The sequence below is a fragment of the Arthrobacter sp. 05L417 genome (assembly GCF_056397865.1).
The window spans coordinates 1-57,671 of sequence record NZ_JBFTOG010000026.1 but is presented as its reverse complement, the minus strand read 5'-3'; the positions used below and the strand labels follow the sequence as shown (position 1 = coordinate 57,671).

General features: G+C 60.9%; 46 protein-coding genes, 1 tRNA gene and 1 pseudogene (1 of these 48 running past the window's edge). 21 read left to right on the top strand and 27 right to left on the bottom strand.

Annotation, left to right across the window (positions count from 1 at the left end; all coding sequences use genetic code 11):
* On the top strand, window positions 1-1,915 hold the 3' portion of the coding sequence (locus tag AC1DJW_RS17630; RefSeq protein WP_476902038.1) for a tetratricopeptide repeat protein. The gene continues 236 nt to the left of window position 1, outside the view; 1,915 of the gene's 2,151 nt are visible here — the last part of the coding sequence; its start codon lies off the left edge, out of view; it ends in the stop codon at window positions 1,913-1,915.
* Between the two features lie 75 nt (window positions 1,916-1,990).
* On the opposite strand, the gene AC1DJW_RS17625 is transcribed toward AC1DJW_RS17630, so the two are convergent.
* Window positions 1,991-2,317 carry a hypothetical protein gene (locus AC1DJW_RS17625; protein ID WP_476902037.1) on the bottom strand — a complete coding sequence of 109 codons (327 nt, stop codon included), beginning with the start codon at window positions 2,315-2,317 and terminating at the stop codon, window positions 1,991-1,993.
* A 60-nt stretch (window positions 2,318-2,377) separates the two neighbouring features.
* Between AC1DJW_RS17625 and AC1DJW_RS17620 the strand changes: the two genes are divergently transcribed.
* Together AC1DJW_RS17620 and AC1DJW_RS17615 are read left to right on the top strand one after the other, a co-directional pair.
* Window positions 2,378-3,451 carry an IS630 family transposase gene (locus AC1DJW_RS17620; protein ID WP_476902036.1) on the top strand — a complete coding sequence of 358 codons (1,074 nt, stop codon included), beginning with the start codon at window positions 2,378-2,380 and terminating at the stop codon, window positions 3,449-3,451.
* A gap of 508 nt (window positions 3,452-3,959) precedes the next feature.
* Window positions 3,960-4,973: a DUF932 domain-containing protein gene (locus AC1DJW_RS17615; protein ID WP_476902035.1), complete on the top strand. Its 1,014-nt coding sequence runs from the start codon at window positions 3,960-3,962 to the stop codon at window positions 4,971-4,973.
* A 263-nt stretch (window positions 4,974-5,236) separates the two neighbouring features.
* Here AC1DJW_RS17615 and AC1DJW_RS17610 read toward each other — a convergent pair whose 3' ends face one another.
* Complete coding sequence (locus AC1DJW_RS17610) at window positions 5,237-6,463, bottom strand: AlbA family DNA-binding domain-containing protein (RefSeq protein WP_476902034.1); 1,227 nt, start codon at window positions 6,461-6,463, stop codon at window positions 5,237-5,239.
* 199 nt (window positions 6,464-6,662) lie between these two features.
* Entirely contained in the window at window positions 6,663-6,806 is a 144-nt protein-coding gene (locus tag AC1DJW_RS17605) for a hypothetical protein (protein ID WP_476902033.1), read from the bottom strand.
* 21 nt (window positions 6,807-6,827) lie between these two features.
* Between AC1DJW_RS17605 and AC1DJW_RS17600 the strand changes: the two genes are divergently transcribed.
* From AC1DJW_RS17600 to AC1DJW_RS17555, 10 genes and pseudogenes are all read left to right on the top strand, one after another.
* Window positions 6,828-7,640, top strand: a complete 813-nt coding sequence (locus AC1DJW_RS17600) for a DUF6338 family protein (RefSeq protein WP_476902049.1) — start codon at window positions 6,828-6,830, stop codon at window positions 7,638-7,640.
* Between the two features lie 211 nt (window positions 7,641-7,851).
* Window positions 7,852-8,181: a hypothetical protein gene (locus AC1DJW_RS17595; protein ID WP_476902032.1), complete on the top strand. Its 330-nt coding sequence runs from the start codon at window positions 7,852-7,854 to the stop codon at window positions 8,179-8,181.
* Window positions 8,182-8,510: 329 nt separating this feature from the next.
* Entirely contained in the window at window positions 8,511-8,663 is a 153-nt protein-coding gene (locus AC1DJW_RS17590) for a hypothetical protein (RefSeq protein WP_476902031.1), read from the top strand.
* A gap of 27 nt (window positions 8,664-8,690) precedes the next feature.
* A complete protein-coding gene (locus AC1DJW_RS17585; protein WP_476902030.1) occupies window positions 8,691-8,924 on the top strand; it encodes a hypothetical protein in 234 nt (77 codons plus the stop codon).
* Between the two features lie 82 nt (window positions 8,925-9,006).
* Window positions 9,007-9,309: a hypothetical protein gene (locus tag AC1DJW_RS17580; RefSeq protein ID WP_476902029.1), complete on the top strand. Its 303-nt coding sequence runs from the start codon at window positions 9,007-9,009 to the stop codon at window positions 9,307-9,309.
* The gene (locus AC1DJW_RS17575) at window positions 9,309-10,028 is read left to right on the top strand and encodes a hypothetical protein (protein ID WP_476902028.1); all 720 of its coding nucleotides are present in this window, start codon (window positions 9,309-9,311) and stop codon (window positions 10,026-10,028) included. The genes AC1DJW_RS17580 and AC1DJW_RS17575 overlap by 1 nt, the downstream gene beginning before the upstream one ends.
* Window positions 10,029-10,583: 555 nt before the next feature.
* Complete coding sequence (locus tag AC1DJW_RS17570; RefSeq protein WP_476902027.1) at window positions 10,584-10,799, top strand: hypothetical protein; 216 nt, start codon at window positions 10,584-10,586, stop codon at window positions 10,797-10,799.
* 61 nt (window positions 10,800-10,860) lie between these two features.
* On the top strand, window positions 10,861-11,406 hold the full coding sequence (locus AC1DJW_RS17565; RefSeq protein ID WP_476902026.1) for a hypothetical protein: 546 nt from the start codon (window positions 10,861-10,863) through the stop codon (window positions 11,404-11,406).
* Window positions 11,407-11,597: 191 nt separating this feature from the next.
* On the top strand, window positions 11,598-11,750 hold the full coding sequence (locus AC1DJW_RS17560) for a hypothetical protein (RefSeq protein ID WP_476902025.1): 153 nt from the start codon (window positions 11,598-11,600) through the stop codon (window positions 11,748-11,750).
* A gap of 328 nt (window positions 11,751-12,078) precedes the next feature.
* A pseudogene (locus AC1DJW_RS17555) lies at window positions 12,079-12,393 on the top strand (hypothetical protein); the annotation flags it as partial.
* 40 nt (window positions 12,394-12,433) lie between these two features.
* Here AC1DJW_RS17555 and AC1DJW_RS17550 read toward each other — a convergent pair.
* The 7 genes from AC1DJW_RS17550 to AC1DJW_RS17520 form a co-directional block, all read right to left on the bottom strand.
* The gene (locus AC1DJW_RS17550) at window positions 12,434-14,161 is read right to left on the bottom strand and encodes a PHP domain-containing protein (RefSeq protein WP_476902024.1); all 1,728 of its coding nucleotides are present in this window, start codon (window positions 14,159-14,161) and stop codon (window positions 12,434-12,436) included.
* A gap of 381 nt (window positions 14,162-14,542) precedes the next feature.
* A tRNA-Lys gene (locus tag AC1DJW_RS17545) sits at window positions 14,543-14,618 on the bottom strand.
* Between the two features lie 240 nt (window positions 14,619-14,858).
* Window positions 14,859-16,139: an McrC family protein gene (locus tag AC1DJW_RS17540; protein ID WP_476902023.1), complete on the bottom strand. Its 1,281-nt coding sequence runs from the start codon at window positions 16,137-16,139 to the stop codon at window positions 14,859-14,861.
* Window positions 16,140-16,145: 6 nt separating this feature from the next.
* Window positions 16,146-18,626 (bottom strand): McrB family protein, encoded by a 2,481-nt coding sequence (locus AC1DJW_RS17535; protein WP_476902022.1) that lies wholly within the window; start codon window positions 18,624-18,626, stop codon window positions 16,146-16,148.
* Between the two features lie 500 nt (window positions 18,627-19,126).
* Window positions 19,127-23,161: an Eco57I restriction-modification methylase domain-containing protein gene (locus AC1DJW_RS17530; protein WP_476902021.1), complete on the bottom strand. Its 4,035-nt coding sequence runs from the start codon at window positions 23,159-23,161 to the stop codon at window positions 19,127-19,129.
* Entirely contained in the window at window positions 23,158-26,037 is a 2,880-nt protein-coding gene (locus AC1DJW_RS17525) for a helicase-related protein (RefSeq protein ID WP_476902020.1), read from the bottom strand. Before AC1DJW_RS17525 ends, AC1DJW_RS17530 begins: the two co-directional genes overlap by 4 nt.
* A complete protein-coding gene (locus tag AC1DJW_RS17520) occupies window positions 26,034-30,983 on the bottom strand; it encodes a DEAD/DEAH box helicase (protein WP_476902019.1) in 4,950 nt (1,649 codons plus the stop codon). Before AC1DJW_RS17520 ends, AC1DJW_RS17525 begins: the two co-directional genes overlap by 4 nt.
* Before the next feature lie 728 nt (window positions 30,984-31,711).
* On the opposite strand from AC1DJW_RS17520, the gene AC1DJW_RS17515 reads away from it, so the two are divergent.
* The 4 genes from AC1DJW_RS17515 to AC1DJW_RS17500 all read left to right on the top strand — a co-directional run bounded on the left by AC1DJW_RS17515 (window position 31,712) and on the right by AC1DJW_RS17500 (window position 33,998).
* Window positions 31,712-31,867 carry a hypothetical protein gene (locus AC1DJW_RS17515; RefSeq protein ID WP_476902018.1) on the top strand — a complete coding sequence of 52 codons (156 nt, stop codon included), beginning with the start codon at window positions 31,712-31,714 and terminating at the stop codon, window positions 31,865-31,867.
* A gap of 218 nt (window positions 31,868-32,085) precedes the next feature.
* Window positions 32,086-33,033: a DUF3560 domain-containing protein gene (locus AC1DJW_RS17510; RefSeq protein WP_476902017.1), complete on the top strand. Its 948-nt coding sequence runs from the start codon at window positions 32,086-32,088 to the stop codon at window positions 33,031-33,033.
* Between the two features lie 33 nt (window positions 33,034-33,066).
* The gene (locus AC1DJW_RS17505) at window positions 33,067-33,381 is read left to right on the top strand and encodes a hypothetical protein (protein WP_476902016.1); all 315 of its coding nucleotides are present in this window, start codon (window positions 33,067-33,069) and stop codon (window positions 33,379-33,381) included.
* A gap of 137 nt (window positions 33,382-33,518) precedes the next feature.
* A complete protein-coding gene (locus AC1DJW_RS17500; RefSeq protein WP_476902015.1) occupies window positions 33,519-33,998 on the top strand; it encodes a hypothetical protein in 480 nt (159 codons plus the stop codon).
* On the opposite strand, the gene AC1DJW_RS17495 is transcribed toward AC1DJW_RS17500, so the two are convergent.
* The 16 genes from AC1DJW_RS17495 to AC1DJW_RS17420 all read right to left on the bottom strand — a co-directional run bounded on the left by AC1DJW_RS17495 (window position 33,980) and on the right by AC1DJW_RS17420 (window position 50,282).
* On the bottom strand, window positions 33,980-34,357 hold the full coding sequence (locus tag AC1DJW_RS17495; protein ID WP_476902014.1) for a hypothetical protein: 378 nt from the start codon (window positions 34,355-34,357) through the stop codon (window positions 33,980-33,982). The genes AC1DJW_RS17500 and AC1DJW_RS17495 overlap by 19 nt on opposite strands.
* Before the next feature lie 3 nt (window positions 34,358-34,360).
* Window positions 34,361-35,116: a hypothetical protein gene (locus AC1DJW_RS17490; RefSeq protein WP_476902013.1), complete on the bottom strand. Its 756-nt coding sequence runs from the start codon at window positions 35,114-35,116 to the stop codon at window positions 34,361-34,363.
* 27 nt (window positions 35,117-35,143) lie between these two features.
* Window positions 35,144-36,841: a hypothetical protein gene (locus AC1DJW_RS17485; RefSeq protein ID WP_476902012.1), complete on the bottom strand. Its 1,698-nt coding sequence runs from the start codon at window positions 36,839-36,841 to the stop codon at window positions 35,144-35,146.
* 126 nt (window positions 36,842-36,967) lie between these two features.
* Window positions 36,968-37,180 (bottom strand): hypothetical protein, encoded by a 213-nt coding sequence (locus tag AC1DJW_RS17480; RefSeq protein WP_476902011.1) that lies wholly within the window; start codon window positions 37,178-37,180, stop codon window positions 36,968-36,970.
* 200 nt (window positions 37,181-37,380) lie between these two features.
* Window positions 37,381-37,620, bottom strand: a complete 240-nt coding sequence (locus AC1DJW_RS17475) for a glutaredoxin family protein (protein ID WP_476902010.1) — start codon at window positions 37,618-37,620, stop codon at window positions 37,381-37,383.
* Complete coding sequence (locus AC1DJW_RS17470) at window positions 37,617-37,844, bottom strand: hypothetical protein (protein ID WP_476902009.1); 228 nt, start codon at window positions 37,842-37,844, stop codon at window positions 37,617-37,619. Before AC1DJW_RS17470 ends, AC1DJW_RS17475 begins: the two co-directional genes overlap by 4 nt.
* Window positions 37,795-38,403 (bottom strand): hypothetical protein, encoded by a 609-nt coding sequence (locus AC1DJW_RS17465; protein ID WP_476902008.1) that lies wholly within the window; start codon window positions 38,401-38,403, stop codon window positions 37,795-37,797. Before AC1DJW_RS17465 ends, AC1DJW_RS17470 begins: the two co-directional genes overlap by 50 nt.
* Window positions 38,404-38,521: 118 nt before the next feature.
* On the bottom strand, window positions 38,522-39,748 hold the full coding sequence (locus AC1DJW_RS17460; protein ID WP_476902007.1) for a hypothetical protein: 1,227 nt from the start codon (window positions 39,746-39,748) through the stop codon (window positions 38,522-38,524).
* 129 nt (window positions 39,749-39,877) lie between these two features.
* Window positions 39,878-40,099 (bottom strand): hypothetical protein, encoded by a 222-nt coding sequence (locus AC1DJW_RS17455; RefSeq protein ID WP_476902006.1) that lies wholly within the window; start codon window positions 40,097-40,099, stop codon window positions 39,878-39,880.
* Window positions 40,100-40,259: 160 nt separating this feature from the next.
* Window positions 40,260-40,922, bottom strand: a complete 663-nt coding sequence (locus tag AC1DJW_RS17450) for a hypothetical protein (protein ID WP_476902005.1) — start codon at window positions 40,920-40,922, stop codon at window positions 40,260-40,262.
* A gap of 144 nt (window positions 40,923-41,066) precedes the next feature.
* Window positions 41,067-42,191: an EcsC family protein gene (locus AC1DJW_RS17445; RefSeq protein WP_476902004.1), complete on the bottom strand. Its 1,125-nt coding sequence runs from the start codon at window positions 42,189-42,191 to the stop codon at window positions 41,067-41,069.
* Window positions 42,192-42,235: 44 nt separating this feature from the next.
* On the bottom strand, window positions 42,236-45,406 hold the full coding sequence (locus AC1DJW_RS17440) for a LysM peptidoglycan-binding domain-containing protein (RefSeq protein WP_476902003.1): 3,171 nt from the start codon (window positions 45,404-45,406) through the stop codon (window positions 42,236-42,238).
* Between the two features lie 82 nt (window positions 45,407-45,488).
* The gene (locus AC1DJW_RS17435) at window positions 45,489-46,130 is read right to left on the bottom strand and encodes a prepilin peptidase (RefSeq protein WP_476902002.1); all 642 of its coding nucleotides are present in this window, start codon (window positions 46,128-46,130) and stop codon (window positions 45,489-45,491) included.
* Window positions 46,131-46,142: 12 nt separating this feature from the next.
* Window positions 46,143-47,327: an ATP-binding protein gene (locus AC1DJW_RS17430; RefSeq protein WP_476902001.1), complete on the bottom strand. Its 1,185-nt coding sequence runs from the start codon at window positions 47,325-47,327 to the stop codon at window positions 46,143-46,145.
* Between the two features lie 179 nt (window positions 47,328-47,506).
* Window positions 47,507-49,858: a tetratricopeptide repeat protein gene (locus AC1DJW_RS17425; protein ID WP_476902000.1), complete on the bottom strand. Its 2,352-nt coding sequence runs from the start codon at window positions 49,856-49,858 to the stop codon at window positions 47,507-47,509.
* 145 nt (window positions 49,859-50,003) lie between these two features.
* Complete coding sequence (locus AC1DJW_RS17420; RefSeq protein WP_476901999.1) at window positions 50,004-50,282, bottom strand: MIT C-terminal domain-containing protein; 279 nt, start codon at window positions 50,280-50,282, stop codon at window positions 50,004-50,006.
* 217 nt (window positions 50,283-50,499) lie between these two features.
* On the opposite strand from AC1DJW_RS17420, the gene AC1DJW_RS17415 reads away from it, so the two are divergent.
* The 4 genes from AC1DJW_RS17415 to AC1DJW_RS17400 all read left to right on the top strand — a co-directional run bounded on the left by AC1DJW_RS17415 (window position 50,500) and on the right by AC1DJW_RS17400 (window position 54,996).
* A complete protein-coding gene (locus tag AC1DJW_RS17415; protein WP_476901998.1) occupies window positions 50,500-51,180 on the top strand; it encodes a hypothetical protein in 681 nt (226 codons plus the stop codon).
* A gap of 292 nt (window positions 51,181-51,472) precedes the next feature.
* A complete protein-coding gene (locus tag AC1DJW_RS17410) occupies window positions 51,473-53,095 on the top strand; it encodes a hypothetical protein (protein WP_476901997.1) in 1,623 nt (540 codons plus the stop codon).
* 445 nt (window positions 53,096-53,540) lie between these two features.
* Window positions 53,541-54,026, top strand: coding sequence for a hypothetical protein (locus AC1DJW_RS17405; RefSeq protein ID WP_476901996.1), 486 nt, complete (start codon window positions 53,541-53,543; stop codon window positions 54,024-54,026).
* A gap of 457 nt (window positions 54,027-54,483) precedes the next feature.
* Window positions 54,484-54,996 carry a hypothetical protein gene (locus AC1DJW_RS17400; protein ID WP_476901995.1) on the top strand — a complete coding sequence of 171 codons (513 nt, stop codon included), beginning with the start codon at window positions 54,484-54,486 and terminating at the stop codon, window positions 54,994-54,996.
* Here AC1DJW_RS17400 and AC1DJW_RS17395 read toward each other — a convergent pair.
* On the bottom strand, window positions 54,951-57,671 hold a 2,721-nt coding region (locus tag AC1DJW_RS17395), incomplete at its 5' end, for a tetratricopeptide repeat protein (RefSeq protein ID WP_476901994.1). The two genes, AC1DJW_RS17400 and AC1DJW_RS17395, sit on opposite strands and share 46 nt — an antisense overlap.

Sequence of the window (57,671 nt, the reverse complement as noted above, 5' to 3'; positions counted from 1 at the left end):
TCTTTACAATTCCACCTCCAATGTGATTGGCGCGGCAGTAACTCACCAGGCTTTGGCCAGACTCGACGAATCCACCGCCGAGGAACACCTGTTATTGGCGGCGGACCTCTTCGCTTCCAATCGAGACTGGGCGAATGCCGGCAGAGCCACCTACGACGCGGGCCACAAACTGTATTTGAGTGGCGCGTGGCAGGACGCACACGATTCCTTCGAGGCAGCACTCGACTTCTACGAGCTAGCCTTCGATATCGAGGCCTGTGCTGACTGCCACCTGTATCTCAGCAGGACCCTCCGTAAGATCGGCTCTCCTACCCACATTGAAAAAAGCCTTCAAGAAGCCTCCATGGCGATCTCGATGTACGGACCGGAAGCCCCCGTGAGCCAGCTAGCCATTGCAAAGCTGGCAGGTGCCCAGGCCACTGTTTCTTGCCTCAGCAGAGGCGTCGATCCTAGTTCGGTCGGCGTTGCCATCGAGTGGGCAGTTGCGGCAACGGCCCACTACGAATCAATCGCCGCCGCAAGAGATAGCGGTATCGCACATGCCACGCTAGGACAGCTACTCAGCCACGATGGACGGTACGAAAGAGCAGAGACTCATCTGCGCCGGGCCATCAAACTCCATAAGGACCTTGGGGAGGACGTAGAGGAAGCTCATTCACACGTCCACCTGTCTGATCATTTCAGAAGGCGTTCCAGTTTCGCCCGGGCTCATCGAGAATTGGAGTCCTCCTACGCCCTATACACGCAAGGAGACAGCCCAGGCGACGCCGCCGAATGCGCCATCCGTATCGGACAGAACTTCTACGATTCCGGGCAGGGGGTGCTCGCACGCGACTGGTACGAACGGGCGATTAAAGGCTTCAGGGCCATGTCGGCGTTCGAGCGCCTTGCAGACGCACACACGAGTATCGCGTCGAGTTGGCATGCTGACGGTAACGACGCCGAAGCGCTCAAGCAGTATCAGGATGCACTTCGCGTTGCCCAGGCACACGGAACTTTGCGCGTCAAGGCCGGAGTTCTAGGGGCCCTTGGCAATCATTTCAAATTCATCGATGAACCAACGAAAGCCGAGGGTTGTCACCTGATGGCTAAGGAATACGCAGAACAGGACGGCTCACCGGATCTTCTCGCGACGGTCCACCATAATCTGGCCTGCGCTCAGATCGATCTGCAGAAATGGGCTGAAATGGAACGGAACTTCAAGGCTTGCATCGATATCTACGACCGCTTGGGCAACGTGAAGAACGAGGCGCTCTCGTGGGCCTGGCTCAGCAGCGGCCTTCACAAAGCGGGCCACCACGACCGCTCAACGAAGGCGTTTAGTGAGGCATCAGTCCGCTACCGTTCCACGGATGCATACCTCGAACTTGCGAGATGGTCTTCACGCCGAGCCTGGTTGCTCATGACAACCGCAGGAACAGGAAGGGACTTGGGTGAGGTGACCGAACTTGCCGTTTCGGCGTACATCTACGCTGACTCCCTCAGAACCCAATTCCCTCAAACGTCAGGCCGGCTTGCCTTCGAATCGATCCACTCTTGGATTCGAGATCGTGCTTTCCAGTACGCTCACGAATCAAATGACCCCAGTCTGATCGCAGATCTCATAGAAACTGCCGTCAACTCGGCAGACCATCATGTTCGGGAAGACCGTCAAGCCGGCGACGGCATTCCAATTATTGCCGAACAAGACCTGAGCTATGTAACATCCTTACCCCAGACCACAGAACTGCGAACGGCAGTTGTCGCAACCGGTGTTACTAGGCTTCTAGCCTCCGCCAACTTACCTGCTGGTCCCGGCCCATTGCTCATCATTAAGTCCCGGGCACCTGTACTATCCAGAGTTGCTTTAGATCGCTACCATCATTCCGGCTCGTACCCGGCGCCTTCGCGGCCTGTTGCAGTGACAGCCTGGTAAAGGACCCACCCAACCAACGAACCACGGCATGCGCTTTCTGATCTCGACCCAAGATACTGCGGTTACGTTGAAAGGTTATTTGATCAGTTCCCCGGCCCAGGATCGAACCCGATCAACGTCCTTCGCTGTCAGCCCCCTTTGAGCCTGCACGGTAACCAGCAAAACCGGGAAATTACACGCTGCCACCCACTCAATGGCATCGCGACCATGGACATCGTCGATCCACACGACTCCTGCGCACTTGTCGCCTGATTCTGCAACAGCTCGATCAACCCAGCGCGATACCTTTTTCAGCTTGGGGGTATCGGCAATCACGTCCTTAACGTTCGCCAAAGTCAGCGGGATTCTAGAAGTCATCCCAGCAATTCCCGCCTGCCGATCGAGTTGATCAGTTACTGACAAGCTGCAACTAGTGTCGCGTGTCTGAAGTGATTTGAGAGTTGGTATTTGGGAGAATCAGGCATGGCTCATCCTCCAGCTCCTGCTTTGGTGATTCGTGATGGCGATTTAGAGGTTCTTTCTGCCTGGTCTCGTTCGACGTCGATGCGGGCCGGTTTGGTCCAGCGGGCGCGGATCATTCTGATGGCGTCCGAGGGGGTTCCGAACACGCGGATAGCGGCAGCAGCGGGGGTTTCGCTGCCCACGGTCCTTTCCTGGCGTGGTCGGTATCAGGAGCGGGGCATGGCCGGGCTGGAGGATGAGCAGCGGCCGGGCAGGCCGCGGGAAATCGACCGGACGAAAATCATTGCCACGACATTGGCGCCGCCGCCAGCGTCGCTGGGGATCACACATTGGTCCTCGCGGCTGCTGGCGAAGCATTTGAAGACGGACTTTTCCACGGTGGCCAAGACCTGGCGGGAATACGGGGTCAAACCGTGGAAATCCGAGACGTTCAAGTTCTCCACGGACCCGGAACTGGAAGCGAAAGTCGTCGATGTGGTCGGGCTCTACCTGGCCCCGCCGGAGAACGCTGTGGTTCTGTGCATCGATGAAAAATCCCAGATCCAGGCTCTGGACCGGACGGCGCCGTTGCTGCCGATGCAGCTCGGCGTCCCGGAAAAACGCACGCATGACTACGTCCGCCACGGCACCACGACCTTGTTCGCCGCACTCGACATCGCCACCGGAAACCTCACCGGCCAGTGCAAACCGGCCCACACCCACAAGGAATTCCTGTCCTTCCTCAAACACGTTGCCCGTACCTACCCCGGCGTCGAGCTGCATCTGGTGATGGACAACTACGCCACCCACAAGAAGGCGCCGGTGCGAGACTGGCTGGCGGAGAACCCGCGCATCCACGTCCACTTCACCCCGACGTCCGGGTCTTGGCTGAACATGGTGGAAATCTGGTTCGGGATCATCGAACGCCAGGCCATCCACCGCGGAACGTTCACCTCGGTCACGGACCTGATTCGCAAGATCCGGCAGTTCATCACCGGGTGGAACAAACGCTCCCACCCCTTCACCTGGACCAAATCTCCCGAGGAAATCCTCGCGAAAGCCAAACATAAGACGACTTTAAACACGCGGCACTAGTAGCCCAAACAACAGTTCCCAATGCAGCAATTTCCCCTAGCAAGACTTTGCGCTCGTTGGTCAGCCAAACTGTGTGCTGTTGTTCAAGAACGTCCCATTTCCTGCGTGGATTGAGCACGCCGTCGACGTCCATGAGAACGAGTGCTCCAGTTTTCTGCATGACCAGACCCTACTTGCTCTTTCCAGCCATGTCTCCCATTGGCTTCGCAGCCGCCCCTGTATGCCCTTGGTAAGTGCGGTTACAGCCGATTTTGTTTACACGATCGCCAACCGGGCTTCGGGTGAGACCAGCTGCTTCAGGATGGCAGTGCCCGTCCGTGTGACTCCGGCAGACGAAGTCCTGGAGCGAACAAGACAGACCGTTATGGATCGCGTCCGACGGCGAGCGCCCCCATGTTTTGCCCAAATCAGACGTTCCAAAACTCCGTATCGCAACAGTGTTGACAGACTTCGCCACTCCTGCTTAATATGTTTATGTCAGATCAACAAATTACTCAGGGAGTAACCCATGGCTCACAACATCGAAACCTTCCAGAACGGCGCCGCCGCTTTCGTCTCTGCCCGTCAGGATGCATGGCACCGCCTCGGAACTGTCACTAAGGACGCCATGACGGCGCAGCAAGCGCTGGAACTGGCGCTGCTCACCGACTGGGATGTCCGCAAGGTCGCGCTGCGCACCCAGTCGATGATCTCGAATGAAGGGGTAACGACTTTGGATGTCCCGGACCAGTTCGCCACAGTGCGGACCAACCCGGTCACCGGAACACCGGATGTCCTTGGCGTCGTCGGCAGGAAATACCAGCCCATCCAGAATGAGGAGCACACGGATCTGCTCAACGCCCTGGTTGACGAATCCGGAGCACACTTCGAAACGGCCGGCTCTCTCAAAGGCGGGCGGGAAGTGTTCGTCACCATGAAGATGCCACAGCACATGAACATCGGCGGCGTCGACACCGTTGACCTTTACCTTGCAGCCCTGAACAGCCACGACGGCAGCTCAGCCTTCCGCTTCCTCGCTACACCGGTGCGGATCGTTTGCGCGAACACACAGGCAGCTGCCCTCCGCTCGGCCCGTTCAACGTTCTCGGTGCGCCACACCCGCGGCGCTTCAGCCGCTATCACTCAGGCCCGGCAGGCACTGGGACTGACCTTCAAGTACCAGGAGGCCTTCGAACTGGAAGCCGAACAGATGATCCAGCAGACCCTGACGGACGCAGCCTTCATGGGCGTGATGAACCGCCTCTTCCCGGCCCCCGCTACCGATGCCCCGGCCTCCACCCAGCGCCGCCACACGGAACAGATCAACGAACTGGAGCGCCTCTTCACGGACGCAAACACCAACGCGACAATCCGTGGAACCCGCTGGGCCGGATACCAGGCGGTAACGGAGTACATTGACCACTTCGCCCCGGCACAGCGGAACAAGTGGACCGGAAACCTGGATACCGCACGGGCGATGCGTTCACTCAGCACCCCGGTCGTCAATCTCAAGTCTCGCGCATTTGACCTCCTGAAGGCGTAGCCGGCCCTGTCGGGGGCTGGCAAGCAGCCAGCCCCCGACAGCATCAGCTACGCACCTCAGCAATCGACCTACTCCGGTCACAAGCTTCGGATCCCTGAGCGCGGCATGAGGAATATCAGGGGGTGAAGCAGACTGTTCTTTTTTCGCCCGAAGATGTTTGTTTCCTAGCCTGCCCCGGCCAAGGCGGGCTGCGGGCCACGCCCCACCCGGGTGTTTCGTGTGGGAGTTTTGGTGGGATGGCAGCCCGTCCGTTTCTTCAAGGGTTACTGATAGGCGGATGCGCTGCCCAGGACTCTCAGGAGTCGGCCGACCAGCGATTTGACCACGGCTTCCGGGTCTTCAATGACGGTGTCTGTTGCCACTGTGCGAGTGCTGGAATAGCTATCCTGGTCCATTGAACTTGACGGCCGGTGGTACCTCCAGTCATCAACGCCGACATACGATCTCAGACCTCGAATCCCGTTCATGCGCAGTCCGACGGTCCAGGTTGATCTGTAGCCGTATTTTTCCGAGAGTTTTCCGACCCAGTAGATGAGTCGCTGGGCGTAGGCGACGGCCAATCCGTCGAAAACTGCCTGCTCCTCGGTATTGGGGACTGTTACAGTTCCACGGCCAAGGAGAATTCGAATCCCTCCACCTTCGGTGAGTTGGATTTCCAGCAGCCCGCTTTCGTTAAACCAGTCAGTGTTGGTGCTTCTGCCGGGTCCGCTTGCCTCATTGCTGACCATGGCAACTCCGCCCGCCCGGTGCTGATAGTTGTAGGCCGAGGAAGGGTTCGGGTGCCAATCGACAAGGTTCACTCTGCATTTGTTGACCCCAGAAGTGATGAATGACCTGACAGCACTTTCATCTTCGAGCAGTTGCTCTACCAGTTCTTCATTCACGGGCATTAGAGGCTCAGCCACCAAGTAGATGTGTCCGCTCTCCCGTTCGTGGGGAGATAGGAAATCATTTGCTTCCGCCTCGTCCAGTAGCTGTTTGCCAAGGTCTGCCTGACGCTGCCGCCGCTCGTGGTGTCGCAGTACCTCAGCGTCCGAAAGCGAATGTTTCGATGCATCACCGCGCCCGTAGTACTTTCCGTCCGTCATATGGGGAGCTAGCGGAGAAGCAGCTACTGAAATCACGAGGTACCCGATGGTTTCATCGTTGGCTGAGGGTATCCCGGTCGAGCGGACCGGAAGCGGTGGCTCGATACGGTTCCGGGCGATACCGTCAACGCGCTCAAGCAGTCCTTCCAACTGGCAAGGCTTTGGCACAAGACGCTTGTTGCCGCGACCGTCCCTTTCTTCGGCAACACCGATGATGAACAGGCCACCATCGATGGCGAGACTGGCCAGGGTTTGCGCAATCTGCTCATTGCGTGCAGTCTCCTTCACCTCGATGTAGTGGCTCTCGCGCAACATTCCTGAGGCGATGCCGTCAATAACTTCCTGCTCGCTGGTTGGATTCCACAACGCCGACACAATGCCCCCGCTCAGTAGGTGAACCACGAGGCGACTAGCCCCTTTGCAGTTTAGAGCGGCGCTTCGGACTTGAGATATTGAGGAGCGTACCTCAAAACGGGGATACCGATTTCCGTCAGGTTTCGTCTGCCGCGTGCTCTATGAGCCGTGGGAATCGTTGACCAGTCCCAAGTGATCTCACCGGAGCGTGGGAATCGTCAGGATTGGGAGCTATCCGCTGGCGAAACTACTTCTTGGGCGCCGAAGGGGTTGTTCCTGGCTTCATCTGCATAGGCTGTATGCGGTTGGGAGCCGGCGTTTGGCCACCCTTGCGGATGTTGAAGGAATCCGAGTTTCCGCCCTTGGGTGCGCCGGACTTGTTCTCTGCCACTGCTAGTCTCCCTTTTGGTTGATGCCTGAACCCTATTATCGCTGCCAGCCTCGAACCGGAGGACACGACTTGCCCACATCACCGATAGCGGCGCTGCTCTACATCTGCCTTCTGCTCCCGGGGGTTGCTTTCGTCTGGAGCTATGAGGGCCACCGTTCTTTGGTGAAGCGGTCTGCCTTCCGGGAAACAGCATCTGTTGTGATTGCCAGCGTGGCTTCGATAGTGATGGTCTTCCTTGTCCATTACCTGCTTGGATTCATTTGGGAGCCGGCGGCGGAAACTCTGCGTGATTTCTTCCTAGACCCGGGGAAGCTGTTCCGCGAGGACTCACAACTGTTCCTGGGGGTAGTCCTCCTCGATCTTCTCAGCGCCATACTCTTGGGCCTGTTCCTTGGCAGCCGAAATGCGGACATCCTCCGAAGGAAGCTTCAGGCCCGCTGGCGGAAACTGCGGAAGCTGGACGCTGACGTCATTGACCGTGAGCAGTCGGGTTGGCTTGCAGCCTTCGGCGCCGGCCAACCAGATGATCGGATTCATGTGGGGATTCAGCTCAAGAGCGGGGCCTGGATCCAGGAAATCCTTTATTCGTATACCAAGACCGGCGATGAAGTCCCTGAGCGCGCCCTGACACTTAGTGGACGAATCCACTACCAGGCTGCGGACGGCGAAAACTTGCACCCACTGGAGTACTTCTCAAGTGTCGTGGTGCAGGCCTCCGAAATCGATCATCTGATGGTGGGCTACGAACCTGTAGAGCAGGAAGGATGCAGTGTTGAGGAAATCAATAGCGAGACCTCATCAGAAAATCCGTTGATCTCTGGCGCCACCGGTTGACGCGCTCGCGCTTCACGGACGCTGTTGGGAACGTACTCTGCATGGCTCAGGCCGATTCGTGCCACGAGCTCTAGGGGAAACGCTCGGGGTACGAGCTGCTGGCGGACCGGGCCGGGCTGCAGTCCGTGAAGAACTCCACCAACGGCACCACGCGGCCCGGTACCAGATCACCCATACCGCGGAACGTCAGAACCGCCCCGCGATAGTGCACGTGATATCTGACGAATACCAGACACGCCTCTACATGCTGACCCGCAGCACAGACCCCAAAGAGCGCATGGCGGCAGCCAGAGAAGCCGTAGCCACCTCCTCTCACACACGGGAAGACTTCACCACCGACGGCGCCCGGGAATGGGTCGAAGAGTCCATCCACAATGATGAGCTGGTGGCCGCGGCCGTCGACTCCCTAGGAACCCTGGAAACAGTGGAACGCCCGTACCTGGGCAAGTTCACTGCCGAGCTGATTTACGAGCTGCTCACCGACGCGGAAGCCGATTTCTGGTACCGCTTCTGGCGGCACGCTGGCACCTATCCGCCATAACCAAAGGGAACAACCCGGCGCAAGCGACCTTAGCCGGTTCTGTCACCCCCCAGCGTCCGATTTGTTTGTAACCCAATCACCCTCTCTTCAAGGACCTGGTGCTGCTGGAGCGCGGACCAAATACTGGCCCCCTTCCTTGCCTGTGTCCGGGCTGCTAGTTGGCCAAGTAAGCCCGGCCCCTGCGAGCGCGCATTGAAGAATCGTCGGCGCTCCTGCCTACACAGCAGAGGACTCGGCGCGACGTTTTCTAAATCGCAACAGTGTTGACACGAGCTTTCGAGTCCGCCTAATATGTTTATGTCAGATCAACAAATTAGAGGATTGAAGAGATGGAAAAGACGCTGAGCATCGAGGAACTGAACATCCTACTCGGCCACGCAAAGGAAGACGTCGCGGCAATGGAAGCCATCAAGGCAACCAACGCCGCCGCCGCCTACTACGCGATCGAACGCACCATCCAACGATTCATCGACGCAACCTAACCACCCCGCCCCGGAAGGACAAAGACCATGGACCGCATCACCGGCACCACCACCGCCCACACAACCATGCAGAACATCCGCGTCGACTGGTCCGTCGAAGAAGACGGCACCGTACTTGCCAATGGCGAGGAAGCCGGCCAAATCGTGGAAAGCCTCCCGACCCTCTTCTACGCATTCCCTGCCGACGGTCAGAACTGGGACACCGGATTTGGCTCCGCAGTCAACGCCGCAGCCGCGCTCGCAGCCCTACACGTCTCCTGATACCCAAGACCACCGCATCCACCGCCGGGCACTGGACGCTTCACCACACCTCCCGCGGGCCCGAGAACAGAAAGACCCAACAATGCCCCTCATCGAACACACAGCCCCCGAAACCGGACACCTGATCGAGGACGCCGTCGTGCTCTACCTCATCAGAGACCAAGAACAATGGGTCATCGACCCCACAACCATCGACGGAGAACCCCTCGAAAGCGCCCTCATAGACACCGCCAAAATCACCGCAGACTGCACCTGCACCCGCACCGAAGAACACAACCTCATCGAACAACGCCGCCACCAACCCGAAATGCACCTCCCCACCAGCGAGCAACTCCTCCACGCGCTCGCAGTCGCCTTGGGGTACACCCTTCGAAAGGACAACTGATGTCCGCCGACAGCCCAGCGCCGTGGATCAGGGGCGAGACCGACTCCTTCCGGGCCCAGGAACACATCAACGCCCTGGTAAACGAACAGCAGGCTTCCCTGCGCTCTATCGGCCGCGCCGCCGGTGTTGCTTTCGCGGTCGTGCAGCAGATTCACTCTGGACGGCAGGAACGCGTTTCACGACATTGCGAACAACTAATTCTCAAGGTGACACCGGAACTGATATTCAGCGCCGCATCGGGCCGCAACTTCGTCCCTAAAACTGGAACCACCCGCCGGTTGGAAGCGCTACAGGCCATCGGATGGACGCTGTCGCGAATCAGCGAAGAATCTGGGGTCAACGTCGAAGAACTCGGCCGAAGCCAAGGCCCGTGGGTGCAGGCCGGTCAAGCCGCCGCGGTACGCAATACCTATACCCGCCTCTCAGACCACCGTGGCCCATCGAGCAGAACCGCCATCCGCGCCGCCAAAGCCGGCTATCTGAGCCCCATCCACTGGGACGACGACACCATCGAAGACGCCACGGCTATCCCCAAGAAATCCCTCGCACGCCAGAGCAAAGCCGACGCCGTCGTAGAGGACGTGGACTTCCTCATCCGCACCGGAAGCACACCGTGGGAGATCTCCGCCCGCCTCGGACGGTCCTGGTCCACGATCTCCCGACGCCTATACCGCTATGGACGCCAAGACCTCATCGCAGAGGCCCACCGAGCCAGTTGAAACACCCCGGCCTAGTTAGCCCCCCAAGGACATGCCATGACCGCAACAACGCCAGCCCCCAAAATCACCACCAACAGAAAACAGCTCCGTGCTTTCATCCTCAACTCCCTTCGACGAATCGACACAGCAGCCCCCCCCTACACCTCACCGCTGACGTCCTCACCGACGACCTCATTTCCCAACTCACCCCACCCGCGAGCGCAGTCCGGAAGAAGGCCTCACCCTGAACCTGTCGGCGCAAGTGCCAAATGGAGCGCGGCTATGAGCACCAAAGCAGCATCCTGCCGGGGCACCCCCGCTACAAAGCCGTGGGGCAGTGGAACAGCTCCGAATCACACGCCGTCACCATCTCAGATCGTGCGTGCAATCCAGAAGGCCATGGATGTCGCCCCGAGGCGCCCTAAACCACCTGCTGGCTAGTTGCAATCGGTCCATGCCTGGCACCTACATCTGCTAACAACGCCCCTAAAGGACGGTCGAATCCGATGCTCAGCCACTTCAAATCCGCGGCCGTCATGTCGGCCGCCGCGCTTGCCTTGTCCGGTTGCACCCAGCTTGGCTTCCCGGGAAACCCAACACCAGGAACTCCTGGAAGCCGTCCTGGACTGCAAAGCATCCGTAATCCTCTCCGGATACGCATCAGACCTCTACGACGACAAACTCTCCACCTGGCACCGCCTGGCGCTAGCCGGCGGACGGAACGGTACCGGTGGAAAGACATCAGAAATCATCTGGTCCAACAGGATCCTCGCCCACCAACCGACCCTTTGAATTCACCGTCCCGGATCGGGCCAAGAAACCCCCGGACCGCCCAAATGAAAGGAACAAGAGCATGAGCGCCGTCCCAGTTACACCCCATGTAATCCCCCCACGAGACTTCAAACGCAACCTTCCCGGATACATCCGTTCGGCAAAAGCCGGCCACGACGTCCTCATTGGCTCAAAAGCCCCGGAGGTTCGGCTGGTGCGGGTGTCCGCCGAGACACGCCAAGCCCATGACGCGGTCCAGATCGCCCCGGATCTCCTCGCCCAGCTGATCGCCACTGGGGCAGAAGCCGCAGCTGCCAGAGTTGCCGAAGCGCAGTGCGCCGAAGCCGACATCAGCCAACCCCTCAAACAAGGCCTGGGCGACACCGTCGCCCAACTCCTTTCAAGCGGCGGAGGGACGGTCTGGGCCAGTCTGTACGTCCGGTCATTCAGTGTCTTCCTGCACAAGCTGGAATTTGCAACCGCGCTTCCACATATCAGCCTCTCCGCCCTACTGGCACACCTGGCCATCCGCATTGAAAACGATCAGACCATCCCCGCGGCACTCTGGCAGGAGCTCCAAGACCATATCTTCGGCCGGCCAAATATGGACAAGAACCCGAGAGCCTGAAGCCGGCATCCCCCCTGAGGAGAAAACAACAATCCAGACCACCCACGGACCCAGGAACAACGACGCAGCATCACTCCAGGCGCACGTCTCGGGCACGGAGGACAAGAGAGCCGCTGGTGGACCTTCCCGGCAGCCGAGCAACGCATTGTGATCCTCACCCGGCAAGCCCCCGTTCAATTCGAATGGCGAAAGTGAGTCCATGCAATATGATCGAACAGGCCTGGGAGGTGGACAAACCGGGAGGCTGCGAATCTCTGCTGCGAGCGCTGAACTACAACCTCGACGTTTCCGCCCGACTGGATGCCGGTGAAGAATCCGTTCACCTCGGCGAAATGGCTGCATGATGACCAAGCCCAGGCACATGAGCGAGCCTCCCGCCGCATGTAAGCGAACGTTGCCGGCATCGTCACGAAGCACTGCGGTTGCGTGTGAGACCGGGATGGGGCCGGATGCTGAAGCTGGGTCCGCAGGCGTGTGGCGCGGATGACCGGCGGGGCGGGGTTCAGCTCACCGGATGGATACAATAGACTTAAGCAAAGGCGCCCCGCCTGGCTCTTGGCTGTTGATCTGACAATCGTGGTCTTCCTAATGGGGCGCCTTTTCTTGTGCAGAAGTCGGCGGGAACGATAGAACACGAGCTTCTGAGCTTTGATCTTGGCGGTCAGTTCTTTGATGTTTTCGCTGAATAGATCCTCACCAGCCACTGGCTGCCCGTCCGCGTTGGCACGGAAATCAAGTTCCCAGATTAGCTCGCTCTCCCGGGGTTCACGCGGTGTCCCGCTTCAGTACTGCCCAGGGGTGGCCTCGACCCCAACCTTTGGGGTCCAGGCTGTGCAGCAAGCCAAGACGATATTCGTTCCTTCGAAACACCCCATCTACAAGGGACTGGAGGAACTCAGCCGGGCAGTGCGCACGATCGTCGCCTGCGTTCACCTTGCAGACCCGGAACTACGCCGCGCGAACCACGGCGGCCTGCAAGTCGTGGAAAACTGGAACAGCGGCAACGGCTACCGTGGCCGGCCGCGCTTCAATCCGGCAGAGTTCGTCCGGGGCAAGACACCTCTACTCGCTGTGTACCTGGGCGGGAACAAACCTCGGGGCCGTTCCTGTCCAAAACCTCAGGCTGTCGGGGAATGCTACTACACGATTCCTGGTTCTCCCGGCACCAAGGGCTCTCCACGCGGCCCCGAACAGGAGCACCAGGACCGGATCTTCGATGTGGCCGAACTCGCTGCCCTCCCCAAAGGCCGGGCATCCTCATGACAGTCCAGAACCGGGCCGCCCTGGTCAAGTCCTCCCCGTGGATGTGCACCAAGTGCCAGAGGTTCTTGGCGATCCCGTCAATGTCCTCCGGGTCCATGCCCAGGACCATGCCGGCGTCCCGGGCCGCGCCGCGGGCCCGGTACCCGGACTGCATCGACATGAGCGTGACCCTTTCCGGGCCGAAGCGGGCGAAGATCTCATGGTAGATCTCGTGCCGTCGTGCGGATTCGACGTCGATGTCCACGTCGGGCAGGGTCCGGCGCCGGGTGCTCAGGAACCGTTCGAAGAGCAGGTCGTGGCGGATCGGATCCACGAACGAGATACCCAGGGCGTAGTTGACCAGGGACCCGGCCCCGGAGCCGCGGGCCGCGGAGCGGATGCCCATGTCCCGGATGAGCCGGGCGACCTCGGCCACGGTCAGGAAATAGGACGCGAACCCCAGATCGGCGATGGTGTCCATCTCCAACCGCAACCGCGACTCCACCACCTCCAAAGCAGCCCTGTCGGCCCCGGTGTAGAGGGTGTTGACCCCGGCGCGGGCGCGTTCCCACAGGACCGTGAGGGGGTCGCCGGTGATGCCGATGATGGAGGCTTCGGGCATGACCGGCACACCCCAGCCCGCATCACTGACCGGGTCGATCCGGCACCGGTCCGCCAGCACCGCGGTCTCAGACAACAGGGCCTTCGCGGCTCCTGCACCGGCCTGACCCACGGACGCGATCTCAGACGCGAGGGCCTGCATCATCGGTCCGGGTTTGAGCCAGGCCTGGGCTGTGGGCTGGACCCCGGTCTCGTCCAGGCGGCGCAGCGCCCTCGCGGCATCCAGAATGTCCGCGGTGATCGCCCCGTCCGGCAGAACGTAACGGACCGCGTTGCTCAGCACCGCCTTCACCCCGGCCCTGCCGGCGAGGCGGAGCATCCGTGTGGCGTGGGTGTGGCTGAAGGGCAGCCCGGGTGCGGAGAGGTGGGAGACGACCTCGACCCGCAAGGCGTCCCTGGGCATGACTGCGAGCCATTGTTCCAGCAGGGCCATGCCGTCACCGCGGGTCCCGACCTTGAGCCCGACGTCGGAGAGCGGCCCGAGCAGCACCGTCCCCACCGGTCCGGCATCGGTGAGAAGGTGCGCGGCGATCTCCGCCCGGGTCACCGCGACGGTCTTGCGGGCGTGGGCGGCCGAGACCAGCCGGCACAGGGCCGCGTACCCGGCACCGCCGTTGTGTCCGTGGGCCAGGACCACGACCCGCCCACCTACGGTCCCGTCCTCGTCCAGGACGGTGAGCTCGACGCCGAGGATCGGATCGATTCCGGCCGCGACGCAGGCGCCGATGTGTTTGGGGATCCCGTAGAGCCCGTCGCGGTCGGTCACGGCCAAGGCATCCGAGCCCCCGACCTTCGCCGCGGCTACCAGCGTATCGGGCCAGTCCACCCCGTAATGGGCGGAAAACTGGTTGGGAAAGCACGCCAACTGATTGACAGAGTGGGGCGGATTCATGACACAAGACGGGAATCTTTGTCCTCAGCCAAGGCAAACAACCCGGGAACCGGAGCGTGACCATCTCGTGACCCCGGCGCATAAAAGGGTGTTGCTCCGGGGAAGGCGAACAGCGTACGCCTGTGTTGCCCAGCAGGATCGAGGCCTGGCGCCTTGCCGGGCTGGCGGGAGGGCCGAAGACCGGTCAGGTTAGGCGCCGCGCCGCCTGCGCTGCGTCTCTCCACGCGGCCCGGATCCGGGCAGAATGAAGCCCATGTGCGGCAGCGATAGCGACATTATCTGAGCGAGGCCGCCGATGCCGGGAGCTGATCTACCCACAAAAGCTTCCGCAAAACAAATCAGCCCCTGAACTGCGTTTCCGCGGATCAGGGGCCGATTCCTTGGTGCACCCCCCGGGACTTGAACCCGGAACCCATTGATTAAGAGTCAATTGCTCTGCCAATTGAGCTAGAGGTGCATCCCTGTTGTCGTTGAATCGAAGGCTTTTCTTTTCTTCGTTGATCTCCGCAACGAGATGAAACTCTACACGAGACCTGGCTAACTATTCATTACCCTGGCTGACGCTCGATAAGCCGGCCATCTCCGCGGCTAGAATCTTTCGGTCTGTGGCAGGCCGTCCCCTTGGCGCGCTCTCTCACTCTGCCGCTCCGAGTTGAGCGGCTGTCAGAGGGACTGCGCGCAGGTGATTACTGCGTCCCTAGTTGTTGTCAGGAAGGTTGCCGCTGTGTTGGCGGAAACGATCCGCGCCAACTCCCTCCACGGCGATTCCTTCGGACTTGCCGAATACGCGCCAGGCGTCAGCAGCCAGGTCCCCAACCCGCTCGAGCAATTCCTGTGGAGATCGGGAAAGGTCCAGTGGAAATATCGCGATTTCCTTGTCCGTGAAGCGAACTTGCCTGGTTTCCACCTCGCCCGGCCCTGCGTAGACCAGCCAGGCCCGCTTAACCCTCAGTGCAGTGCAGTAGGCCAGCATTTGATAGTGGTCCGCATTCGGGTACTGGCCCCAAGGCGTAGCTGCCTTGTATTTCGCGTCGAACACAATGGCCGGCACGGCGTCCACAGCGTGAACCAGATCTACTTTCATCAACACCCGGTTTCCGGGTCTGTCGGGTTCAAGCTCGTCCATGTAGGTCTCGTATTGAGCCGAGGACATGCCCGGAAACCGTGCCATCGCCTCTGTCAACGCCGTTGCCACGAAATCCTCGAACACGGTCGCCATGCTGACCATGAAGGAGGCAACCCGGACATCGCCTTCTCCTGCTTCCGCGGAACAGTTCCGCAATACGATTTCGGCAAACCGCAGCGCCGGGTGATACCGCTGATTGAGCCGGGTCGCCTGCCAGACTGGAAGTGCGGCGCCCGAACGCAGTGCGCTGACTCCATCGAGCTTGGCTATTAGATGACGTAATCTGCCGCGCACGTCATCGCCCAGGCGCGGAACGCCAAGCATGCGGCGCAGTGCCGCCAGCAGAATCCGGTTCTCCGCAATATCCACGGTGTATTCGTCGAAAACTGCTTCCAGAGGCATCAGCATTCCGGGCCGACGCGCCAGTTGATCCGAGATTCGGATCCGACCGCGCACGGTGTACAGGGAGTCCTCCAAACTGACATAGCCCTGTAACGGGCCCAGACCAAGCGCACGTCTTACGTGCCGGCAGAGTGACTCTGCGAGAGCGGGCAGAAGTTCCATGTCTTCAACGCCGTCTACATCCCCCGGTTTGAATCCAGGGTCCCTCGCGTAGCCGAGCAGGAACAGCAGCCGGCTGAGTCCGACCTTGTCCTTGGGACGCACATCCACCTGCAATTCCCCGGTCTGGATACATCCCACTTTGCCCGTCGGCGTGATCTGCCACTGGCCGTTTCCTGCCGGTGCCACGGCAAGCAGTCCCGAAGCGGCGAGCAGCGTGGCAACTTCGTCAGACATCTCCGTTGGTTCGCTGGGGCCATCGAGTTCCGAAAGCGTGATGTAGATGGACATCTGAAATTACGACGACTGAGAATGGCTGGCTCCGCCGGCGGCTTCGGGGCCGTTGCCGCCGCGTGCCCCCGATGCTGGCAGCTCCTCCTCATCGGCCTTCCTCAGCCGCGACTCAAGCGTAGCCAGCCCGTACGTCCGGTGGATCGAATCCCGGTCCATCTGGTCGTAGAAATACTCCTCCAGCAAGGGCAGTAGCTCGTACTTCCAGATTTGCTGCAGCCCGTCCGGATGAGCGGCGTGCGGCTGCATGAGATAGGACGGCCCGATCATCAGGTCTCTGTTCTTGATCCCGATGGCCGCATTGAGCGCGTCCAGCAGCTCTGCACGTGTCTGGTCGCTGCCATCGGCGGCCAGATACCGGCGCAGTAGGCTCTTCGTCGGTTCCACGGAGGGGTGAAGCTCCACGAATCCGAAGCGCCGCCGGATGGCCGCATCGACCATGGCGATGGAACGGTCAGCTGAGTTCATAGTGCCGATAATGAACACATTCTTCGGCAGGAAGAATCCCTCGGCCGGGCTGTATTGCAGCTGCACGCTCTTGTTCCGGTACTCCAGCAAAAAGTACAACTCACCGAAGATCTTCGGCAGGTTGCCGCGGTTCATCTCATCGATTACCAGGAAGAAAGGCTGGTCCCAGTTTCCTTCCGTCAAGGCGTCCGTGACCAGCTGCTTCAGCGGTCCTGACCGGAGCGCGAAGGAAACCTGGCCGTTCTCGCCTTCCGTCGGGCGGTAGCCCTCAAAGAAATCCTCATAGGAGTAGGACGGGTGGAACTGCACGGTCCTCACTCGGCTTTGGTTTCCGGTGCCGGCCAAGTACTCGGCCAGTTTCTCCGCCAGGTAGGTTTTCCCGGTTCCGGGAGGCCCGTAGAGCACTATCTGGCCCTTGGCATGCAGTAGGGAAACGATCCGGTCCAGGTCATCGGACGGCATCAGCAGCTCGTCGGCGAATTCTTGGCTGGGTTTTCGCAGGACAGGCTTCTCGGAGGCTTTACGCGGCGTCGGCACCGTGGTTTCTTCTCCCCCGCCGGGTCCGACGACAACGTCGGCCACCAGCTGCTGTGCCTCCGTCAGGACTGCGGTGATATCCACGACCGTTCCCGGTTTCTCCATGACTGCATGAATAGTCGGGTCGATGTCTGACGCCGGGATGCCTTCGGATCCCCAAGCCACGGGGCGCCGGGCCCGAGAGGACGGGTCATCCGCATAGTAGGCATCGTCCGCGATGTATCCGGCAAAGATGTTGTTGTCAGCGGAGGTGATGATGATGTCCTCGGGCTTCATCTGCGTGAGGAACGCATAGTACTCCGCTGCAATTTGCACACGGGCGGAATAATCCATGTGCCCGTAGCCCGCCGCTACGGCTTCCCTGATCTCCGCCGCCGATGAACCCGGCAGAGGGGAGCCAAGATGTTTGGCTGCTACCGACACAAAACCTTCATCGAGCCACTTCTGCAAGTGAGCGATCCCGTTCTGGTTCGGGCGGATCAGCCATGCTCGTCGGCCAGCATCGCTCTGGGCCCGCCAAATGACAGCATATTGATTGTCGTACCAGCTGAACCATTCGCCGTCGGCCCCGGCGTGCATTTTTCGGATGGCGTGCAGATCCTTGTCGGCGGCTTCCTCATCGCTGCCGGTGGACCCGCCGATCGTATCGGCAAAGGCATCCCGGATAAGGCGCTTATCCTTCACTTGCGCGATAGGTTCAAAGAAGCCGGGCCACGCGAAGTACTCAAAGATGAAACGAATGGACGGGATATCTTCAGGGACCGAGGCCGCGAAGATCCGGAATGCCCACGGATCCATGAGTGCGCTTGAACGCGCGGAGTCACTTGCCTTAGCCCAGGTTTCGATGAACCGGCACATCCACCTGATCTGTCGCCAGACGAGGATGTTGAATCCCTGGGCGCCGTTGAATACGCCTGGTTGTTCCAGTCCTGTGCGCATTTCGGTGGGGAGTTGAATGTTCCCCGGTACCCAGGATAGGACGTTTGTGACCCGGCGCAGCTTTGTTGCTGTTTTCCAGTTGGAGAGCGGCAGGCAGTGCAGGTAGACGAGTTCGACGGCGAGGAGCCGAACAGGTGTTGATGCGCCTTGAAGCTGAGCCTCCAGCAGCTGCTCGAAACTCTTGTAGTCGGCTGCCTTTGCCACCACGATGCGGTCATGCAGGTCCCGAGCAGCTTCGGCAGTCCAGGTGAGCGATTGGCCGTCCACGGCGCTGGGTTCGCTTTTGAGACCCGGACCCATGACAAACCATGCAGCGTCTTCCGTCTTTGCTGATTCGCCGGAACCCCGCTCTGTGGGTTCAGTTTCCGCGACAGCGGGTTTTTCGCCACGCCATCCAAGAAATGCGTCCTTTTCAGCTTCCTGCCAGGAGTCATGAGGCCGATACTTCAGCGTTGCCCAGATCAGTCCCTGCGCGTCCAGACGATCCCTGAGCTCCAGGCCGTGTTGGGGTGCCTGCACCAGAACCTCGTCAAGAGAGTCCAAGAAAGACTTGTATCGTTCAGATTGAGGGGCGTTTCTTCGGGCTTCAGGCCAGCCGACCAGCTGCCAAAATTTCTGTACTGTTTCAGTCAAATACGGCGTATATCTGGTCGGATCAGTCGCCATGAGCAGCAGTGCGGCCAAGGACGCGGTGTTCCCTGGCGTATATTTCTGTTGATTCAGAGGGCGCAGCGCCAGCCTGAAGTTATCGAACTCAGCCACCGGGTCTTCGGCCACCAACAGATCCAGGATGGCGGATCTGACCTGCGAGGAATGGTCCCGACAGTCATCTACGAATGACATAACGAAAAAACTGTTCAACAGATTAGTTGCATAGATATTCTTCTTCAGCGATTCCGGCCACTCGGTCGAGTCAGCCTCGATGAGCTGCAACGTGTCCGCAATCCGCTGCGAATCTGCAAGCTTGTACTTTCGCTCCTCCGTGTCGAGGTCAAAATTGTCAGCTACTCGTCTGGCAAAACGGAAGAATTCATCCCAGTTGCTCATACCGAATCCCCCCTTGCAGAATGTCGGGATCCTTGGCCCGGAGGCGGATCAAGGATTGTCTGGTAATCGGTCCCGGAGTCACGGGCAGCCTGCATCGCGTCGAAGACCTCCAGGATGAGGCGCTTTGTACGGTACTCGCCGAATTTGGCCTCATCTTTTCGTTTGACAATTGAAAAGGTATCCAAAATGTACGCCGCGTCATGGCGGGAAACACCGTAGAGGTGAAAAAACGCGGCATCGATTTCACTTCTGAGCTCCGCTCGGCGTGAGGCGTCCCAGACGAACGGTGTCCCCTCATCGGCAAAGACATCCATGTCCCAAGCTGTATAGATAAGCTCTCTTATTCGCGTTGAAAGCCAAGAGGCAAGGTGTCCGTTTCCCCACGCGGTAAGATTCTCAAACGTTGACGGATTCAGAACTGCGAATTGCTTCAAATAGAAATAGTTCATGGTCACGGATGGCAATTTTTGGCGGGCAACGTAATCCAGAACGAAGGAGTTCATCGTCGCCATCAGTAATTCCCTCTGGCCGGTGGCAACAAAGTACAAGGGGAACTTGTTCCCCACGGCGGTGACCGGCAGTGCAGTGGACATCAAGGTCCGCTCGTTGGTTGCGCTCGTGATGTCCGCGAACCCGCTCAACCACCTACCAGGCACTGCCGGAATTTCCGTCGACGCAACCCAGTACATAGGTACAACGACTCTGTTCGGGTCAGCCTTCTCTGCATCTGTGAGGTAGCGAGGCTGACTTTGTCGCTGCACAGCTGTGGCGCTCCGAACGACATCAGCGGCTCGATGGTCGAAATATGTGAGCATTTTGGCCTCGTACAACGGCAGCATCTTCTCGGGATTGCCGCTGCTTGCGCGTTCGAAGATATTGCCGTTAAGGCTCCACCCGTCGCTCTCCAATTGCTCCCGGGTGTGGAAAAGGTATGAGTCGTTGGACAAGTCGAACATACGCATGAACGACACGCCCCACGGGTTGCCGTTGACCGGATCATTTTCGTTGACGAGCACGGGGACCCGGCGGTAAATACCGAGGGTGATTTCGGCATCGCGGCGCGTCCGGAAAATCGGCAATGTGCCGGTGTTGGGATTGATCAGCTTGATCTCTTCCGGCGTCAGGGAAAATTCGGAGACGCTGATGTCTGCCGGGTCGTGCAGGAAGAACGCGAACGATGGAGCGTCCTCATGGACAAGCCGTCCGCCCATGGTTAGGAGGCAAAACTTGAAGCTGCGGTGCACACCATAGAAGATTGGCGCGGTGTTTTCGAAGTCGTAGAGGGCCGCGAGGGAATTCGATTCCACAAGGTCTTTGAAGAAGAACTGCGTCGTGGCGTCTGTGGAGATGCCCGTCGGGACAATCACGCCTGACCGGCCCCTCGGTCCCGTCAAGCTGCGGAAAAGCTCTGCGAATACGGAGTAGGTGTTCACGTCACCGCGGCCGTTGAATGGGTAGCGGCCCGACGTGCGCATCATGGCGCTCTGGCCCTCAGCCCGGCGCTTTTCCGTCACGAATGCGGAGGAGAGAGTGGGGTCTTCCGTCGCGAGCAACTTGATTAGGCGCTGCCGGGCCGCAGCATTCGGCGCCTTGGCAATCTCCGGGTCCCGCGCAGCAAAAAATTCCTGTTCCTGGAGTTTCACTCGTTCCCAGGGCGGGTTGCCGAGTATGCAGGAAAAGCCGCCGGGCCAGCCTTCCGGACCGACTTCAGATTCGGAGGGATCTCCGAACACTTCGGGGAATTCCAGATGCCAGTGGAAGAAGCGGTAGTCCTGGGCCAGCTCGCGGATCTTGGTGATCGTGGGGGCATAGCCCGCGGCTTCGCCGGCATTGCCAAGCTGACGGACGACGGACGACGTCGGGGGCAACGGCGCATGCGAGGTCAGGGGCCATACGAAGGCCGCACACCACGCGTCGGCGTGAAGCCGCTCACGGCGCATGTCCTCGGACTCGTCGAATTCCGTGAATTCACGGGCTCTGACACGGGCCTCCTCCACAGTATCGACGGGCGAGAGCATCCGGTTGCGGGCGGAGATCAGTTTCTGGGCGCTGGCGTCACCGCCACCGAAGTTGAGAGCGTCCTGTCCCAGGTCGCCCAGGAAGGTCTTCTTTTTCTTGGGTGTCTCCGCGTGATTTCGTTTGCGCACTTCAGCGGCGTACTTTTTGTCGTCGCCTTCGATGTCCTTGAAGGCTTCATCGGGGACACCGCCCGCCAGCAGCGCCGGTGTCACGCCGAGAAGGCTATTGCCGATCTTGATCCGGGCATCAAGAAAGCCGAGGGGCTTACCGGGCTCCAGGGCCTCCAGCCAGAGAGAAACCTTAGCCAGCTCTGCTGCAAGATCGTTCATGTCCACGCCATAGATACATTGGCCAACCACATCGTGGAGGGCGTGCTGGATGTCCTGCGGTGTCGGCTCGTCCTCCCCTGTGCGCACCTCCGCCAAACGCCGGGCAATCCGCCGAGCGGCGGCAACCAGAAATCCTCCGGAGCCGCTGGCGGGGTCGCAGACGGTCAGGGCAAGCAGGCGTCGTTCGGCGTCTGCGTCGTCGTTGGCGTTTTTGACTGCGTCATCCAGCAACGGGTCCAACGCAGTGTCAAGCAGCGCCGACACCAGTTTCGGCGGAGTGTAGTAAGAACCAGTGGTCTTGCGTTCGTTGCCGGCCAGCCGTTCCATCGTGAACTCGCGTCTGGCGGTGTCGACCCGGGGAATGAGTTCGAGCAGTGATTCGTAGACGCTCCCTAGCTCCTCCGCTCCTAAGTGCCGGTAGTCGACAGGTTGGCTCCTCTCGTTGTTGGCCCGGACCCATCCGAGGGCGTGGATGGCTGCCAGGAAGTCCGTGTTTGCGAGTTCGGTTCCGAGCAGCAGATCGCTGTGTGGTTGGTCGTTCAGTATCCGCGCGCGGGGGTCAGGGTCGAAGAGTCCGCCGAGAGCCGGGATTGCGATGGCTGCCAGGCCCTGGCCGCCGAGCGCTTCCAGAACCAGCTTTTGTGTCTGCCAGAGGTCCGGGTGGGAGGTTCCTGCGATTTGGCGGGAAAGGCGGCGGACGCGCTGCGTGGAGAAGTATTTGGCGTACCGCTCGTGGGCCGCGGTGGTCGCTTTGGGGTCCAAGAGGGCCGAGCGGTCTTCGGCTACGAAGCAGAAGAGCAGACGATAGACAGTGCGCAGCAGCGCTTTGTGGAATTCACGATCCGGGAGTTCCCCAGAGCGCAGGGCCTCGACCAGCCAAGCGTTGGCCGGGTGCTTAAGATAACCGGCGCCCAGTGCACCGATGGCTTCCTCGACACCGTCGCGAAGCTTGTCCAGTGCCCGGGCTCCGGCGTCCACGGCCTCGCTGCGCCATGATTCCATCCAACAGTCAGCGGGCGAGACTTCCGGCCCGCCGCGCTTTTCCAGCCGTGACTGGTGGCAGACCTGCCAGAGAAGTTGGAATTCCGGATATAGCTCCGAATCGAAGATGGTTTCCAGATCAAATTCCAGATACGCGGAGCCGGCCAGGGCCGTAGAGTCCCGGAGCAGCCGGAGCTTGAGGCCGTTGCTGAGGATGCCCCAGAGGTACTCTTCGTTCTTGTTGAGGAATTCCTGGACCATGGACTGCGGCGCCCGGGCCGTGACTCCCGGGTTTTTCTTGTCCAGGTCCACGCGTGGACCGAGCAGGTGGACGGGCACGTAGGTCCAGATGTGCGAAATCGGGTACTCGGTGCTCTCGGCTGTCAGGGCGCCCGCAGTTGTTGGCACCTGGCCATAGCCAAGCTCCCTGAGCAGCACCAGCAGCCACTTTTCCCGGGCCGCGCCCGTCCCGGCGCCCCTGTTGCCTTGAGCGTCGTCAGCGGCTCTCCATGAATCCCAGGCGGCCCGGAGGTAACTCCAGCTTCTGGAGGCCGCGTCCCGTGGAGTCTCGCTGCCGGCCAAGTGGTATGACGCCGGCGCAAGGCTGCTGGAATCTGTGACTTCGTTGGCCTGGATGCGGCCCAGAAGCGCAGGCGGAACCACTCCGCCGACAACCCGGATGGCTTGGAATACGGTGCTCACTTCAATCCCCCACCGATGTTTGCCGGTCGATATACGTACACGCCGAGAATGTCCACGGGCAGATTAGGCTCGACGGTCAAACCCCGGACGCCCAGCTGGCCTGCCCTGTCACCACGGGCGGCCAATCGGACCTCGACATGGGCACGCCGGACTTCGTCGGCGACTTCCCTTGCTTTGGCGTCCAACAGCGGGGACAGGCCGCCCAAAGCGTTCAGGACATTGGACAGCATGTTCCTGGCGGTCTCTAAGGGTGTATTTCCGGCCGGTTTGGCTTCCAGGAGAGCCTCCACCGCCTCTTCATCCAGCCAGGTGGGGTTGGACGGCGGTCCCGTGAAGGCGATAACCCGCGCTTCTTCAGCCATGTCCGTGCGGTCCCCCAGACGTGCAGGCAAGACCAACTTCGTCCGGAACCGCACCAGTAATGCTGTGGTGAGTGATTCGACGTCATTCGTCGCGATAAGGCCGGCGCGGCGGGCTGGTCGTTCGGAATCGGGAAGTCCGGAATCCAGTGCCGAGTTCAGGACGTAATTGGCGGCCCCGGTGACTGACCGGTCGGACCGTAGCAAGACGGCCGAGTTGCGTGGCGCCGGGTAATCCACGACGAATTTCTTTACCGCGGCACCTCCGGCTATGGCCTGCCTCATGGCCGCCGGGACAGAAATCAGCCTGGCTTCAAATCCGTCCTGGTCGCCGTAGACTTGGGCGCCGGATTCCTCGAGAGCCGCTCGGACGAAGGACGCGACGTCCTGCGGTTCTCCCAGACTGCGTCGGGCGGCCGTTACGGCCTTCTCCACTTCATCGGGGTGGATGGCCGCCTGGGCGAAGCGGCCACGGCTTTCCTTCTCATGCTCTGCGCTGCTGCGCCACTCTTCTTCCAGTGCGGTGGCAGCGGTTTCGAGTCCCAGGTCAAGCTCAAGCTGGTCTGCGTCGTGACCGCGCATCAACAGGCCTTCCAGGAGCGCCGCGAGAACCTGGTCACTCTGCGGCGGAACGGGAACACTGATACCCAGGTCGCGGCGGATGCGGTCGTGCTTGCGCAGCAGAACGTCAAGGACAATGCCGTCGATGCCGTTGTCCTCGCCGTAGATGAGCAGGGCACGGACGACCTCGGCCGGCTGGCCGAAACGGTCCACGCGGCCCTCGCGCTGTTCGTGTCGTGTGGGGTTCCAGGCCAGGTCATAGTGGACCACGGCCTGAAATTCGTCCTGGAGGTTCACGCCTTCGGAGAGGCAGTCCGTCGCGATCAGGATCTTGTGCGTTCCCTCGGAGCGGTCCGCCAGTGAAGCAATCCGCGCGGCACGTTCCTCGGAGGGAAGTTCGCCTGTGACGACTTCCACTTCGAATTTCTTAAACTTTTCCCGGAGATAGTCCTTGACGTAATGGGCTGTCGGAATGAATCGGCAGAAGACAATGGGATCGAAGCCGTCGTCAATGAGTTTCTTCAGTTTTCTGGCGAGCAGTTGAAGTTTCGCGTCGTTTTCCGGTGACGCAGCCAGTGTTTCCGCGGTTCTGCGGAAGCCGTTGATCAGTGACTTTTCCTTCAGACGAACATCCAGCTCGCCGTGGAGGGCCCCGGGCGCCTGGTCAATTCCTTCGGTTCCGTCATCCTCTACCTGGTCCAGGACTTCGGCGGCGCCGCGCGCGTCAGCGGCCTGGTCGGTTTCTGATTGGTCGGAAACCGAACGTGTGCTCAGCGTTGCCGCCGCGGCTGCCGGCGATGATGCCATGGAGCGGAGGAGTGAGAGCGCGGACCACCAGCGGATTCGCTGTTCCAATTTGGTTCCGGACTTGTCCTGGACGCGACCACGGACGTATGCCAGAACGTCGTCGAAGAACGCCCGGTGCTCCGGGGCCAGCTTGTACGGTTCCTCACTGATTTGGCGGTCCTTGGGGAATTTGGTGTCGGAGTTCAGGTAGCGGCGGATGTCTGCGCGGCGGCGCTGGACCATGTAATCGGCGAGAAGCCGTCGTCCTGCCACGGTGGAGAGGTCCGTATGAATGAGCCGTTTGTCCAATAGCCCGATCAGGTTGCGGAAGGCGCCGTCATTGCCGCTGTGCGGCGTCGCTGTCACCAAAATGAGGTGCCGCGCGGCGTCCTCGGCCAGTTCGCGGACAAGACGGTAGCGCTGGGTGCGTCCGGACCCGCCCCTGCCGGCGTCGTCCGCGGCGACCCCGTGGGCCTCGTCCACGATGACCAGGTCAGGGGCCGAGCGTAGAAATTCGTGGCGGCGCGATTCTGATTTGATGAAGTCCGTGGACACGATAGTGAACTTGTGCCGTTCGAAGACTGACTGACCGTATTCCAGACCCCGTTCAAGGCGCCGGATGGTGCCAGGCAGCACGAGCTCGGCTTCGATCCCAAATTTTTCCTGAAGCTCGGACCTCCACTGTTCGGCGAGGCTCGGCGGGCAGAGGACGGCAAGGCGCTCCGCGGAGCCCTGCGCCAAGAGCTCGGCGGCGACCAATCCCGCCTCGACAGTCTTGCCGATGCCGACGTCGTCAGCGATGAGCAGGCGCACTGTTTCCTGGCGCAGAGCCAGCAGTAGGGGAACAAGCTGGTACGGGCGGGGCGAGACACCGAGGCTGGCCAGGCAGCGGAACGGGCCGCCGCTGGACCGGAAACCGATGCGCAGCGCATCACGCAGCAGTCGGGCGCTCCGGTCATCGCCAAGGTCGTCGGCAGAGGGCCAGCCGAAGGAAGCCGGGTCGACCTGTTCAATCCCTGGTAGAACGCCCGCGATCTCCTCATCCCGCCCGCCAAGAGGCCTCAGGACCAGCAGCTCATTGTCGCTATCGGGTAGGACCACCCATTCGCGTCCCCTGGCCCGGACCAGCGAGCCGACTGCGTACCGAATTTGTTCTGTCTCAGTGCTCAAGCGTCCACTCCAAAAACATCTGCATGCGCTGCCACCGCGGCAGCCAAGTCTTCATCCAACCCAATGCTGATCACATTCCATCCTGCAAAGACGAGATGGGTGCCGTCCCGCGGCTCCCCTGTCTCTTCCTGCACAATCACGGCCGTCGGCACCGACACATTGGAGGCTTCATATACGAGGTCCACAACCAGGTTGTGTACAACGTGCGCGATCCTGGCGGGCATTTGCAGGCCTCGCTCTTCCAGTAACCGAAGCAGGCCCCTCGCCCGGTGGCCAAGGTCTGCGACGCCGTCGGGAAGTTGCTGCGGTGCGCCCGAGAATGCAGGTACCTGGGCTACAGCATTGGTCGTTGCCCGGGCCATGTCCATCAAACCGTTTCGAATCAGCCGCCGATCAATTGATTCGTGAACCCGCTGATTACCGTATGACAACAGGCATCGGTAACAGCCGCGGACGCAAGCGTCTTCCGTGTCTTCACCCGTCTCCGGATCCACGTGAATGATTTCCAGAGCCTTGGTTGCAATCCTTGCCATGGCGCCTGGTTCAGACTGCAGCCGACGCAACACCCCGGCGCCACCTTCTGCGGCCTCGACCAGCAGCAACCTGCCCCGGAACTCTTTGTCGTTCAGTCGTTCACTGGCCAGTTCAGAGTCCTCGAGCTGGAATACTGCCTCGACGCCGCGTTCGATGGCGAATTGAAGTGTAGTTGCCGTTTCCTCGGTCATCGGTTCTGTCCAGCGCAGGACAGCAATGTTCCGGCGGTCTTCCACATATGGAGTGACCATCCTGCGGATTTTTGACGTCTCGACGGTGACGTCGTCCTCGTCGTCGTCCTGAGCGGGCTCCTCGTTCGCCTTCCGCTCGGAGAGCCACTCACCCGTGACCATATCCAGCCAGTACCCGCGTTCATTCTTGTTCTTGCGGTTGCTGCGTCCCAAGTTAGTAACCCGGACCGTTGTCCCGTCCCCGTAGATGACCGTGGCCAGCCGCTGGTCTCCAAGGTCGATCGTGGCGTCCGCCCGACCGGTCTTATTCCCGTGAGACATGAACCTGAACGTCGTGACCAGCTGGAAGCCCTGTCGGTTCCGTTCCTCCTCATCAGCGCTGATCCGCTCCCGGCGCCGGGTAATGACAGACTGTAGCTGCATCAGGTTGTCCCAGGTTCCACCAAGCGGCTGCCCGCAGGACTCGCAGACGTCCATGCCGGCCTCTCTGTCATGAAAGTAGCCGCACGCCTCGCAGATGCGGGCCTCCGACAGCACGACATCGCTGCTTCCTTCAGCCGATTCACCGCGAGGGAGACTGACCCGCTTCACCTGGTAGCGGGCGCCCTCATGGTAAATCAAGGAGCCCGGGCCGAATTCGCTGATGGCCAGGAAGCGCGCGCGTTGGAGCCAGCTGCTGTCCTTCCCCTGGGTGCCCGGAATGAACGCGGCCAGCGGGAGACGCGGAAATGAGTAGCCTGGCAGGAATCCTTCGGATGCCAGGTAACGGTAAGTGTAGAAATCTGTCTGACCGGCAGCATCACTGTCATTCAACAAAATCTCGACACGCTGCTGAGACTCAACATAGCGTCGTTTCGCGTCGTCGCGCTTCTTCCTGGTCGCCGACGCATCACTGATCGCCGCATTGGCTGCTTCCCTCTCAGCGACCGCGTTCCGGTATAATTCCCGCCACCGGTTACAGGCTGCATCGAAACTCTGTGGAGCTTGGTCGATTACCTTTTCGGACCAGTCAGGAGTCCACCACGACGTCGGTTCCAGCTCGGTAGCAAGGCCATCAAGCAGGGCCCGGGCCGATTTCTTGGCGCGCGCGGCCGCCTGCTTGTCTCCGAATATGGAATTGAAGCTGTCCTTCAACGGATATCCTGGCGCCCCCAGCTGGACCAGCCCGGACATGGATTGGCCAAGTCCCCCGCTTGTGGCGCTCAGCGCCTCCGCCATCCAGAGTGCGTGGACGTGGGAGCGAATCAGGTCCTCGTTAGCGAAATCCAGACGGGGCGGCTGGACCTGCCCCGCGACCATCAAGTCCGACTTCGCAAAGTAGTACGTGTCGTGGCTGTTGCCCGTGGCACAGTACGTCAACACCAACGCCGGCTGACCGGATCTGCCGGCGCGGCCGCTGCGCTGGGCATAGTTGGCAGGCGTCGGCGGGACATTGCGCATCGCAACAGCGTTCAGCGAGGCGATGTCAACGCCAAGTTCCATCGTCGGAGAGCAGAACAAGAGCGGAAGGTCGCCTGTACGGAATTCCGCCTCTCGGCGCTCCCTGTCCTCGGGACGGACCTGAGCGGTGTGTTCAGCGGCACGCAACCCACCCAACTGGGAGCTGGACTCTTTATAAAGGTCACGGAAGAACCTGATAACCCGAGGCTTCTTGTTTGCATCGAATTGCCGACGGACAGGATCCGGAGCACCTTCCAAGCCCGCACCGGCGTATAACCGCATGGAGGACAATTTAAGACGGTAGCCTTTGACTGATCTCTGGGAGACCTCGGTGATCAGCCCATGCTGGACGAGCATCTCAAACAGCGACGCAATGACCTCGTTGGTCTCCTCGATCTTGAGCTTGTGACCAAGACGCTCCTTCTTGCCAAGCCACCGCCCGAACATCCCACGCCCCGTCACCGTCAGCACATTGCGGGTGAATCCGGTCTTCTTGGATTCGGTCACTGCTAAGCCTGGGGTGGGATCCGGCTCCTTGTCCGAGAGTGCCCAGATGCCCTTGAGAAATTCGCGGCTTCTGTACCTCAGCTTGTCGAACTCGTCGACGTCCAGATCTGCAGCGTCGATGGCCAGCAGGCGCCTGAATTCGTCCAGAAGGACGGTGATGATTTCCTCGCGTTGACCAGGTGCGGACTGTTTCAAGAGATAGTGCGCGTTGTCCCACAGGTCCTGCCGCTGAGCCAGGAGCTTGGCGTTGGGGTAGGTGACCCGCATAAGACCCGTTTGCTCCAGGTTTGGCAACGTAATGCGCCAGCCTCGTTGGAGGTCCCTGACGGCCCGGTAGGTGACTACATGGTTGAGGGCCCGCTGAGCGGGTTTTGGATCCAGAGCCGCCGGCGCTTGGGCATAGTCGGCGGGTGCCAGTTTGAGGCTCTCAAGAAGAGCTTTACCCAGGTCCTCGGGATCCACCCCTTCCTCACCTGCTGAAACGAGGGCGTGGTAGAGAGCAGAACGAAGCTGAGCGACCTGCACGAAGTCATTGAGGTGGCCGGCCTGAAGGGAGGCATCCTGACGGTTGTCTACAAAAGTCAACAGCTTTCGGGCTTCCGGATCCAGGTCACTGGCGATCGGGCTTTTGAGAAGCTCGACCAGCTTCGAGGCAATGACCGTCATGGCGCTGCTTCGGCCTTCGCGGTCCAGGGTTACGAGCTTTGAGAATTCGTTGCTCGAGTTCGCTTCATAGGTGACGTTGCAGTGCAGGCAGAAGCCAAATGAACCGGAGATCCATGCGGCCAGGTGACCATCCGTGGCGTTGGTCGGAGTTTCCCTCTCTGCGACTCCATCGGGCCGGATCCGATACCGTTGGGGAATACGGCTGCGCTTGGATTCAATAACAGGGTGGCCCGTCTCCGAATCCGTCCGCCACGACGCCGGCAACCGGTCCTCCGCGATCGGGTCAGCAGGCCATTCCGGGGTCCTGGACGTAAAGAGATAACCATCCTTGCCCTCATCCTCTCGACCCGATTCGGAGAGCCGTAATTCATGTCGGGCCACAAAGCGGAACTGTCCGTCGTCCGTAGTGAGCCGGGCCATCAAATACTCTTGGCCACATTCGCGGCAGAACGCCAACGGGTACAGTCGACGCTCTGTCTCCCCTGGCAGGACAATCTGAAAATCGGTTTCGACCGGTCGTGTTTCAGGCGGTTCCACAGTTGTGTAGACAGAGCCGCCCTTGGACAGGAATTGGTGCAGACGAAAAGCAAATAGCGGCCGCCCCGTTTGCTCGTGCTTGGCCCGGGAACCCGCCAACAGCGTCGCACGGATGGCGGTTTCCGCAGCCTGCCTGCTCGTCGTCGTAGCCGCCGCCAGGTCTTCGGCAGCCCGGGAAACCGTCGTCGGCCTCGTCCTTATTAGGCGCCCGGATTCCGGTTCCTGCGCCAACCCGAACTTATCCTCGATCCATGAGGCTAACGGGTCGTTCTGCATTGGCACATAGCCACCGTCAAGAGTGGAGCTGCTGAACTCTGCTGTGCCGCGTTCCGCGACGGCATCGGCAAGGGCCGATGGACTGGGTTGCCGCACCGTTGTTGCCCTAACCAGAGATTCCGTGATGACGTGCTGTGGCTCAACAGTCGTGCCAAATATCCTGGTAGCGACATCTGCGACATCCTGTTGCTGCTCCAACACCGTTCCGCCTGATGACATCGTCGCCGATGTCCCGACGCACTGGAGGGTCGATTCAGCATTGCAGGCCTCGCGCACGCGACGGACCAGCATCGCAACATCCGCGCCTTGCCTGCCACGATAAGTGTGCAACTCGTCAAGAACCAGAAAGCTGAGACCCTGAGCGGCTTTGATCAGACGGGCCCGTTCATCGGGCCTCGTCAGAACGAGCTCCAACATGACGTAGTTAGTGAGCAGGATGTCCGGTGGGTCCGCCAGGATGGCTTCGCGCTCTTCACGACTCTCCTGCCCCGTGTACCGCTTGAAGGTAACCGGAGGTTTGTCGTCGTATCCGAAACTGAGAAACTTGCGCAGTTCCTCCCGTTGGCTGTTCGCCAAAGCATTCATAGGGTAAACAACGATGGCCTTGATACCCTGGCCGGAACCGAGCTCAAGGACCTTGTTGACGATGGGCACTATATAGGCGAGAGACTTGCCCGAACCTGTTCCGGTAGTCAGTACATAGGAAGCATTCCGGGCCGCTGTGCGGACGGCGTCGGACTGATGTTTGTGGAGACTTAACGGACGGGCGCCGGTGTCCTCCAACGACTTCTTCACTCGAAAGATCCGTTCACATTCAGGGTGAAGGAGTCCCTCCATGACCAACTCATCAATCCGTCCGCCGGTTTCAAACGAGGGGTTGAGTGACAGCCAGGGATCTGGCCACTGACGTCCTTCGTTGCTTTCCCGCGTGACGGCATCACGGATGCGATCATCTCGAATATCCACGAAACTTTCGCTGAAGGACTTATAACCCTCAATGAGACCGTCACGAATACCGAATGCGTCCATCTTTGGTCCCCCGGGGTTACAAGTACTTATCTCCTCCCGTAACCATACATATGTGGGCCGTCACAGACGCAAAGACATCGGCATAGCGGCCAGGCAGCTCGGGTTCGACCTGGTTCAAAGCCCCACGTTATCGAGGCCCACCGACAACAGCCCGCAACAGAGCAGATCACCCAATAACAGACAGACGGTGGCCGACCAACATACCCGGAATTCATCCGCGGACCGCCGCACTTCCGGCCGCACCCAGAGAAGGCCCTTCCGGGAGACCCAGCGAAGATCGCCGACCCACGCCACGACTCTCTTGTGGCTCAAGAAACGCGGCGTGGGCGTACGGACCCTGGCCGATCCTCTGGCGATCGACACCGCCGAGCCCGAGAGCCTCACGTCCCAGCTGGCGTTCCTCATGCTGGCCCTGTTCGGGCAGATGGAACGCACCTACGCGGCTGAAAGGCGGTGCATGCACGGGCCACGGCCGACGCACAGGCAGGCCGTCCGTGGCCGATGCGGACAAGCTCGACCACGCTGCCCTGTTGCGGGCGTCCGGCTCCTCCATGCGGGAGATAACCGCCAAGACCGGCAACTACAGCTACACCCCGGACATACAGACCGCCACCATCACCAGGGGCGGGATCACCAGCACCCACATGTGAGCCCGGGCATGTCGTCACAGGCAGGAGGTCGCGAGGCTGATTCGGCTGTCCAAAGGCTCTGTGGGTCGACACTCTAGGCAGTGCCGGCCCCTGCCTTCGGGTCCAGCTCCATGCAGGGGCGCGATGACACACCTGATCTCTTATCGCCACGCTGTTGACAAAGCTTCAAACAATGCCTAGTTTGTTAATATCAAATAAACAAACTGAGGCGGGTTTTCATGTCTTCGCTTTTCCTTACCCATACTCCGGCCGAGGGTACTTTGCTTGCAGGGACTTCCCGCGGGGACGGTTCTGCAGCTGTTTTGAAGCGGCTTGGCTGGCGGTGGTCACGTCAGATGGAATGCTGGTACATCCCGGACAGCCGGGACCGTCACCCGCAGCAGAATCTCATCAACACGACCATTGCCCGGGTTGAGGAACTGGGCATGGCGGTCGATGTCGACGTTACGCCGGGGCTCCGGTCCGCGAAGGAGGTCGAGCAGGACCGTGAAGCCCGGTCCGCGGCCCGCCTTGAGCGGCTTCAGGCCGGTGCCGCACGGTCCCGGATAGAGGCCGGCCACGCATCCCGGATGGCCACCGAGGTTGCCGGGCGGATGAGCACCCCGCAGCCGGTCCTTGTTGGCCACCATTCCGAGAGTGCAACGCGCCGTCACTATGACTCCGTGACGCGCAGCTCCCGGGTCGCGGTCGAGGCAGAGGCGAAGGCGGCGTCGGCAGAGTCTGGCATGCGGGCAGCTGAGGCTGCGCTGCAGCGTCGGGATGATCCGGCTTATGTTGGCCGCCAGGTCTTGAAGCTTGAGGCTGACATCCTCGGCGTCTCGCGCCTGCTGGGGGGCAGTTCCCGCAAGCTCAGCAACGGAACCATCGAGACCACCCCGCCAGCCGCCGGACAGATCCGCACAGACCTCGAAACCCAATTGGGGTCGTTGGAAGACTTCCTCCGTTACTGGAAGTCCCGGCAGGAGACGCTCCGGGAGGCTGCCGGGATCCCCGCATTGTCCAGGGAGACCGTCATGGCTGGTGACACCGTCAAGTACGACGGCGTCTGGTTCAAGGTGTTGCGGGCCAATGAGAGGACCGTGACGGTCTCGCTGGGCAGTAGTGGCTCGGTGCGCTATTCCTACGGGTGCATCCAGGACCATCGCCGCGCACCTGCAGGGTCTTGATCCGGCCGTTACCGCGGGGCTTAGGGGGTGAAGATGAAGCGATGGATCCTTTGGACACAGACGACCACCTACGTCAGCGATGTGCAGGTCACGGTGTCCCAGGTTGCCAGATGGGCTGCTGGATCCGGGATCCTGCGATCCAACGGCCCGGGGGGTTCACAGGAGCATCCGAGCCCCGCTCAGGTTGAACGGATGATGGCGGCCAACGAGCAGTTCAGCGGTTTCATCACAGCAGCGTATTGCCGGGATCTTGGCTTGCTTCGGGGCCTGGATGCTTCCGTGTTGAGGATCGGCGCACCCAACATCCGGCCCGGAAGGGATGAGGACCTGGCGCCCGTGCGGGCTTGATCTGACAGTCCCTTCCCGCACGGGCGCCAAACCAAACGCTATTGACACATTTTCGGGCAGCAATCTAGGGTTGATTAACGTCAGATCAACAAATTCAGCTATCGCCAACATCAGCCAGGAGCTGAGGAGAGAACACCATGAGCACACCAGAGACCCCATCGCCTCTTGAAGAACTGGCAACGGCTGGAACCGCTTACAATCTCGCCAAGGAACGTCTGAAGGCTCTCCGGGCTCGGCGCTCCGTCTTGGTGGCCCAGGGCTTTGAAAACGGGATCCAGGCAACCGAGCTGGCCGGCCATGCAGGGTTGTCCCGCCAGAGGCTTTACCTGGTACGTGATCTGGGGATCAAAGAGCTCGAGGCCTCCGGGGAGCGGTTGGAGATCTCAAACGAAGAATTGCTGAAGTCCCTGATGGGCGTGGCCGCGCAACTGCCCTCCGCCCTGGAGGCAACGGACAAATCGCTGGTGGAGGCAGAACGGCTTCTGGCCATCGTCGCGGAAGCCGGCGGGACGCCTGTGAAGGAACTTGCCCGGCTGGCCGGGGTCACACCGGAACAGACCAGAAAGGTCCGCTTGAAGGCAGGCGTCAAGCCGCGCCGTTACGCCTCTTCGGCATGACGGCGCGAGGATATCGGCGGCCGGCCGGGCGCTCCGATACGGGCCATTTCCCTGGCGAGACTGTATTTTCTGACCTCGGTAGTGCTCCATAACTTTTCCGTGACCACAGCCTCCGGGAAAGCTTTGTCCCGTGCCATCGTCACGCGGGTGGCGCCGATACTGCCCAGCCCAAGAATCAGGCGGATGCCTTCCGTGTTCACCAAGCCCTTCACGCTCGAAGGACCCAGACCGGCTCCGTGAATCTTCGCAACGAGGGCGCGGATGTTCTCCACCAGCTCGGTGTCCTGACAGTAATCCAGATCATCAACGCCGTAATGCTTGGCGATCACCGCGGCAAGCTCGTCATTGCGTTTGTTCATCGATCAACGCCTCCTTCGTCTTCTGCGTGTTCCTGCTTCGTCCTGGGCCTTACGAACAGGCTTGGTCCTGGTCGCGTTGAACACCGTCATGGACACCGAAACGATCGGGGATTTCTTCACATCGAGCTCGAGGTACCTTTCCTGGCTCTGGGAGACAAGCCAGGAAGTCATGTCCCCGCCATGCTCGTCTCTGACATCGGCCAGGATGTCCGAGGCGTGGTAACCGGATTTGGAACCTATGTCCATAATCCGGCCCCGCCCGTCCGCGGTACGGTACACAACCTGGAGCTTCACGCGCTTGTCCTTGTGCGCCTGTTGCCTGGTGATCCCCGCCAGTTTCCTCTTCAGCTCGTTGATACCGGCCTGCCGGCCTTTCGCCCGAGCCGTTTTGGGCATCTCGACAACGTGCTGACGTCCGCCGTCGGGGAAATCAGTGGTCGTGGTCGTGAAAGCACCACGCTTAGGCAACGCCTTGAACGCGCCACCGGTCTCCGCCGGCACCACCGTTTTCTCTTCCGCCCCCGTTTTGGCACGCACCGGAACAATATGGCCATCCTTGCCACGGCGACGGGCAGGCATGTGCGTAACCTCGCCACGGTCATACAGCTCCGTCAACGACTGCCGGTACGCCTCACCGCGGCTCTGCCCGGTAGCCACCTTCCTCAACATCTTCTCCGACCGCCCCAAGCGCTCACCCATCTCCTTCCAGGTGTACCCATAGGTCGCCTTGAGATGCACGACGAGCTCCTGAGGAGTCATGTCCCTGGGATCATTTGCAGGCATGCGTCAGTCCCCCGGTGCCGAGAATTCAGCGTCAAAGAACGCCGAGTCGGTCCCGGCCTTGACCGCCCTGACACGCAGCCTGTTCCGCTCATCCTTCGTCACCGGCGTCTTGACGTTCTCCAACACGCCCTGAAGACGAAGCCGCCCGACCTTCCCGTCATCGCCGCCACCATAACCATCCGGTTTAGCCCACTCAGGAATGTGCGTCGTATAGATAGCGTCACCGTTGATCCCGATCAAGCTGCTGGCCGGAACAGCCAACGCCCCCGCCGTATTGGCCCCCAAAGAACTTGGCCCAAGCAACACCTTCGCCCTGCCCCGCGCCCACACCTGCACAGCAAGCTCCGGCCGGTAATAAGGGCGCGTCTGCGACGACTCGGACGTCGGCACCCGGTAAACGAAAGCCTTGCCCTCACGCTTCATCGTCGACAAGAACTGCGGCGGAACATCCTGCGGGCTCCAGGCGATCACCGTAGAAGTCCTCCCCCTGGAAGCAAAGGCACCAACAGTCTGGATCATGATGGCGCGCAAAGCAGCGCTCACCGCACCCTTGATGACCGTCGGCATCTCCGGATCGGCATCAACATCCTCACGGATCCGGATAATGCGGTTCGCGAACGTGTCCAAAGGCCGGATCGCGACGTCCTTCCCGTCCTTGTTGACCCGCCTCTTCACAAAAGCCACAGACTCAAGCGGATCCAGCGCCCAACCAGCCGCCCTGGCAACATGCAGCTCGGCCGTATCCGCCCACGTTTCACCGATCGCTCCGGGCCGGTTCGGGTAGTACCAACCGTCCTCGACCTTCTTGTGCTGCACACCCAGAAGCCCGACATGGTTCCAGTTATCAGGAACCTTGAAACGAACCAACACCCGCGCCCGGGCATACGGGTCACTATTGAGCATCTCGAAAGTATCAGCCCGGTTCAACCGGATACCGGGACCAATCCCCAACTCACGACACAACGAGGCATACATAAAGCGCCCATCAACATAAGCGAACGTATCAAGCCTCGGCGACTTCACCGGATCCACCAACGGAACACAATCCCCATGCGCCGAAAAATCCGGACCCGCCACCAAATGCTCAAGATGGTGCTGCCCAGAAGTACGGTGAAGCTCCTCCGCAATATCAGCAGTCACCGGCTCAGGATCCAAACCAAAAGGCAAAGACGCCGCCCAAAGATTCGTCCCCGAATTCGCCGGCGTCTTCCCCAAACGCTGACCATCAAAAGCCTCAGCAATCATGAACGCCGTCGCATCCCACGCCTGACGCGCCTGCTCAGGACTCAACGGCGTATTACCAAACCACTCCGCCGCCGTCTTCACCTCAATCCGCTGCGCCACAGCAACACGCTCAAACCGCCCAGTAACAGGCGTACCCAACCAATGCCCCACAGGCGGAGCACCATCCTTATCCACCCACCCCGCATTCCACCCCGGAGTCTGAACCAAAAGCCAATGCCGCACATCCCGCTCATTAGCCGGAACATTCCCCGTGAACATGATCCGCTCAGCCCCAACCGACGCAGCCGTATCCAACATGTCCTGCAAATTCGGATTCTTACGGCGCTCGCCGATTTTGGGGGTGACGGCTTGGCCGTTGGAGAGCACGCCGCGGCCGGTGGTGTAGTCGGCCCATAGTGTGGGGATGGCCTTGAAGTTGTATGGCCGTGGTCGGTACCGGTATTTTTCTGAGCTCACGCCCCGCCGCCCTTTTGTTGATCTGACACTAACAAAATAGTAGTTGGGTGTTAGGTGAGAGTCCAGCCCAACTGTGGCCTTGGCTCCTTTTCGCCCCTCGCCGACGTGGTGCTCCACGGTCTTCGTCTATCTCCTCCTCGAGTGGCGGCGTAGGAACCACGCCACGGCGGCGAAGCCGACGACGGCCGCTCCCACCCACCCAAGTACCGGGAATTCGTGGAACAAGAAACGGGCCGTCTGGTTCATCGCGGCCCAGATGAACGAGTGCAGTATCCAGTCAAAGGGGCCGGATCCGTGAGATGAGCTGTGGTGGATGGTCTGCATGAGTGCTAAGGGCATGGTCTTCACTCTCCGGTCCGTTGCGACGCCTTCAGGGCTTCATTGACTGTGTATCCGGGCAGATATCCGTGGTCCTGGATGAGCCGGGCCAGTTGGTCGACGTCGTTGTTGCGGTTAAGGAGGGTTGTTTGGGCATGGTCCCGTGCGGCTGTGATGATCCCGTCGAAGGAGAGTGCTGCGCACCTTTCGCGCTAGCTCATCTATGCCGCCCTGACTGAAACGAGGGATTCCATACGTTCAGGGTCGAAGCCTTTCCAGTGCTCTTCCGTGTCCGTATTGATCGTCACAGGCGTTCCGGTATAGCCAAGGCTCTTGATCCGGGCCAACGCCTCAGGGTCCTTGGTTACATCGAAGATCCGGTGATCGATCCCGAGTGGTTTGGCCTGGGCTTTGAGTCCGACGCATGGTCCACAGGCCGGGTGGGTGTAGATCTCGATCACCGTGCCGCCTCCTGGCGCTTGGCGATGATTTCGACGTCGTCGGCGACCAGGACAGAAATGGTGTGCATCCGGGTGTTGATGCGGTCCTGGATCCTGCCCAGCACCCCATAAAGGGGATGGGTGGGGTCTTCTCCGCTCGGCGTCGGCGGCAGGAACTTCCGGTATTGGTCCAGCTCATTGCGGTCCTCGTCGACCTCGAGCAATAGCCTGGCCGCGGTCTCCACAGAGGGTGTCCTCCCGGACCCGCATGGAACGATAAGACTCAACCAGGTCTCTGGACTCCTGGCTCAACTCCGTGAGCAGGAACACCGAATCAAGATAGCGGCCCCTCTCCTTGACCGCTTTCTCGGCATCGTCACGGATCCAGTCCGCACGCCACTGCCTGCACTGGCTCGCCACAACATAAACCACCGCGACGAACCCCACGATATGCAACGGCGCCTCCCGCACCATGCCCCACAACCGGGGCCACATGATGCCGATAGCAAGCCACCCCAACCCAGCCACGACCAGGAAAAAGACAAACCCGCCGAACTTCGCCGCGAGACCAGTCTTTAACGGCCCAGGAAAGACCAACTCCGCAAACGTCCGGGCCAGAGGACGAAGAACCCCCACGGGGATATCCCTCATCCCCGGATCGAGAAGAACATGATGTTCCGTCCACGACGGCTCACCGGCGGCAACCCAATTCCTATGCCCTGAGTCCTTCCGGGCAGCCTCAAAAAGCTGCCGTTCGAACCGGCCCCTAAGGGTCGCTTCCTCTTCCTGCGGTGTCCTGGGCATCTGATGCTCCCTTGGCAATGGGCCGACGGCCGTTTCAGTGTCACCGCATGTAGGTGACCGCACCACCGGTTTTACAAAGAAAACAAGGGGCCCCAACCACTGGCCAGGACCCCTCCCGTCAACAAAGCCCCTTCGGAATCCTCGCCGCCTTCTGAACCGCATACGGACGCTCCGGCTGCGACAACCACCCAGGATCCCCACGCCGAAGAACCCTGTCACCATCACGCATATGCGGCCCTGCATTCGTCCACGTGTTCTGCCCCCTCGTCTCACAGAACAACGCCAACCGCGCTTCCTTCGGCAAACACGACCTATGCGTCCACCAAGCCCGCTTCTCCCCCTCAGGACCGAACATCAACCCATCACCATGGGCAATCGCATCATGCACAGCCCGAAACACATCATTCAACGGAACCTCCCGGATCCCCCCACCCCCGTCAGGTACCACCACAGACCGCGCCATGGGATGCCCCGAAGGCAACGCCCCCACCGTCGAATCCGAAACCTTAGTCCGGAAATAGAACAAATGCCTGTTCTCCCTCAGATCAGCCAACATCCCCGCCGAATCCTCATAAGGCTGCTCACTACTCCCCGAAAACCACGGCTCAAAACTAAAACCAGCCTCAACAAAGTCCACATACTGCCCCCGGACATGCTTCTCCAAAGACCGATAAGAACGCCGAACCACCGGATCCCCAGGATCATGAACCGCCGCCCCATACGCCTTAGCCGCGGCAACACCATCCAACTCAGTCATATGCGGCAACCCCGGCCGCCCCATGAAGCCATGGCGCTCGCGGTAGCGTTGGCGGATTGCTTGGATCTCGCGGATTGGTGAGTGGGGTGAGTAATCGGTGTTTTTCTCAATGAATTCGGCCCGCACAGGGGTCCATTCCGGCTGGCCATAGCGGCGTTGGATGGCGTAGAGGGCCAGTTGCTCGGGTTGTCCTGCAGTTTGGAGGATCTGGAGTCTGTCGTCGACGACCCGGCCGCCTGGGATGCCTGCGAGCCTGAGGGTGTCGAGGGCGTCTTCTGCGTCGATGTTTGTGTCGCCGCCGAAGGTGTACATGCGGTCCGGTCCGGTTTCGTCAACGAAGGCGACCATGACGGAGTCCTGGTTGTAGCGTCCGGCAAGTTCTCCTGCCCAGGCTCGGATGCATTCCTCGTCGCCGCGGACGGTGTAGGCGCCTGCGGGTTCTGCTTCGCCTTCCCAAAGTCCATCCGCGGGTTTGTCGTCGAGCATCTCGATCTGGTGGGTTCTTCCTGCGTTGCGGATGGTGTCGTCGTACTCTCGCCATTCCTCCGAGGCGTAATAGGACGGTCGAGAGTCAAGAGACAACAGCACGGCGCTTTCGGGCCTGAAGGGTGTCGCGCCGATGTAGGCGACAAGTTCACCGGCAGCTGCGGCCGCGATGCTGTTCGGGTCCTTGCACTGGTATCCGCCCCGGGGGTGGCTCTTGGGCCGGCACATGTCCTAGGCACCCCCGTTGTCGGGGGCCGGCAGGAAGGCTATTGCATCCCCGGGCTTCAGATTGCTTCGTTGCCCGATCTCGTCGACCTCAACAGCCTGAGTGACGGTTCCGTTCTTAATGTCTTTGAGCAGCTGGACGAACTCGTCCTTGCTCATCTCTTTCGGGTCTTTGCCGAACTGGGCAGCGATCTTCCCGGCATCATCTATGTTGTCGTTCATGGCCATGGTGTCCTCCTTTCGTGGCGTAGCAGGTATCTGTGAGTCTTCTTAGGACCTGCTCCGCTGTCGACGCCTGTTAAGGCATCGTCGGCAGGTGTAGGTATGTCTGTATCCGGTTTTGCATGTCGGCAGGGCGGGATTCGAGCGTCCGGTCGACTTGAAAAGGTCAGGCGCGGTGCGGTCGTTTGGGTTCGGGGGTGAGCATTGCCAATGAGCCTTCCAATGGGTACAGCCCGAATTGTTCGTAGATAGGAATCAGCCCGCGGTCAGCGGCGATGCAGGAGACCAGCGCCCCCTGGGGTACTTCCTGGTCAAGGACTGCGGCCAGGAGCTGCTGGGCTGATCCTGGGCTGGCGTTAAGTCTCCGCGCGAGCTGGGTGTAGGTGTATACCGGCTGGTCATCCGGTAACGCCGCGAAAGATCGTTTCAAAACACGTTCGGCCTCACGCGCTTCCGACCTCATCATCCGTTTGATGGCTGGACCCATGGAGCCGAACAGCAGAAGCATGCCGGCTATAGATGCCAGCACCGACCCGGTGAGAAGAGGAACCACGAGAGAAACCATGAGCACGGGAAGGACCAGCACAACCGAAGCGATCAGCCTGGAACGCAGCTGCGATTCCCGTTGATCCGCAATACCGACCATCACAGTGCGCTCTTTATGGAAAAGACCCCCGTTGATCTGCTGCCCCAGGGTCGCAGTGAGTTGGATCAGGTATTCCAATGCGGCACGGAAGGGACGGTCGCGCCCGCTCTGACGTGTGAACGCCAGAGCGGAAGTCCATGCCAAAGCCGGGACATCACACAAGCGTGCTTTCATGGCAATCATCAAAACCCCTCCCAATTAGTTAATATCATATCAACTAATTATTTATGGTCCCAGACCGCAGTTGACGCTGCCACCACGGCCAGGAATCTCGATTTCCCAGGCACCGGGGATCGGGCGAAGAATCAAGCGTCGGATCTGCTCTGATCAGTGGAGGTCGGGTCCACCTGCCTCGGCGATTTCACCGAGAATGCTGATCTCCTCGTCGGCGTCGTCGGGCCCCTGCTCACCGACATCCGGAAACGACCCGGGCACTTCCTCGTCCGCGAGGTGTGGGTACTTCTCAAGGAGGAAGCGGCGCCGGTACGCGATGTCGGCGGCGTCAACGATAGCTTCCAATGTGGTCCAGTTGAGGGTGCCGCCAACAAGGATCCCGACTGCGGGTACGACCTTGCCGAGCCCTTGCTTGGTAAGGCGAAAGGCGAATTTCTCAGCGAACCGCTTGGAGACCTGAGCAACAACTGACTTGTCCAGGACAGCCCAGGCCTTGCCGCGAACGAGCGCTTGGGTGAGCCGCGAGATATCGGCCATCGCGGCGGACTTCGCGCTGGCCGACATCGCCGTCCCCGCATTGACGACGGACATCACAAAGAACTTCTCACCAGGGAATTCAGGATCGTAGCCGTGGAGCAACGAGACATGGCCTACGGCCCGAGACGCGAGTCCGAGAACGACTGCCGCGTCGCCAGCGAATGCGCCGAAAACCGCAGCGCTCGAAGGCGCTGCCGCGGCGCCTGCGGAGACGGCAGTGACAAGTTCGCCTCCTGAAATCACAAGCCCTGCGCCCGCTCCCGAGAGTGCGGCTGTGATCGGGTAGCCCCAGTTTGCTCCTCGCCCACGGACAGCGTCGATTTGCTCGAGGTCGAGGCGGCGCAGATCGGAAAGCGATGCAACATCGTGCCCGTGCTTCTGGTGCTTCGCTACTACCCGTTTGGATGAAAGTCCCACCCGCGAGACCCGACCCACGGTCTGACGCATCGAGGCAAAGGCAGCTCCGCTCCAGTCGGCAATGGCGTCGGGGACGGCATCAGCGGTTTTACGAGCTCCTTTGCCGAGGGCGTGAGCGCCCTTGGCAACGAATTCTTGACCCTGGGAGACGGCCGATTGGGCCCGCGGGTGGTTCTCCAAGTACTTTGTGGCACGTTTGCCGAGTTCCGCGGCGCCCATCGCCGCCTGCTCTCCGGCGTTTCTCATCACTCGTGACAGCGGCCTGCCCGAGAACCGTTGAATGTCACGCCATGCCGTGAGCTCGTAGTCCGATGGTTCAGTCATACCCGCGAGTGTAGCGGCCCTAACCGACGCTGCAGGGAAGCCTGTCAGCTTGCGATCGGGTGACCGTGACGTCGTAGTTCTTCGATGAGTTCCTGGGTTTCTTCATCGGGTTCGTAGTCGTCTTCGAAGTCGTCAAGGTATCCGAGGTACTTGGTGACGAGCTCCTCGACGCCGACACTGTTGCCGGCGGCGTGTTCGGCCAGCATTGCGTCCCTCCACATTTGTTCGTTGGCCGGGTCCACGATCCTGCCAACGGATCCGGCAAGGCGCGCGTTGGCGGTATTCCCGGTCTTAAGGGACCGGCCGGCGAGTTCGTGTGCCGCATCGCAGATGGCTGCGATCATCTCGCTCTTGATGATCTCGGTCCACCCGTACAGCTTGTCTTTGACCCCGCTGAACGGCTGGCCACGGACCAGACGCAAGGCAGCGACCAGGCGCGGTGTGCTCGTTCGTGCGAGGTTCTCACCGATGAGCTGAAGGAACACCTGCCAGTCTGTGGTGATGTCCGCGTGAAGCCTGTACCCGTCTGCGATGACGTGGGGGAAGTAGATTTCACCGTCCGGGACTCTCTGGCCGAGGTAGTTCCGTGTCAGGTTGGAGAGCTTGTTCCTGTTCGAGGATGCAGTCTGCCCATTCGGGTCCGCTGTCGGCCAGAAAGCCTCGTGGTATTGCTCCGCAGACGCTCCGGGGTTCAGGGCAAGGAACGCGGCGAGCGCGGTGCATCTTGCAACGGCTGCCGCGGACACTGATCCTGATCCGGGGGTTTTGGGTGCTTCTCCTTGTGGGTTGATGATCGACACGGTGCCCAGCACTGTGATGATGGGTGCGCCTTGGCTGTGACGGGAGGGGTCGATCTGTTCGATCAGTGCCTCGAGTTCGGAGGGTACGGGTTCTTCCTGGATTTCCGTGGCGGGTTCGGCGGGGGGTTCGGGGGTGACTGCGTAGAGTGTTCGCTCGTCTTCTTGTTTGGTTTGTCCTGTGATGGGGACGTCTTTGATGGCGATGTCTTCCGGGGTGCTTGTGCTGGCCCATTCCGGGCCGGGCTGGCATTCCTGGGAGGCTGTGGTGAGAAGCCGCATGATTTTCTGGCCCTCGTCAGCGGTGATGATCTGCGGGGTCATTTCCAGGCCGAGAGGCTCGAGTGTGGCCGAGTCTTTGGAGCTGATGTGGATTTCCCAATCCCCTGCTACCTGGCCTGCGCTCACTGCGGCGATGCCGAGTCGCGGGATGGCTGTGACTAGTTCTTCCAGTTCGGCCCGTTGGTTTTCGGTGGGTTGCTGTCCGAGGACGACAATTTCCGGCATCCACCCTTCGGCATTCCGACCTAGGGTGCGGGCTTCCTCGACGCCACTGACGCCCAGACGCGTGAATGCTTCTCTGGTGGCTTTGGCTTTCCCGCGAAGGAGGACCAAGAGGGCGTCCATGTCATCTACATGGCGTACTTTCCCGGTCGATAGCGCCGTAGGTAGTTCATCAGGCACACCGACCATCGTGACCTGCAGTTGTTCTCCCCATTTTGAGGTTGCGAGTTCAACGGCCAGTGCCGTCAGGGCGTTGGAGACCAGATCCTTTTCGCCGGCGATCCCGAGGGCGCCGACGTATTCCAGATCGACCAGAAGGTGTGCGTTCTGTGCGTCCTGGCCGACTGTGACGAGGGCTGGGTAGGGTGCAGTCGGTATCCGGTCAAGGTCTTCGAGTTTCCCAGGCTCAATCGTCCAGACGGTGTTGCTGTCATCGACGGCAACGAAGGGCGTCGGAAGCTGTGCGGGGGCGGCAAGATAGAGTGCGATCTCGTCGGCAGCTACCCTCACGCAGAACATCTGGGGCAAGGGGACGGAATGGTCTTGGCCCCAGACCGCGAGGTATTTCAGTGCCTGGTCCAGGTCGTCTATGGTCTTTGGTTCTTCGACTGCGCGCAGTTGCAGCTCAAGGTTCTCGTCTTCACGCGAGGGCGCGGCCACCCGTTCCCCGGCTCTGCGGCGGCGGCGCTGAACTATCCGGCGTAGACCGAGAACGGACAGGATCCCGGCTGCCAGAATTGAACCGATCCCGCCGACGGTGCGGACCGGGAACTCTGCGTCGCCTGAGGGGTCCTCCGGTTGTGCCGCGGATCCGGGTTCCTCGGCTGACGTAACGGGAGCGTTGGACAGGGATGCGCCCGGGATAGGAGACGCCACCGCCGGGGCCGGGTTCTCCACGGCAGGTGGGGCTAGGGTCAACGGGGCTTCTGTGTGAGGTTGCACTGACTCGGGTGCAGCTGCGGGGGCTGCTGCCTCGGGGACGACGGCGGGGGCAGGCGCTGCCACCACTGGAACTGCCGGGGTCGGCGTGATTGCGGTCGGGCCGGCCGGGACGGTCGGGACGGTCAAGACCCATCCCGGGCGGATGATGTCGGGGTCTGTCAGGTGGCCGCCGTCTGGTTGCACGATGCCCTGGGAGGCTTTGAAGATCCCCTCAAACGCGGCGGTGTCCCCGTAGTAGTGCCCGGCGATGGACCACAACGACTCACCTTCGACGACGACGTGGGTCGCGGATTTCTCAACGGCGGCTTGGGCGCCTGCAGGAAGGATAAGAACCCACCCAGGCTCAATCCAATGATTGTCCGACAATGCAGCACCATCACCCTGCACAAGCCCATAGTTGAGCTCCGCGATCTCCCCGTACCGGGCACCATCACCCAGATACTTTTCGGCCAACAACCACAACGACTCCCCCGCCACAACAGTGTGTTTAGGAAGACTGCTGGCAGGGCTGGTTTTTTGTTCGGCTGCGGGCGCGGTGTTCTCGCCGGGGGCTTTCGTGGCCAGTGGCGCGGAGACGTGGGTCTCGGTGTGGAGTGCCGGTGTTGCTGCTTGTGCGGTCGGGGCGGAGGCCAGGGATCCGGCAGTGAACATGAAGATGATGGCACCGACCAGTGCGCCTGCGAGTGCTTGCTGGGCGCTCAATCCCTTGATTCTGGGTGCCCGAATCCCGCCTAGTGCCGACGGGATCTCAATGACTACTGATGCGGTGAAGGTCAGCCAGGCAATCCATGCGACGATCGGCAGGAAACTGCCGAAGAGGAACCGGCCGCCATAGTCGGGCATCGTGAGGAGATGCTGGAGTGTTTCCGTTGATGGCAGCGGATTCCCTGCGACCATGATCAGTGCTGTGGGGATGCCGACGACGAGCACCAGCAGCAGTACCAGCGAAGCCAGTCCCTTGACGATTTTCACAGTGAGCCCTTTCGGTGCCGGACCTGGATGTCACAACTACGGTACGTAGGTGGTTCTAGCCGTGGTTTTACCATTCGGGACATCAGGTCAATATCCATGGCTTGACCTGATCAAGGGTCATGGTGGCTATTGCTCCGGCCACCATGTAGGGGCCTAAAGGAATGTGCCCGCGGTATTTTCGGAGCAAAGCTGCATGCGGGACAGCCAGTACCAGTCCGAGCAGGCCGCCCCACAGCAATACTGTCCAGCTGCTGTAGGCCAGTGCCGTGCCCAGGATTGCTGCAAGCTTGACGTCTCCGAGGCCGAGATCTCCGAAGATTGCTGCGGCGAGGTAGATCCCGCCAAGTGCCGCGGCGCCAAGTACTGCTTGTCCGGCCATCGACCATCCACCGTTCAGGAGGGTGCAGGTTATGACGACGGCGCAGATGACGATTGCCATTGGTATGGTCACGGCGTCTGGGATCCTGTGTGAGTGCGCGTCTATCCATCCGGCCCACATACCAAAGATCACTACACTCGCAAGCATCACCACACGCCCTGCCTGGTCAACATCACTGCCGGCCGAGGCGGCCATCAGAACAGATCCGGCTGCACCAACCGCGGCGATGATGGCCAGCGGGAATGGGTTGAATCCGTCGCTGGCCCGCATCCGGGAAACCCCCAACGAGAGAGCGTTCGTTACGCCTCTTGTCAGGCTACGTCCAGCAAAGATGGCACTCTTCATCGCGCACTCCCCCTAGTGTCCGTGCCTGTTGATGTAGTCCGCCATCCCCGGGACGGTGAAGGCAAGATATCCGCGGCGCGGCGTGTAAACAAGACCTGCCTGTATGAGCGATTGCCGCGGCGCGGAGACCGCCGTCTGGGCCCTGCCAAGTCGCGTGGCGATGTCGCTGACCAAAGACGGTTTGTCGCTGTCCTGAGCCATCGCCTTCATGAACTCCTGCTGGGCGGTGGTGGCCCGTTCCCAACGCGACTTATAGAGGCCGGCATCAACCTCGTCTCGCGCTCTCCCGATACCAATCCTGGCGTCATCCGCGTCGATGGTTCTGGACGCGGCAACATCCCAGATGTGTTTCCCGCAGGCCTGAACAAAATAGGGGTACCCGCCCGAGACACCCAGGACAATTCCAAGAGCAGCCTCGGTCCAGTTCACCCGCTCACGTTGGGATGGGACTAGCAGGGCATCCTTGGTGTCCTCCTCGCTCAGCACGTCGAGAGTGCGGTAGAGATACATTCGCTCGGCATAACTGGATGCCTTTGCAAGGACTGCCGGCAGGGAAGGCAGGCCAGTACCAAGGAACATCAACGGTACCGGTCGCAGGTCCTGGCCCAATTGGTGAAGCGCAACGTTCAATGCCTCAAGATCGTCCTTGGGCGCCTCCTGCAGCTCGTCCACAGCAAGAAGCACCCCGGTGCCGGCGGCCCGGGCGGCAACGCCCAGCGACTCAAGCATTTCGGCGAGGTCCGTGGAAAGCTGGCCGCTGTCCGCCTTTCCAGCAGCTGCCTGCACGTCGAACCCGAATCCATAAACACCGGCAGGGTCCACCTTGATCTGGAAAGACCGGAACACGGAAAAGGTCTCTTTGAACGCCTGCTTGACCTTCTCGGACACCGTCGCCGCCTTACGGAGTGCGACATAAATTTCCTTGGCGAGCTGAACAGCCAACGGCTGACTGCCGGAAGCTTCAAGCTTGACGACAACCCAACCAGCGTCAACCGCGTTACGGCCACACTGGTTCAACAACACAGTCTTCCCCACACCCCGGAGTCCGGAAATAATCCACGGCCGCTCACCCTCACCGCTCCCCGCCATCGAGCCAAGAACGCCCATGAAGTCGGACAGCACAGCAGACCGCCCAACCAGCTCAGGGGGTACCCGGCCCGCACCAGGCCGAAAAGGATTCGGAGCATTCAGAATCATAAATCCCACCCTATCCGCCTTTATCCGAAAAACAAGATAAATTTGGATAGTTTAAAGACATCAGCTTGGTCGCCGGGTTGAGGCCCACAAGCAGCGGTTTTCTACGGCATGTATGGCTTCACCCGTGAGCGCTCCGACAGCTCTGCTCGGGTTTTGATGTTTGCGGTCTCACCCGGTGGTTACCAAGTTCTGACGGGCACAGGCGGCCGCGGCGGGGGCGGGTACCCGCTGCTGGTGATCCAGTCGCAGAGGGCGATGCGGGGTCTGTTGCTGGTGGGGGTAATGAGGTGAGGAGCGGGGTAGCCCGGCAACGCGGCGCCGATAAGGAGAGTGACGGCGCCGGAAGCCGTCAACCCGAAGCCGTCGGCACCGCCGCCATTGTCCGTGGTGACCGGGTTGGGGGAATGGGTGGTGGCGGCCTCGGCCGTTTCAAGGCCGAATGCGTGCGCGGAGGTTGCACGGTTGCTGGCATACGCATCGCGTTTTGCGCTGGCGTCCGGGTCGGCGGCTGTGGTGTGGGTGGTGTTGTTTAGGGCGGTGTCGATCAGGTCGGCAACCAACATAGGGTCGCCGGTTTCGGTGGCGAGTTCCAGAGCTAAAGAGCTCGCGGTGGCTGCTTTGGCGGCCCAGGCGAGGCGGTCTTCGGCTGTGTGAAATTGGAACCTGACCGCGTCCAGATACTGGGCGGCCGGGACGGCGAGAGCGGTGGCGGTAGTGCGGATGCGGGCGCGGGCGCGGGGGGCGAACATGCGCCAGGAGCGGGAGGCGCGGAGGCGCCGGGCGCGGGTTATTGCGGCCCACGCGGCATCCTGGTGAAGGCCTTGGACCCGGAAAAGTGCCTGGGCTTTCTCGAATTGGTCTTGGGATTCTTTTGGCTGGTCTTTGTGTAGCGCCAGGAGTGAGAGGTTCAAATGTGAGTCGGCTCGTCCCGCCTTGAGGCCTATCCCGGTGTAGAGGTTCAGGGCTTTTGTGTATTCGGTTCTGGCCTTCCTCAAGCGTCCGGCGTTCAGATAGCGGTCCCCCAGGTTGCTGTGGACCAGGCCCTGGCGTTCGGGGAGGTCGAGGAGCTCATAGATTTCCAGGGCACGTTGGTACGAGGCCTGGGCCTTGACCCGGTTTCGGCGGCCGGTATGCGGGGGGAGTGACCCGAGGTTGTTGTGGACTAGTGCCTGATCCACGGGGAGGCCCAGAGCCTCATAGATTTCCAGAGCTCGACGGTAGGAGGCCTGGGCTTGTTCCAATTGTCCGATTTTCTGGTGGAGCGCCCCGAGGTTGTTGTGAACTACGGCCTGGTCTGCGGGGAGGTCCAGGTCGGTGTACATTGCCAAGGCTGTCTGAAACGACTCTTGGGCTTGGTTCCAGCGTCCCGCCTCCCCGTGGAGCTGCGCGAGGTTGTTGTGGACCGTGGCTTCGTCTTTGAAGAGCTTGAGGGGCTTGAGAAGTTCCAGTGATTGGCGGTACGACTGTGCAGCGTGGTCCCAGCGACCCTCAGCTTCATAGAGCAAGCCCATATTGCTGTGGACCATGGCCAGCATTTTGGGGATGTCCAGGGCATCGTAGATTTCCAGGGCACGGTGGTAACAGGTCTGGGCCTGTTCCCAGCGTCCAGCGTCCCGGTGGAGGCTCCCAAGGTTGTTGTGGACCAGAGCCTGGCGTTCGGGAAGGTCCAGACCATCGTAGATTTCCAGGGCACGGTGGTAACAGGTCTGGGCCTGTTCCCAGCGTCCAGCGTCCCGGTGGAGGCTCCCAAGGTTGTTGTGGACCAGAGCCTGGCGTTCGGGAAGGTCCAGGGCATCGTAGATTTCCAGGGCACGGTGGTAACAGGTCTGGGCCTGTTCCCAGCGTCCAGCGTCATCGTGGAGCCTTCCGAGGTTGTTGTGGACCACAGCCTGGCGTTCGGGAAGGTCCAGACCATCGTAGATTTCCAGGGCACGGTGGTAACAGGTCTGCCCCTGTTCCCAGCGTCCAGCGTCCCGGTGCAGGTCCCCGAGGTTGATGTGCACGTCGGCCTGTCCCGCCGTGAGATCGAGCCGGGTGAAGATACTCAAGGCTGTTTGAAAGGATTCTTGAGCCTGGTTTCGGCGTCCAGCCGCCTGGTGGAGCATGCCGAGGTTGCTGTGGACCACGGCCTGCCCGCCATCAAGGTCCAGACCGGTGCAGATTTCCAGGGCGCGGTGGTAAGAGGCCTGAGCCTGGTCCATGTGTCCTGCTTGGTGGTGGGCTAGGCCGAGGGTGTCGTGGATTCTGACTTGATCCTCGCGCAGATGAAAGTGTTCGCTTGCCTGAAGTGTCAGCTCCAGGCCTCGGATCTTTGGGTCTGTTTCGGTGCTGGCATGGTGGGTGAGGACTACAGCGGTTTGGGCCAGGATTTCCTCAGTAAGTTCTGCCCCGGTGCCCGCGAGTTGTTCGAGCGCGTGGGCGACGGTGCGGGCCAGAGAGGTAAAAGTTGTTTCGTCGAGCGCTGCGGCGGCGGGAATCTGCCGCAACCGTGCAACGAGGTCCGTCCTGCCGTTGCCGTGTTCATCCATCATGGGCAGGCATCTCTTTCTAGCCGAGGGTGCATGGGGTCGCCTTGCATCTTCCAGATCAGTTGTCCCTAATCCGGGCAGCTCACGCTCTTCCGAGGATCAGCAACCGCGGTTCCAACCATCCCTCCTCCGGAGATTCACACTGAGATCATTCACTCTCACGAACATAGGTCACCCCGAATGCCTTCACCTGACGGAACTCCTGAAGCTTGCTTGCGAGATCAAAGGCGTCGCCGGTGACGTACTGGAAAATGTCTAACCCACGACCGAGAAGGATCCTCCATCCGGTGTCGGTGAGGATAGACCGATCATGAATTCCGCCGTCGAAGATGACGTCGACGTTGATACCACCGACGAACGCTCCTGCTTGACCTTCAGCAAGAGCTCGAACTGCTTGCGGAGCTTGTCCTGTCCCTCGGTACGACACCGCCCTGGCCTGCCCCGGCGGACCCGGCCCATTCCAGGGCTGCTACCAAATGCCCTTCGTCCGGATACCAGTCCCGTTCATCGCCAGTTGCAGCCTTGTCCGGAATCGTTCGGATATGGGCCCACATTTGGTTCCGATCATCTATATCACAACCAGCCATCATTGAGTCATGATGTAGAATAGTTTCATCATCATCCAATGATGGGAATCATGTCAAATGATCGAAGACGAGGGAATAGCCATGATTGTCGTGAATGTCTCACAGTCCTACGCCGCGCTTCTGCGTAGGGAACGGCCCCAAACCCCTTGGGAGTTCCATAACATCACGGTTGGAGACTGGCCGCCGATGTCGGAAGACACCCTCGAGGAATATCGTGATTACCTTGTCGGAACCTACAACGACATGATCGTCACGGCATTCAAGATCATCTCGGTCAACCGGATCGAGAAGGATGGCAAAGCAAAGCTGGAATTTGTTGTTGACGGTCTCTTCAACCCTGGCAGGCCGGCTGATCCGTTCAACCTCCGCAATCCAGAGGACGAAGCGGCTTGGCTCATTGGATGCCCCATTCCCGGTGGGCCATGGAAGCGAGGCGAGGCACGGGGAACCCGCCGCTATTCCCTTGACGCATATTTGAAGGACCACCCCGAGTTTAGCGTCCGAAGAGATGCAGGCCTGCCAGGATCCATGGCTTCAAACCTCTTTGAACTACTCCGGGGGGATCATAGGATCCCATCCGTCGACTTTCCTGCTCTCGAAGCTGCTTCGGCGGCCAGTTCTTCTGTTCCGCCGGCGGGTGGTGTGACCATTTCCCGCAGGCCAGACGGCACCGTTGTCGTTGTCATCCCTACCGGGACACGGGCACAGATCACCGTTGATCCGGAAGCCGACCGCTAATTAGTAATTCCGGATTGGTTGACCTGGAACAAAGCGGTGGGCTCCCGGGACGGGTTACTTGAGTGAACGTGTAGCTTGTGAGTTCTGCTAGGGCTGCTCAACCAGGGGTCCACCACAGGAAGAAAGCAGTCCTCACCAGTGTCGGCGGAATGGATTCTCACCGGGCCCGCTTACGGAAGAATCTCGTTAAACAAGTTGGAAGCGGCTACAAGGTAGTAGCGGCTTCCAACTGTTAGTTTTAGGTCTCTTGGAGACGTACCAACCATAGGCCATCGCGAGGGCACAAATCAACATGATTGGCAGCACACTTACTGGACCTCGGACTCGCCAGCAGTTCGACGAGGACGCCATCTACCGTCGACATGTCGTGACCCGCTTGTTCGATTTCTTCTCGGACAACGCGCCGTGGCACCGGCGGCTTTGGGACGCCGGCACCGTGCTGGCGCTCAAGGAACTTATTGATGCGTCCGCATGGGTGGACGCACAAGTACTTCGGCCGGCAGCCGTGAAATGGCTTGGTGCGGATCTTGGCCGTATCGTGGGTCGTGATCAAGGCATCGGCGAGAAGGAGCTTAGACGGCAACTCGGCACGATTCTTGTTTCTGACTTGGCCTTCGAGGGCCGCACTCATCGTCAGCTGCAACAACTGACGGAGATGATCGAGGACGGGTATCTCCTGAGATGGACGAAGGCGGCACTTTCAGAGAAAAAACCAGCTCCTGAGCGCCTGGCGCGCGCGGTAGCGGCACATCTACTGGATTTGGGATTCAGCCCGAGTCATCTTCGGGCTTGGATTCGCGATCTGGCCAAATCCGGCGCGGATCTCGTTGAAGTCCTCACGGCAGCACAGGATCTGACCGAGACTGGAACCAGCACCTACGACGTCATGGTCCCGTTCCAAGCCATTCCCGGCGGCGACCACCGTGAAGTCTCTCCGAATTGGAGATCAGCACAGGAAACATCTCGCTGGTTGCACACAAACGGGACAACCGAGCCTCCACGCCACAACGGGGGATTTCTATACGAAATAACTGCCAGGGACATGTATGCGGCAGCGATTGAGGCCTCCGAGATCGTAGACAGGCTAATGGCGAGAAGTACGTTTGCCAACAAAACGAGACGGCTCATACCAGTGGGGCTGCTATGGGTGGCTGGGTTGAATCATGAAATCCCACTGAAGCGGCCGGGCCGAGGAACGTTTATCTTGTCTCTTGAGGCCGAAGGCCAACTTTTCAACGTCACCAAGAGAACCGCGTTGGACAACGCCCTGGAGCTCGCTACTGCTCTTAATGAAGGATCCCCAGGCCCGGCGATCTCCGGGGGATGGTCAGCAATCGAAGCCTTGTTGGTATCCACGAAGGATACAAAGGAGGATGGCGGCCGCGGCAACGTCGCGGCCGAGCGAATAGCAGCATTGGTGGCATGTTCCTGGCCGCGAGCCGAAATGACCGTCTTGGCCCACAGACATCGCCCCGAAACGCCGGATCGGTTGGCACTAGAGCTTCAGAAAGCAGAGACAAACCGGGAGCGCAGTCGACTCGTATCCGAAGCTCTGAGGCGGCAAGGAAAGATTGCAGTCACCGCAGATACGGATATCGCTGCCGTGGCCCGCATGTCAAAGCTAGTTGCTCACCCGCGCGTAACTCTCAAAGACGTGGAAACGCACGTGACAAGCACCATGCGACGTTTTTACCGGCACAGAAATATCGTTATGCACGGCGGAGCCACCGCTGTTCCTACACTCTCCATGGCGCTTCGCACGGCTGCCCCGCTCGTCGGGGCCGGGCTGGACCGCATTACTCATTCAGCGGTGACCGGCGGCCCGGATCCACTGGCATTATCGACAAGAGCGCGCATCAACCTCGATCTGGTCGGTGGTCCAGACGGACGTACGCTGACTGACCTGCTGGAATGAACGGGTCCCAAGATAGGCATAACCGCGAGGTAAGGCCTTTTGAACCGCCCGAGGCTCAGAGGCGGGCGGTGGAGCAGTTTGCCTTCATAGTACGGTCGCCTGAGTTTCAGTCAGCTATGCGTTCCGTCAAGAAAAACGTGAAGGCCGCCCTTATATCCCTCGCACCTGCTTTGGAGGGCACTCGCAAACTTGCGGCCCGCCTCGCACCGGTTTTCGCAGCCGTCGTCGAGAACCTCGTGCCGATCCTCGAGCGGTCTGTGCTTCCAAATTGGACACTTGTTGAGCTGCCGGATCCCGAATTGCTCCAAACGATCCTAGTAGATGAAGGGATTGCGCTGGCCTGGGTTCCACCGCCGACGTTCTGAATCGGCTCATAGCTGCCCCCGACAAGCAGGCGCGTAGACGGGTGATCGGCAGTTCCTGGAGATCAATCGTCAACTCATGTGTGACGGAGCTGGAGGAGATCGACAGCGGAGAACTGATCACCTATCGTGAGTTCGCGCAAGAATCTGCCCAAGCCCTCCTCGGGGGTTTTCCGGGATCTTCGCAAGCGCTCAGCGCAAACGTCCTTGATACTCTGATCCGCCGCTATGTCGACCATGTGTTCCGCAATAGCATCACGGGCCGCAACAAAACTACTCTGGACGCGGGCTTGTACTCCCTCAGGGAATACTTCGTGTGGGCTGGTCTCTCCGGAGCGCATATCTTCTACGACAGTCGTAGTGGGGATCCTGTTCCTCGTGGATTCACCCGGCACGGCACAGCCCACGGGGTGTCCTCCCGCCAGTACAACCGAATCAATGCCGTCATCGCCCTCATGCACGTGGTGGCACTACTACGTCTCCTCAACAGCCAGCCACACGAAACTCTAGGCGCGAACACAGGTCGGCCTCATCCAATCAGAGCCAGAAACCGAATTCCCGCGCAGTAGACCTTCCGCTATGGCGGTACGGGCGGAGACCAGCGTCGAACGAAGGCAGTAGACCGCCTATACGGGCTCTAGTGCCCAGGACTTGCTCGCTGTGGTGAGCCAGCATGCAGCGAAGCCAATCAGGTCGACATTGTCAACCAACACGTCATTCATAGTCATTCGGTAGCCAATGTCCGCTCGCACTCCCAGTCCCTCCACCGGCAGACCCTCCTTGACCAGCGCCGGGGTCGATCTGCGCACGAAGAGGTTTATCGACCCCGAGCATGTGGCGCAATCTGGGAATGTGGCTCTCCACAGTTCGTGGAGAGCCACCGAACCCGCCCTGACGTCTTTCAGCATCTCCAGCGGGGGCGTTTAGTATCGTGCTCAACAGAGCGGCTTTACCCAAGGTGTAGGCGCTACCCATGTCGTTGATATGTCTGCGCCTGCGTTATTGCATTTTGGGGATAACACGACGTTGCTGGATCTGTTTGCGTGCAGATCACGTAGGTCAGATATCTGCTTCCTGGAGGAAGCCGCAATCGAATATGCCGGACGAAAGTCCGCCAACGCGTCCCCCGACGGGCCAGCTTTTACCAGGTGGCTACCGGCACGCTACGCCGAGGACCTGAACAAGGCCCGCATCGGGCTCATCACGGTCGTGTCCTCCGCCCAGGCACGCACCGACGGAGACGACACCCTCGCTGCCGCATCCCTGGCCGCTGACCTGCTCCATGGAACCGCGACCGCCGCCGCCCGGCCGGTCCTGATCATGCTCTCCCCGGGCCTGTCCGGACTTCACACAGCCGTCCCTGGCCAGCACACGGACCGCAGACGTCTTCACCCGCCTTCAATAAAGCAACCGCTGAGGGGCCCCGGCCCGCAATCACCGGCGGGCAACCCCGCGGACCCCGCTGACCCCGAGCCTCTGCTCCGGCGGTTTTGTTACCAGGTCCGGACCGGGGTGGAGGGGCGGTCGACGGCCGGGTAGCGTGATCGCTCATGCCAGGAACCCAGTGCCATGCGGTCCCCCGCGCGGGAGGGGATCAGAAGGAACGGGGGCGGGGAGCCCGGGAGGCCTGCATGGCTGAGCAGCCGTATCGTGCCGGCGGCCACAAACCCGTTCCCAAATGATCCTCCGGCCTCCGGGTTGTCCGGCCCGGCGGCGGCTGTGAACGGGTCCTTGTCGCCGGTCCCGGCGGCTTCGATCAGTTCGATCCCTGCCGCGCGAGCGGACATCAGCAGGGCGCCGGCGTCACCGGTTCCTGCGCCGGTTTCCAAACCGGCATTGTTGCGGTCGCGGGAATTGTGTACTACGGAGTTGATATGGGTTTCCACCAGATCCGCCACGAGGCCCGGATCCTCCGAGGCGGCGGCGAGTTCCAGCGCCAGTGCTGACGCGGCCCCGGCCTTGACCGACCAGGCGACACGTTCGGAGGCGTCGCGGAACTGGAACCGCACCGAATCCAAAAACAGCGCCGCCGGAACCACCAGCGCCAGGCACTCCCCCACAGTGACCTCCTCCCCAGACAGCCCCCGCAAGACCCGGGCCCGGGACACCGCAGCCCACGCCGCGTCCTGGACCAGTCCCTGGGCCTCGTACAGGCCCACAGCCCAGTCAAAACTCTTAAGGGAGGCCGAAAAATCACTCCGGGCTAACGCCAGCATGCCTAGGCGCTCATGGGAGTTCGCCTGCCCCTCCACCAACCCCAGTCCCTCGTACAGTCCCAAAGCTTGCACGTACGATGCCGCGGCATCCGACCATTGCACTGCATCCCGTAGAAGGTCCCCAACGGCGTTGTATATCTCGGCCTGCCGCTCGGGCAGGTTCAGGGTTTTGTAGAGCTCCAACGCTCGTAGGTAGGAGGCAAGACTCTCCCTCCCCCGGCCCGCTTCTCGGTGAAGTAATCCGAGATTGATGTGGACGCCAGCCTCTCGCTCGGGCAGATCCAGGGTGTCGTAAAGTTTCAGCGCCCGGGTGAAGGAGGCTGTAGCCTCCTTCACCCGTCCTGCCGTCCGGTGCAAGGTCCCGAGGTTGTTGTGCACCAGCGCTTGCATTTCCTTCAAGTCCAGGGCCTCGAAGAGTTCCAGAGCCCGGGTGAACGACATGGCGGCCTCCCCCCATCGCCCCGCTACCGTGTGCAGGGCCCCGAGGTTGGTGTGCACGAGCGCCTGATCCGCCGGCAGGTCCAGGGCCTCGAAGAGTTCCAGCGCCCGTCCGAACGACATGGCGGCCTCCCCCCATCGCCCCGCAACCTTGTGCAGGGCCCCGAGGTTGTTGTGCACGAGCGCCTGATCCGCCGGCAGGTCCAGAGCCGCATAGAGTTCCAGCGCCCGTCCGAACGACATGGCGGCCTCCCCCCATCGCCCCGCAACCTTGTGCAGGGCCCCGAGGTTGTTGTGCATCTTCGCCTGCTCCGCGGGGAGGTCCAGTGTTTCGTAGAGGTCCAGCGCACGGGCATAGGATACGGCGGCGGCGTCCCACCGCCCCGTGACCTGGTGATGCTTCCCAAGGCTGGTGTGCACCATCGCAAGGTCCGCGGGCAGGTCCAGGGCTTCGAACAGTTCCAGCGCCCGGGTGTAGGAGTCCGCGGCGTCCGCCCACCGCCCCGCTACCTGGTGTAGGTTCCCGAGGTTGTTGTGCACGACGGCCTGTTTCTCGGGCAGGTTCAGGGCCTCATTAATTTCCAGTGCCCGGGTGTAGGAGATTGCGGCCTCCCCCCACCGCCCCGCAACCTTGTGCAGGGCCCCGAGGTTGTTGTGCATCTTCGCCTGCTCCGCGGGGAGGTCCAGGATCTCGTAGAGTTCCAGCGCGCGGGCGTAGGATGCGGCGGACTCCTCCCAGCGGCCGGCATCCTGGTGCAGGGCCCCGAGGTTGTTGCGTACCCGGGCTTGGTCCGCTTGCAGGTCCAGAGCCGTATAGAGTTCCAGCGCCCGTCCGAACGATAATCCGGCCTCCCCCCACCGCCCCGCTACCTTATGCAAGGCCCCGACGTTGTTGTGCACCATCGCCTGGTCCGCGGGGAGGTCCAGGACCTCGTAGAGGTCCAGCGCCCGGGCGTAGGATGCGGCGGCGGCGTCCCACCGGCCGGCAGCCCGGTGCAGGGCCCCGAGGTTGTTGTGCACCAGTGCCTGCTTCTCCGGGAGGTCCAGGGCTTCGTAGAGGTCCAGCGCCCGGCCAAACGAATCACTGGCGTCTCTCCATCGCCCCGTGTCCCGATGCAGGGCCCCGAGGTTGTTGTGCACCAGTGCCTGGTCCGCCGGGAGGTCCAGGGCTTCGTAGAGGTCCAGCGCCCGGGCGTAGGATGCGGCGGCGGCGTCCCACCGGCCGGCAGCCCGGTGCAGGGCCCCGAGGTTGTTGTGCACCAGTGCCTGGTCCGCCGGGAGGTCCAGGGCTTCGTAGAGGTCCAGCGCCCGGGCGTAGGATGCGGCGGACTCCTCCCAACGGCCGGCAGCCCGGTGCAGGGCCCCGAGGTTGTTGTGCACCAGAGCCTGCTTCTCCGGGAGGTCCAGGGCTTCGTAGAGGTCCAGCGCCCGGGCGTAGGATCCGGCGGACTCCTCCCAACGGCCGGCATCCTGATGCAGGGCCCCGAGGTTGCTGTGCACCAGAGCCTGCTTCTCCGGGAGGTCCAGGACCTCGTAGAGGTCCAGCGCCCGGGCGTAGGA

What these genes read in the sequence shown, in the direction of transcription:
- AC1DJW_RS17410 (WP_476901997.1), top strand. Translation starts at nt 51,473, where the DNA reads ATGATTGGCAGCACACTTACTGGACCTCGGACTCGCCAGCAGTTCGAC.
- AC1DJW_RS17495 (WP_476902014.1), bottom strand. Translation starts at nt 34,357, where the DNA reads ATGAACAAACGCAATGACGAGCTTGCCGCGGTGATCGCCAAGCATTAC.
- AC1DJW_RS17425 (WP_476902000.1), bottom strand. Translation starts at nt 49,858, where the DNA reads ATGATGGATGAACACGGCAACGGCAGGACGGACCTCGTTGCACGGTTG.
- AC1DJW_RS17435 (WP_476902002.1), bottom strand. Translation starts at nt 46,130, where the DNA reads ATGAAGAGTGCCATCTTTGCTGGACGTAGCCTGACAAGAGGCGTAACG.
- AC1DJW_RS17455 (WP_476902006.1), bottom strand. Translation starts at nt 40,099, where the DNA reads ATGGCCATGAACGACAACATAGATGATGCCGGGAAGATCGCTGCCCAG.
- AC1DJW_RS17450 (WP_476902005.1), bottom strand. Translation starts at nt 40,922, where the DNA reads ATGATTGCCATGAAAGCACGCTTGTGTGATGTCCCGGCTTTGGCATGG.
- AC1DJW_RS17600 (WP_476902049.1), top strand. Translation starts at nt 6,828, where the DNA reads ATGCCTGAACCCTATTATCGCTGCCAGCCTCGAACCGGAGGACACGAC.
- AC1DJW_RS17465 (WP_476902008.1), bottom strand. Translation starts at nt 38,403, where the DNA reads ATGCCCAGGACACCGCAGGAAGAGGAAGCGACCCTTAGGGGCCGGTTC.
- AC1DJW_RS17510 (WP_476902017.1), top strand. Translation starts at nt 32,086, where the DNA reads ATGTCTTCGCTTTTCCTTACCCATACTCCGGCCGAGGGTACTTTGCTT.
- AC1DJW_RS17590 (WP_476902031.1), top strand. Translation starts at nt 8,511, where the DNA reads ATGGAAAAGACGCTGAGCATCGAGGAACTGAACATCCTACTCGGCCAC.
- AC1DJW_RS17615 (WP_476902035.1), top strand. Translation starts at nt 3,960, where the DNA reads ATGGCTCACAACATCGAAACCTTCCAGAACGGCGCCGCCGCTTTCGTC.
- AC1DJW_RS17540 (WP_476902023.1), bottom strand. Translation starts at nt 16,139, where the DNA reads ATGTCCATCTACATCACGCTTTCGGAACTCGATGGCCCCAGCGAACCA.
- AC1DJW_RS17490 (WP_476902013.1), bottom strand. Translation starts at nt 35,116, where the DNA reads ATGACTCCTCAGGAGCTCGTCGTGCATCTCAAGGCGACCTATGGGTAC.
- AC1DJW_RS17550 (WP_476902024.1), bottom strand. Translation starts at nt 14,161, where the DNA reads ATGAATCCGCCCCACTCTGTCAATCAGTTGGCGTGCTTTCCCAACCAG.
- AC1DJW_RS17585 (WP_476902030.1), top strand. Translation starts at nt 8,691, where the DNA reads ATGGACCGCATCACCGGCACCACCACCGCCCACACAACCATGCAGAAC.
- AC1DJW_RS17505 (WP_476902016.1), top strand. Translation starts at nt 33,067, where the DNA reads ATGAAGCGATGGATCCTTTGGACACAGACGACCACCTACGTCAGCGAT.
- AC1DJW_RS17575 (WP_476902028.1), top strand. Translation starts at nt 9,309, where the DNA reads ATGTCCGCCGACAGCCCAGCGCCGTGGATCAGGGGCGAGACCGACTCC.
- AC1DJW_RS17620 (WP_476902036.1), top strand. Translation starts at nt 2,378, where the DNA reads ATGGCTCATCCTCCAGCTCCTGCTTTGGTGATTCGTGATGGCGATTTA.
- AC1DJW_RS17445 (WP_476902004.1), bottom strand. Translation starts at nt 42,191, where the DNA reads ATGACTGAACCATCGGACTACGAGCTCACGGCATGGCGTGACATTCAA.
- AC1DJW_RS17565 (WP_476902026.1), top strand. Translation starts at nt 10,861, where the DNA reads ATGAGCGCCGTCCCAGTTACACCCCATGTAATCCCCCCACGAGACTTC.
- AC1DJW_RS17480 (WP_476902011.1), bottom strand. Translation starts at nt 37,180, where the DNA reads ATGCCCTTAGCACTCATGCAGACCATCCACCACAGCTCATCTCACGGA.
- AC1DJW_RS17415 (WP_476901998.1), top strand. Translation starts at nt 50,500, where the DNA reads ATGATCGAAGACGAGGGAATAGCCATGATTGTCGTGAATGTCTCACAG.
- AC1DJW_RS17430 (WP_476902001.1), bottom strand. Translation starts at nt 47,327, where the DNA reads ATGATTCTGAATGCTCCGAATCCTTTTCGGCCTGGTGCGGGCCGGGTA.
- AC1DJW_RS17580 (WP_476902029.1), top strand. Translation starts at nt 9,007, where the DNA reads ATGCCCCTCATCGAACACACAGCCCCCGAAACCGGACACCTGATCGAG.
- AC1DJW_RS17500 (WP_476902015.1), top strand. Translation starts at nt 33,519, where the DNA reads ATGAGCACACCAGAGACCCCATCGCCTCTTGAAGAACTGGCAACGGCT.